Source organism: Thiobacillus sp., from assembly GCF_018780105.1.
Taxonomy (GTDB): domain Bacteria; phylum Pseudomonadota; class Gammaproteobacteria; order Burkholderiales; family Thiobacillaceae; genus Thiobacillus.
Genome location: NZ_JADMKC010000004.1, coordinates 1 through 57,671, shown reverse-complemented (window position 1 = coordinate 57,671; position 57,671 = coordinate 1). Strand labels below are relative to the sequence as shown.

General features: G+C 61.0%; 51 protein-coding genes, 1 tRNA gene and 1 pseudogene (1 of these 53 running past the window's edge). 26 read left to right on the top strand and 27 right to left on the bottom strand.

Annotated elements, in window-relative coordinates; all coding sequences use genetic code 11:
* On the bottom strand, positions 1-221 hold the 5' portion of the coding sequence (locus IV098_RS03410) for a PilN domain-containing protein (protein ID WP_296886404.1). It extends 358 nt beyond the left edge of the window; 221 of the gene's 579 nt are visible here — the first part of the coding sequence; the start codon lies at positions 219-221; its stop codon lies off the left edge, out of view.
* On the bottom strand, positions 218-1,306 hold the full coding sequence (locus IV098_RS03405) for a pilus assembly protein PilM (protein ID WP_296886403.1): 1,089 nt from the start codon (positions 1,304-1,306) through the stop codon (positions 218-220). The genes IV098_RS03410 and IV098_RS03405 overlap by 4 nt, the downstream gene beginning before the upstream one ends.
* 189 nt (positions 1,307-1,495) lie before the next feature.
* Here IV098_RS03405 and IV098_RS03400 point away from each other — a divergent pair, with 189 nt between their 5' ends.
* From IV098_RS03400 to prsT, 6 genes are all read left to right on the top strand, one after another.
* Positions 1,496-3,886: a penicillin-binding protein 1A gene (locus tag IV098_RS03400; RefSeq protein ID WP_296886402.1), complete on the top strand. Its 2,391-nt coding sequence runs from the start codon at positions 1,496-1,498 to the stop codon at positions 3,884-3,886.
* The gene (locus IV098_RS03395; RefSeq protein WP_296886401.1) at positions 3,883-4,458 is read left to right on the top strand and encodes a hypothetical protein; all 576 of its coding nucleotides are present in this window, start codon (positions 3,883-3,885) and stop codon (positions 4,456-4,458) included. The genes IV098_RS03400 and IV098_RS03395 overlap by 4 nt, the downstream gene beginning before the upstream one ends.
* A gap of 82 nt (positions 4,459-4,540) precedes the next feature.
* Complete coding sequence (locus tag IV098_RS03390; RefSeq protein WP_296886400.1) at positions 4,541-5,935, top strand: TIGR03013 family XrtA/PEP-CTERM system glycosyltransferase; 1,395 nt, start codon at positions 4,541-4,543, stop codon at positions 5,933-5,935.
* A gap of 22 nt (positions 5,936-5,957) precedes the next feature.
* Positions 5,958-8,036 carry an XrtA/PEP-CTERM system histidine kinase PrsK gene (gene prsK, locus IV098_RS03385; RefSeq protein ID WP_296886399.1) on the top strand — a complete coding sequence of 693 codons (2,079 nt, stop codon included), beginning with the start codon at positions 5,958-5,960 and terminating at the stop codon, positions 8,034-8,036.
* Positions 8,033-9,385: a PEP-CTERM-box response regulator transcription factor gene (gene prsR, locus IV098_RS03380; RefSeq protein WP_296886398.1), complete on the top strand. Its 1,353-nt coding sequence runs from the start codon at positions 8,033-8,035 to the stop codon at positions 9,383-9,385. Before prsK ends, prsR begins: the two co-directional genes overlap by 4 nt.
* A gap of 39 nt (positions 9,386-9,424) precedes the next feature.
* The gene (gene prsT, locus IV098_RS03375; RefSeq protein WP_296886397.1) at positions 9,425-12,208 is read left to right on the top strand and encodes an XrtA/PEP-CTERM system TPR-repeat protein PrsT; all 2,784 of its coding nucleotides are present in this window, start codon (positions 9,425-9,427) and stop codon (positions 12,206-12,208) included.
* 9 nt (positions 12,209-12,217) lie between these two features.
* Here the strand turns inward: prsT and mscL are convergent, their stop codons facing one another.
* Entirely contained in the window at positions 12,218-12,640 is a 423-nt protein-coding gene (mscL, locus tag IV098_RS03370; RefSeq protein WP_296886396.1) for a large conductance mechanosensitive channel protein MscL, read from the bottom strand.
* A 131-nt stretch (positions 12,641-12,771) separates the two neighbouring features.
* Between mscL and dusB the strand changes: the two genes are divergently transcribed.
* From dusB to IV098_RS03325, 9 genes are all read left to right on the top strand, one after another.
* A complete protein-coding gene (gene dusB / locus IV098_RS03365) occupies positions 12,772-13,860 on the top strand; it encodes a tRNA dihydrouridine synthase DusB (protein ID WP_296886567.1) in 1,089 nt (362 codons plus the stop codon).
* A gap of 12 nt (positions 13,861-13,872) precedes the next feature.
* Complete coding sequence (locus IV098_RS03360) at positions 13,873-14,112, top strand: helix-turn-helix domain-containing protein (RefSeq protein ID WP_296886395.1); 240 nt, start codon at positions 13,873-13,875, stop codon at positions 14,110-14,112.
* A gap of 36 nt (positions 14,113-14,148) precedes the next feature.
* The gene (gene purH, locus IV098_RS03355) at positions 14,149-15,708 is read left to right on the top strand and encodes a bifunctional phosphoribosylaminoimidazolecarboxamide formyltransferase/IMP cyclohydrolase (protein WP_296886394.1); all 1,560 of its coding nucleotides are present in this window, start codon (positions 14,149-14,151) and stop codon (positions 15,706-15,708) included.
* Positions 15,709-15,800: 92 nt separating this feature from the next.
* Complete coding sequence (gene purD, locus IV098_RS03350) at positions 15,801-17,078, top strand: phosphoribosylamine--glycine ligase (RefSeq protein WP_296886393.1); 1,278 nt, start codon at positions 15,801-15,803, stop codon at positions 17,076-17,078.
* Positions 17,079-17,095: 17 nt separating this feature from the next.
* On the top strand, positions 17,096-17,644 hold the full coding sequence (locus IV098_RS03345) for an L-threonylcarbamoyladenylate synthase (RefSeq protein WP_296886392.1): 549 nt from the start codon (positions 17,096-17,098) through the stop codon (positions 17,642-17,644).
* On the top strand, positions 17,644-18,555 hold the full coding sequence (hemF, locus tag IV098_RS03340; RefSeq protein ID WP_296886391.1) for an oxygen-dependent coproporphyrinogen oxidase: 912 nt from the start codon (positions 17,644-17,646) through the stop codon (positions 18,553-18,555). The genes IV098_RS03345 and hemF overlap by 1 nt, the downstream gene beginning before the upstream one ends.
* A 242-nt stretch (positions 18,556-18,797) precedes the next feature.
* Complete coding sequence (locus tag IV098_RS03335) at positions 18,798-22,061, top strand: transglycosylase domain-containing protein (RefSeq protein WP_296886390.1); 3,264 nt, start codon at positions 18,798-18,800, stop codon at positions 22,059-22,061.
* Between the two features lie 37 nt (positions 22,062-22,098).
* Entirely contained in the window at positions 22,099-23,343 is a 1,245-nt protein-coding gene (locus IV098_RS03330; RefSeq protein ID WP_296886389.1) for an ATP-binding protein, read from the top strand.
* Complete coding sequence (locus tag IV098_RS03325; RefSeq protein WP_296886388.1) at positions 23,340-23,999, top strand: response regulator; 660 nt, start codon at positions 23,340-23,342, stop codon at positions 23,997-23,999. The genes IV098_RS03330 and IV098_RS03325 overlap by 4 nt, the downstream gene beginning before the upstream one ends.
* Before the next feature lie 8 nt (positions 24,000-24,007).
* On the opposite strand, the gene IV098_RS03320 is transcribed toward IV098_RS03325, so the two are convergent.
* From IV098_RS03320 to IV098_RS03310, 3 genes are read right to left on the bottom strand one after another with little or no spacing between them, the layout of a single operon-like run.
* A complete protein-coding gene (locus IV098_RS03320) occupies positions 24,008-24,790 on the bottom strand; it encodes an inositol monophosphatase family protein (RefSeq protein ID WP_296886387.1) in 783 nt (260 codons plus the stop codon).
* A 2-nt stretch (positions 24,791-24,792) separates the two neighbouring features.
* Complete coding sequence (locus IV098_RS03315; protein WP_296886386.1) at positions 24,793-25,410, bottom strand: class I SAM-dependent methyltransferase; 618 nt, start codon at positions 25,408-25,410, stop codon at positions 24,793-24,795.
* 1 nt (position 25,411) lies between these two features.
* A complete protein-coding gene (locus IV098_RS03310) occupies positions 25,412-25,969 on the bottom strand; it encodes a thioredoxin family protein (RefSeq protein WP_296886385.1) in 558 nt (185 codons plus the stop codon).
* Between the two features lie 45 nt (positions 25,970-26,014).
* On the opposite strand from IV098_RS03310, the gene IV098_RS03305 reads away from it, so the two are divergent.
* Positions 26,015-26,740: a 16S rRNA (uracil(1498)-N(3))-methyltransferase gene (locus tag IV098_RS03305; RefSeq protein WP_296886384.1), complete on the top strand. Its 726-nt coding sequence runs from the start codon at positions 26,015-26,017 to the stop codon at positions 26,738-26,740.
* Between the two features lie 73 nt (positions 26,741-26,813).
* Here IV098_RS03305 and IV098_RS03300 read toward each other — a convergent pair whose 3' ends face one another.
* Positions 26,814-27,242 carry a DsrE family protein gene (locus tag IV098_RS03300; RefSeq protein ID WP_296886383.1) on the bottom strand — a complete coding sequence of 143 codons (429 nt, stop codon included), beginning with the start codon at positions 27,240-27,242 and terminating at the stop codon, positions 26,814-26,816.
* Between the two features lie 173 nt (positions 27,243-27,415).
* Between IV098_RS03300 and argA the strand changes: the two genes are divergently transcribed.
* The 5 genes from argA to IV098_RS03275 all read left to right on the top strand — a co-directional run bounded on the left by argA (position 27,416) and on the right by IV098_RS03275 (position 35,082).
* Positions 27,416-28,729, top strand: a complete 1,314-nt coding sequence (gene argA, locus IV098_RS03295) for an amino-acid N-acetyltransferase (RefSeq protein ID WP_296886382.1) — start codon at positions 27,416-27,418, stop codon at positions 28,727-28,729.
* Between the two features lie 185 nt (positions 28,730-28,914).
* A complete protein-coding gene (locus IV098_RS03290) occupies positions 28,915-29,808 on the top strand; it encodes a phosphate/phosphite/phosphonate ABC transporter substrate-binding protein (protein WP_296886381.1) in 894 nt (297 codons plus the stop codon).
* Entirely contained in the window at positions 29,805-32,585 is a 2,781-nt protein-coding gene (locus IV098_RS03285) for an EAL domain-containing protein (protein ID WP_296886380.1), read from the top strand. The genes IV098_RS03290 and IV098_RS03285 overlap by 4 nt, the downstream gene beginning before the upstream one ends.
* Before the next feature lie 89 nt (positions 32,586-32,674).
* Positions 32,675-34,267 carry an ABC-F family ATPase gene (locus IV098_RS03280; protein WP_296886379.1) on the top strand — a complete coding sequence of 531 codons (1,593 nt, stop codon included), beginning with the start codon at positions 32,675-32,677 and terminating at the stop codon, positions 34,265-34,267.
* Between the two features lie 11 nt (positions 34,268-34,278).
* Positions 34,279-35,082, top strand: coding sequence for a hypothetical protein (locus IV098_RS03275; RefSeq protein WP_296886378.1), 804 nt, complete (start codon positions 34,279-34,281; stop codon positions 35,080-35,082).
* Here the strand turns inward: IV098_RS03275 and IV098_RS03270 are convergent.
* From IV098_RS03270 to IV098_RS03255, 4 genes are all read right to left on the bottom strand, one after another.
* Entirely contained in the window at positions 35,031-35,504 is a 474-nt protein-coding gene (locus IV098_RS03270; RefSeq protein WP_296886377.1) for an LEA type 2 family protein, read from the bottom strand. The genes IV098_RS03275 and IV098_RS03270 overlap by 52 nt on opposite strands.
* 12 nt (positions 35,505-35,516) lie before the next feature.
* Entirely contained in the window at positions 35,517-36,449 is a 933-nt protein-coding gene (locus IV098_RS03265) for a fructosamine kinase family protein (protein WP_296886376.1), read from the bottom strand.
* 71 nt (positions 36,450-36,520) lie between these two features.
* Positions 36,521-36,919 carry a DUF971 domain-containing protein gene (locus IV098_RS03260; protein ID WP_296886375.1) on the bottom strand — a complete coding sequence of 133 codons (399 nt, stop codon included), beginning with the start codon at positions 36,917-36,919 and terminating at the stop codon, positions 36,521-36,523.
* Between the two features lie 117 nt (positions 36,920-37,036).
* Positions 37,037-37,113 (bottom strand) — tRNA-Arg (locus IV098_RS03255).
* Between the two features lie 155 nt (positions 37,114-37,268).
* Between IV098_RS03255 and IV098_RS03250 the strand changes: the two genes are divergently transcribed.
* Together IV098_RS03250 and IV098_RS03245 are read left to right on the top strand one after the other, a co-directional pair.
* Positions 37,269-38,087, top strand: coding sequence for a c-type cytochrome (locus IV098_RS03250; protein ID WP_296886374.1), 819 nt, complete (start codon positions 37,269-37,271; stop codon positions 38,085-38,087).
* 120 nt (positions 38,088-38,207) lie between these two features.
* On the top strand, positions 38,208-38,894 hold the full coding sequence (locus IV098_RS03245; RefSeq protein WP_296886373.1) for a tetratricopeptide repeat protein: 687 nt from the start codon (positions 38,208-38,210) through the stop codon (positions 38,892-38,894).
* 28 nt (positions 38,895-38,922) lie between these two features.
* Here the strand turns inward: IV098_RS03245 and IV098_RS03240 are convergent, their stop codons facing one another.
* The gene (locus IV098_RS03240; protein WP_296886372.1) at positions 38,923-39,453 is read right to left on the bottom strand and encodes a hypothetical protein; all 531 of its coding nucleotides are present in this window, start codon (positions 39,451-39,453) and stop codon (positions 38,923-38,925) included.
* 171 nt (positions 39,454-39,624) lie between these two features.
* On the opposite strand from IV098_RS03240, the gene hemE reads away from it, so the two are divergent.
* The 3 genes from hemE (at position 39,625) to IV098_RS03225 (ending at position 44,087) form a co-directional block, all read left to right on the top strand.
* Positions 39,625-40,689, top strand: a complete 1,065-nt coding sequence (hemE, locus tag IV098_RS03235) for a uroporphyrinogen decarboxylase (protein ID WP_296886371.1) — start codon at positions 39,625-39,627, stop codon at positions 40,687-40,689.
* Between the two features lie 56 nt (positions 40,690-40,745).
* Complete coding sequence (locus tag IV098_RS03230; protein WP_296886370.1) at positions 40,746-41,582, top strand: Tim44 domain-containing protein; 837 nt, start codon at positions 40,746-40,748, stop codon at positions 41,580-41,582.
* 342 nt (positions 41,583-41,924) lie between these two features.
* Positions 41,925-44,087 carry a primosomal protein N' gene (locus IV098_RS03225; RefSeq protein WP_296886369.1) on the top strand — a complete coding sequence of 721 codons (2,163 nt, stop codon included), beginning with the start codon at positions 41,925-41,927 and terminating at the stop codon, positions 44,085-44,087.
* 139 nt (positions 44,088-44,226) lie between these two features.
* On the opposite strand, the gene IV098_RS03220 is transcribed toward IV098_RS03225, so the two are convergent.
* From IV098_RS03220 to IV098_RS03150, 15 genes and pseudogenes are all read right to left on the bottom strand, one after another.
* Complete coding sequence (locus tag IV098_RS03220; protein WP_296886368.1) at positions 44,227-45,057, bottom strand: OmpA family protein; 831 nt, start codon at positions 45,055-45,057, stop codon at positions 44,227-44,229.
* Between the two features lie 319 nt (positions 45,058-45,376).
* Positions 45,377-46,816, bottom strand: coding sequence for a siroheme synthase CysG (cysG, locus tag IV098_RS03215; RefSeq protein ID WP_296886367.1), 1,440 nt, complete (start codon positions 46,814-46,816; stop codon positions 45,377-45,379).
* A gap of 3 nt (positions 46,817-46,819) precedes the next feature.
* Positions 46,820-47,140, bottom strand: coding sequence for an iron-sulfur cluster biosynthesis family protein (locus IV098_RS03210; RefSeq protein ID WP_296886366.1), 321 nt, complete (start codon positions 47,138-47,140; stop codon positions 46,820-46,822).
* A 15-nt stretch (positions 47,141-47,155) separates the two neighbouring features.
* A complete protein-coding gene (locus IV098_RS03205) occupies positions 47,156-48,574 on the bottom strand; it encodes a cobyrinate a,c-diamide synthase (RefSeq protein WP_296886365.1) in 1,419 nt (472 codons plus the stop codon).
* Positions 48,575-48,617: 43 nt separating this feature from the next.
* A complete protein-coding gene (nrfD, locus tag IV098_RS03200) occupies positions 48,618-49,820 on the bottom strand; it encodes an NrfD/PsrC family molybdoenzyme membrane anchor subunit (RefSeq protein WP_296886364.1) in 1,203 nt (400 codons plus the stop codon).
* A gap of 6 nt (positions 49,821-49,826) precedes the next feature.
* Positions 49,827-50,600, bottom strand: coding sequence for a sulfate reduction electron transfer complex DsrMKJOP subunit DsrO (dsrO, locus tag IV098_RS03195; protein ID WP_296886363.1), 774 nt, complete (start codon positions 50,598-50,600; stop codon positions 49,827-49,829).
* The gene (locus tag IV098_RS03190; RefSeq protein WP_296886362.1) at positions 50,597-51,088 is read right to left on the bottom strand and encodes a hypothetical protein; all 492 of its coding nucleotides are present in this window, start codon (positions 51,086-51,088) and stop codon (positions 50,597-50,599) included. The genes dsrO and IV098_RS03190 overlap by 4 nt, the downstream gene beginning before the upstream one ends.
* Positions 51,089-51,102: 14 nt before the next feature.
* Complete coding sequence (locus IV098_RS03185) at positions 51,103-53,070, bottom strand: NAD(P)-binding protein (RefSeq protein ID WP_296886361.1); 1,968 nt, start codon at positions 53,068-53,070, stop codon at positions 51,103-51,105.
* 62 nt (positions 53,071-53,132) lie between these two features.
* Positions 53,133-54,656, bottom strand: a complete 1,524-nt coding sequence (gene dsrK, locus IV098_RS03180) for a sulfate reduction electron transfer complex DsrMKJOP subunit DsrK (protein WP_296886360.1) — start codon at positions 54,654-54,656, stop codon at positions 53,133-53,135.
* Between the two features lie 50 nt (positions 54,657-54,706).
* Positions 54,707-55,447, bottom strand: a complete 741-nt coding sequence (locus tag IV098_RS03175; RefSeq protein ID WP_296886359.1) for a respiratory nitrate reductase subunit gamma — start codon at positions 55,445-55,447, stop codon at positions 54,707-54,709.
* A 116-nt stretch (positions 55,448-55,563) separates the two neighbouring features.
* Complete coding sequence (locus tag IV098_RS03170; RefSeq protein WP_296886358.1) at positions 55,564-55,899, bottom strand: TusE/DsrC/DsvC family sulfur relay protein; 336 nt, start codon at positions 55,897-55,899, stop codon at positions 55,564-55,566.
* Positions 55,900-55,921: 22 nt separating this feature from the next.
* A complete protein-coding gene (gene tusB, locus IV098_RS03165; RefSeq protein ID WP_296886357.1) occupies positions 55,922-56,221 on the bottom strand; it encodes a sulfurtransferase complex subunit TusB in 300 nt (99 codons plus the stop codon).
* An 11-nt stretch (positions 56,222-56,232) separates the two neighbouring features.
* A complete protein-coding gene (tusC, locus tag IV098_RS03160) occupies positions 56,233-56,628 on the bottom strand; it encodes a sulfurtransferase complex subunit TusC (RefSeq protein WP_296886356.1) in 396 nt (131 codons plus the stop codon).
* 11 nt (positions 56,629-56,639) lie between these two features.
* Complete coding sequence (gene tusD, locus IV098_RS03155) at positions 56,640-56,999, bottom strand: sulfurtransferase complex subunit TusD (RefSeq protein ID WP_296886355.1); 360 nt, start codon at positions 56,997-56,999, stop codon at positions 56,640-56,642.
* A 76-nt stretch (positions 57,000-57,075) separates the two neighbouring features.
* Positions 57,076-57,671 (bottom strand): annotated as a pseudogene (locus IV098_RS03150) (dissimilatory-type sulfite reductase subunit beta); the annotation flags it as partial.

Here is a 57,671-nt window from a genome sequence, read left to right as displayed (position 1 = left end):
ATTTTTTTGATCTCGCCAATCTGCGTATCCAGCTTGGCGATCTCTTCAGTCAGGAACGCATTGCGTGCATCCTGGTTGGACTGCCGGGCCGCAATCACGAGATGCCCAAGAATGACCGCGACCAGACCCGCAGCCACGGCGACGCCAAATAGAACAGTGAACTGACGGCGGCGGGAAGCACGCGCCAGTTCGCGGTGGGGGAGTAGGTTAATGCGGATCATTGGGGATCGAACCTCCGCATGGCAAGGCCACAGGCAACAAAGAGGGAAGGTGCATCGGCGGTCAATGCCTGGGGCCGGATTTTGGCGCCCACAGCCATGTTGGCAAACGGGTTGACCACCATGGTCGGCGTTCCAGTGCGTTGGGCAACCACTTCGTCGACACCCGGAATCATCGCGCCGCCACCGGCCAGCAGAATCTGGTCGACCTTGCGATATTGGGTGGAGGTCGTGAACAGCTGCATCGCCCGCCCGATTTCCATCGCCAGCGTTTCGCTATAGGGTTGCAGCACTTCCACGTCATAGCTTTCGGGCAGCGTGCCCTTGCGCTTGGCATTTTCGGCCTCTTCTCCGCTCATGCCGTAACGGCGGGCAATTTCGTTGTTGAGCTGAGTGCCGCCGAATCCATGTTCGCGCAAATAAACCGAGTCGTTGTTGTGAAGAATGTTGATATGCATGTTTTGCGCACCGACATCAATGATCGCTACGGTGATCCCCGCGCCGCCACTGGGCATCAGGTGGGCGATCTGTTCGTAGGCCGTTTGCGTTGCATAGGACTCGACGTCCATGATCATCGCCTTGAGTCCGGCTGCCTGCACGGCAGCCACACGGTCCTCGACCTTTTCCTTGCGCGCGGCAGCCAGCAGGATCTGCACGTCGTCTGGACTACCGGGCGAGGGGCCCAGTACCTGAAAATCCAGATTCACTTCATCCAGTGAAAACGGAATGACCTGGTTGGCCTCGGTTTCCACCTGGTTTTCCAGATCGAGCCCGGTAAGGCTCGCAGGTGCCAGAATCTTTTTGGTGATCACGGCCGACGAAGGCAGCGCCAGCGCCACGTTCTTGATTCGCGAGCCCAGATTCTTCCAGGCAGACCGCAAGGTATCGGCTACTTGATCCAGGTTGGCAATATTGCCATCCATCACCGCGTCCTTGGGCAAGGGTTCGATCACATAGCGCTCGACCCGCAACATCCCTTTACCGGCATCGGACAACTCGACCAGTTTGATCGCAGTCGTACTGATATCCAGACCCAGGATGGGCAGCCCTTTGGCGGACAACCAATCTAGATTGATATTCAGGTGCAAGAGTTTTTCCTTTACGCTTCTGTGGGTTGGCGCTTTTTCTTATTATTGTTTTTAGATGCTAGCAACAACACACGGTTTTTAACAGTTATTTCCCGGCCGTTTGGCGGGCACTCCACAACTGTATCCAATTTCCAACACCACTAACGCCTATAATCGGCGGAAACTTTAGGCTTGCTCAGAAGGGATCGGATGTTTTCCAAATGGTGGCATTACGCACTGGCACTCGTTATCAGCCTTGGCGTGGTCGGTACCGCACTCGCCGGACTGGCGGCCGCACTGATTTACCCCAATCTGCCTCCGCTCGAGGCCCTGACCGACTACAAGCCCAAGCTGCCGCTGCGCATATTTACGGCTGACGGCGTCCTGATCGGTGAGTTTGGCGAGGAGCGCCGCGCCTTCATTGCGATCGACAAGGTTCCGGCTTATATGAAGCAGGCCATCATTGCCGCCGAGGACGAGCGCTTCTACAGCCACGGCGGCGTCGATACGCTGGGCATCCTGCGTGCAGCCGGCTCCAATCTGCTGTCGGGCGGCGCCAAGGAAGGCGCATCGACCATCACCATGCAGGTAGCACGCAATTTCTTCCTGTCGAACGAAAAAACCCTGACGCGCAAACTGTCGGAGGCCATGCTGGCGATGAAAATCGAACACAGCCTGTCGAAGGACAAAATCCTCGAGCTTTACATCAACCAGATTTACCTCGGACAGCGTGCCTACGGCTTTGAGGCCGCAGCGCGCACTTACTTCGGCAAGCCGATCCACGATCTTTCGCTGGCCGAGTTCGCCATGTTGGCCGGTTTGCCCAAGGCGCCGTCGCGCTACAACCCGGTGGTGAATTTCCCGCGTGCCAAAACCCGCCAGGAATATGTGCTCAAGCGCATGTACACGCTGAAGTTCATCGACGAGGCCACCCGCCAGGCCGCCGTCAAACAAAAACTGGTCATCCGCCAGGAACGCCAGCACACCAACGTGGACGCCGATTACGCGACCGAAATGGTGCGCCAGGCCCTGTTCGAGAAATACGGGGAATCCATTTACAGCTCGGGCTACAAAGCCGTCACCACGCTGCGCAGCAAGCAACAGTCTGCTGCCAACCGGGCAGTCTGGCAGGGGATTGCCGATTACGACCAACGCCACGGCTATCGGGGTCCGGAAAAACACATCCCGCTGCCACAGGACAGAGATGCACGGACAACGGCGATCAGCCAGGCGCTGGAAGAGATCGCGCCGGTAAGCGACATGCAGCCCGCCGTGGTCGTCAGCACCAGCCCGAAATCGATCCGCGCCCAGCTGCGCGACGGCAAACTCATCGATATTTCGGGAAACTCGCTGAAATGGGTGGACAACTGGGTGGCCGGCAAAAAGGGCCGCAAGCTGGCAAGCGGTGCCGTGATCCGGGTGCAAGCTGCGGGCAAGTCCCAGCAATGGCGGCTGGTCCAGCTACCCGACGTGGAAGCTGCCCTGATTGCCCTGAACCCGGCAAATGGCGCGATCACCGCGCTGGTAGGCGGGTTTGATTTCAACCGCAACAAGTTCAACCACGTCACCCAGGCCTGGCGCCAGCCCGGGTCGAGCTTCAAACCCTTCATTTATTCGGCCGCGCTGGAAAAAGGCTATACCCCGGCCACCTTGATCGACAACATGCCGCTGACGCTGGCCGCCGAAGAAGCTGGCGGCACCGCCTGGGAGCCGAAGAACTACGACGGCAGCAGCAGCGGCCCGGTACGGATGCGCAGCGCGCTGACCAAATCGCTCAATCTGGTGTCGGTGCGCATTCTGCAGGGAATAGGCCCGTATTACGCGCGCGACTACATCCGCCGCTTCGGCTTCGACCCGGCGCGCCATCCGCCCTATCTCACCATGGCGCTGGGCGCCGGCAGCGTCACCCCGCTGCAGCTGGCGGCTGGGTACGGCGTATTCGCCAACGGCGGATTCGGCGTCAAACCCTATCTGATCGACCGGGTGACCGACAAGGACGGCCGCCTGCTGATGCAGGCGAGCCCGCAGACCGTCGGCGGCAAGGCGCCGCGCGTGATCGACCCGCGCAATGCCTGGCTGATGACTAACATGATGCAGGACGTGGTTCGCTACGGTACCGCTGCGCGCGCCGGCCAGTTGGGGCGCAGCGATCTGGCCGGCAAGACCGGCACGACCAACGACGCGCGCGACACCTGGTTTGCGGGTTACACCCCTGATCTGGTGGCTGTTTCCTGGATGGGTTACGACCAGCCGCGCTCACTCGGCCGCGGAGAAACCGGCGCGCAAACCGCCCTGCCGATCTGGATCAAATTCATGGGTGCGGCGCTGAGCGGCCTGCCCCAGAAAACCTGGCCTATGCCGAGCGGAATCATCACCGCCCGCATCAATCCGGATACCGGCAGGCGTCTGACGGAGACCCTCCCGGACGAATTGTTCGGGCTACTGTTGGAAAAATCCTCACCAGGCATGGTGGAACACTTTTATCAGGAGTTTCTGCCTGCCGAAGGCGCACCGCTTGCACCCAACGGAGACCCTGCCGCGACGGCCGAGCCGGCACCCGCCGCCGAACCGACCACCACCGATCCAGGATTTCTTCCATGAAACATCAAGACATGCGCCGCCGCATCGCCCACGCAGCGGCACGCATCCTGGCCGAAGAAGGCGCGCTCGATTACGGCACCGCCAAACGCAAAGCGGCACGCCAGCTGGGCGTGCCCGACAGCGGCAGCCTGCCTGACAACCAGCAGGTCGAAGAGGCCCTGCGCAGCTACCAGTCGCTGTTCCAGGCGGATGAAACCCGTTCCCTGCTCGCCTTGCTGCGCCAAACCGCGATGGAATACATGGAGCAGCTGGCTGCGTTTGACCCCCACCTGACCGGCTCGGTACTCAACGGCACGGCCGGCCCGCATGCCGACATCAACCTGCAGCTGTTTACCGACGACCAGAAGGAAGTGGAATTTCTGCTGATGCAGCTCCCCACCCCTTACCAGGCCGGGGAATTCCGCCCGCCGGACGGCGCGGGGCAAGGTCATCCGCGCTACCTCATCAACGATCCGCGCGCACCAGTTGATCTCGTCGTTTATCCCGCTGCAGAATTGCGCAACATGAAACGCCTGCAGGCGGATGGCAGCCCCCGCCGCCTGCGCCTGCCGCAAGTGCGGGCGCTGACTTAGTCCAATCATGCCCCAACCGTCTTCATTGGCATGAAAGCTGCTCACAAGCACACCATATAAATATCGCAACCGAGCTCTCACCGTGATCCGCTTTTTCAGGCACTACGTGCCGCTGAATCTACTGATGCTGCTGCTGATCGAGTCCCTGATTCTCGGCGGCGCCATCTATCTGGGCGTCAGCGCACGTTTTCTCGACCTCGGCGCCACGCCGCACGATCTCGACCCCTTGCTGCCCAAGGCGCTGGCATTCACCACGGTCATGCTGGGCCTGATGACAGCAAGCGGCCTCTATGCAGCCGAATGGCGCGGCGGCATCCGCGCTCTACTGCAACGACTCGGCCTCAGCTTCGGGCTGGGGCTGGTGACGATGAGCCTGTTGTTCTACCTGTTCCCCGTCCTGCTGGTTGGTCGCGGGGTGTTCCTGCTCTCGTTCGGACTGGCGCTATGCGGCATCCTGCTCAGCCGCGCCCTGTTCATTCACTGGACCCAGGTCGGTGCACTCAAAACCCGCACCCTGGTGATCGGCACCAGCAGCCGCGCCGCGCATATCGAAGCGTTGCTGTCCAAGCTTGGCCATGCCAGCAACACCCAGGTGGTCGGCTATCTGCCGATGGGAGGGAGTCATCATTTCGTCGATCATGCCCGGATTATCGACACCCAGGAATCGCTGGTTGACCTCACCACACGCCTGCAAATCAACGAAATCATCATCGCCGTGCGCGACCGCCGCAATGGCGGCATGCCGGTTCAGGATCTTCTGCAGTGCAAACTGCGGGGGGTTCGCATTCTGGAACTGTCCAATTTCTTCGAGCGGGAAAACGGCCATCTGCAGCTCGACTCGATGAACGCCAGCTGGATGATCCTGGCCGACGGTTTCCATCAGGGCATGATGCGTGACACCGTCAAGCGCCTGTTCGACCTGGTGATCAGCGCCGCCATGCTGGTGGTAACCCTGCCCCTGATCGCGCTCACCGCCCTTTTGATCAAAATGGAAAGCCCCGGCCCGGTGCTGTACCGCCAGGAACGCGTAGGACAAGGCTGCCGCAACTTCACCATCCTGAAATTCCGCAGCATGTGCGTCGATGCCGAAAAAGACGGCAAACCGCGCTGGGCCGGACAGAACGACAGCCGCGTCACGCTCACCGGGCGCTTTATCCGGCGCACCCGGATTGACGAACTGCCGCAGATATTCAACGTATTCTTCGGCGACATGAGCTTTGTCGGCCCGCGCCCGGAACGGCCCTATTTCGTGCAGGACCTGACCCAGAAAATCCCTTATTACGGCGTACGCCATACGGTGAAGCCCGGCATCACCGGTTGGGCGCAGGTCCGCTACCCCTACGGCGCGACCGATGAAGACGCCATGCACAAACTGCAGTACGACCTCTACTACGTCAAAAACCACAGCCTGTTTCTTGACCTCATGATCCTGTTCCAGACCGCACAAGTCGTGCTGTGGGGCAAAGGCGTGCGTTGAGCGCGCCCGCCTGACTTCTCCCATGCCCAGCACCCCGTTCATTCTGGCCGCCATCGGCTACGGACTGGCTGCGCTGGCCTATCTGGGCCTGTCGGGGCTCATCGTCGCCAGCTGGCGGCAGCGCCCGCAAGGCCGTCTGCTGGTGCTGGCCACCGGCCTGAGCGCCCTCTGGGGCACGCTGTCGATGCTGACGGCAAGCGGCTGGCTGCCGCCCCGGCTGGGGCTGATGGCCGAAGTTGCACGCAATGGCGCCTGGCTCGCGCTGCTGCTCTACATCCTGCATCTGCGCCTGCCGCAAGGCGCGTCCATGCCCACGCCACTGCGACTCATCGCCGTGCTGGGTGGCGCGCTGGTACTGGGCCTGCTGCTGATCAGCGCCGCGCCCGCGATCGTGCCCCTGCAAGCGATGCAAGTACGCTGGCTGGGCCACATGGGACTGGTGCTGCTTGCCGTCATGGGGCTGGTCCTGATCGAGCAGGTCTATCGCAGTTCGCGTCCTGAGGACCGCTGGGCCATCAAGTTTCTCTGCCTCGGCCTCGGCGGCCTGTTTGTCTACGACTTCTATCTTTACGCCAATGCCGCCCTGTTTGGCGCGATCGATCTCCGGGTATGGGCGGCGCGCGGCTATGCCGCTGCCCTGATCACGCCGCTGATCGCCGTCTCGGCCGCACGCAACCCGCAATGGTCTGCGCCGGTCGGGCTGTCGCGCAGCATGGCCTTCCACACGGCCAGCCTGCTCGCCGCCGGCGTCTATCTGCTTCTGATGGCCAGCGCCGGCTATTACCTGCGACTGTTCGGCGGCGAGTGGGGCGACGTGGTGCAGACCGTGTTCGTTTTCGCCGCCGCCATGCTGCTGGTGCTGCTGATGTTTTCCGGCACCCTGCGCGCGCGCCTGCGGGTATTCCTGTCCAAGCATTTCTTCAGCTACCGCTACGACTACCGCGAAGAATGGCTCAAATTCACCCGCACCCTCACCGAAGGCCGGCCTGGCGAGCAACTGTGCGAGCGCGCAGTCGAAGCGCTGGCCAAGCTGCTTGAAAGTCCGGGCGGCGCACTGTGGATGCGTGAAAGCCCCGGCAGCTACCAGCGCGCCAGCCACTGGAACTGGGCCGACATTCAGGGCGCCGAGCCGGCCGATTCCGAATTCGTGCAATGGCTCACCCGCACCCAGTGGGTGATGGATCTGGACGAAATGCAGACCCGCCGCGACCTCTACGGCGAGCTCAACGCGCCGGTCTGGCTGCAGCAGACCGCCGACGCGTGGCTGGTGGTGCCATTGTTGCTGCACGACGAACTGCTGGGCTTTGTCGTGCTGAAACATTCGCTGGGCAAAATCAGTTTCAACTGGGAAGTGAGCGACCTACTCAAGGTGGCGGCGCGTCAGGCAGCCGCACATCTGGCGCAAATGCGCGCATCCAATGAACTCATCGTGGCGCGCCAGTTCGAATCGTTCAACCGCACCACCACGTTCGTCATTCACGATCTGAAAAATCTGGTCGCCCAGCTCTCGCTGCTGCTGGCCAACGCCGAAAAGCACAAGGACAACCCCGAGTTTCAGGCCGACATGCTGGACACCGTGGACAACGCCGTCACCCGCATGAACAAGGTGCTCAGACAATTGCGCCGCGACGGCAACCCAACCCGCAACCACCCGGTCAGCCTGACCGATATCCTGAACGACGCGGTGGCCAGCAAACAGGCGTTCAAGCTGCGCCCCACCCTGATATTGCCGCCCGTTGAATTGCGGGTCAGCGCCGAACCCGAACGCCTCACCCGCGCCATCGGCCATCTGCTGCAAAATGCGCTGGAAGCGACCCCGCCGAACGGCAGCGTGACCTTGCACGCATTCGAGGAAGCCGGGCAGGCGATCATCGAAATCACCGATACCGGCAGCGGCATGGACGAGGAGTTCATCCGCACCCGCCTGTTCCAGCCCTTCGATTCGACCAAGGGCGCAGGCATGGGCATCGGCGCCTACGAATGCCGGGAAACCCTGCGCGCACTCGATGGCAACATCGAAGTCAGCAGCACCCCCGGGCAGGGCACACGCTTTCGACTCAATTTACCGCTGGACAACGACTCTAAAGGAGACGCCGCATGAGCGACGCCAAACCAAAAATACTGCTGGTCGAAGACGACCCCGGCTTGCAAAAGCAGCTCAAGTGGAGCTTGGGCGATTACGAACTGGTGGTCGCCGACGACCGCGACAGCGCCATCACCCAGCTGCGTCGCCACGAACCCGCGGTGGTGCTGCTTGACCTCGGCCTGCCGCCGGATGTCGACGGTGCAACCGAAGGACTGGCCACCCTGCAGCAGATCCTGGCGCTCGTCCCGACCACCAAGATCATCGTCGTCACCGGCAATCTCGATCGCAGCAATGCCGTGCAGGCCATCCGCCTGGGCGCCTACGACTTTTTCCAGAAGCCGTTCGATCCCGACACGCTGGCGCTGATGATTGCCCGCGCGCTGCACGTGCATGCGCTGGAAAGCGAAAACCGCATGCTGCTCGCGAAGCAGAGCGGGTCGGCGCTGCGCGGCCTGATCACCAGCAGCGACTCGATGCTGAAAATCTGCCGCACCGTGGAAAAGGTCGCCCCGGCCAATGTCACCGTGCTGCTGCTGGGCGAGTCTGGCACCGGCAAGGAAGTGCTGGCGCATGGCGTGCACGATCTTTCGCCGCGCGCCGGCAAGCGCTTCGTCGCCATCAACTGCGCGGCGATTCCCGACACCTTGCTGGAGTCCGAACTGTTCGGCTATGAAAAAGGTGCCTTCACCGGCGCCGCCAAGCAGACCGCCGGCCGCATCGAATACGCCAACGAAGGCACCCTGTTCCTCGACGAAATCGGCGACCTGCCGCTGCCGCTGCAGGCCAAATTCCTGCGTTTCCTGCAGGAACGGGTGATCGAACGGCTGGGCGGACGCGGCGAAATCCCGGTCGACGTACGCGTCGTCTGCGCGACTCACCGCGATCTCACCGGCATGATCAAGGAAGGCAGCTTCCGCGAAGACCTGTACTACCGGCTCTCCGAAATCACCGTCAAAATCCCGCCGCTGCGCGAACGTCCCGGCGACGCTGTTTTACTCGCACAAGCCTTTCTCGAACGCAACGCGCAGGAACTCGGCCGCAACATTCGCGGCTTCAGCCCCGACGCGCTGAATGCGCTGGAGAGCCACGCCTGGCCGGGCAACGTGCGGGAACTGGAAAATCTGGTCAAGCGCGCCACCATCATGGCCGACGGCACCCAGATCACCGCCAGCGATCTCAGTCTCGAACCCGGCCATGCCGACCCGCAACCGCTCAACCTGCGTCAGGCGCGCGAAAACGCCGAACGGCAGGCCATCACCCGCGCACTGACCCAGACCGACAACAGCGTCGCGCAGGCGGCCGAACTGCTGGGCATCACGCGCCCGACCCTGTACGACCTGATGGCCAAAATCGGCCTGAAATAAGCACGCTTCCTTCCATTCACACGCGCCTCCGGAGCCCCCATGCCCCCGTCTCCTCCCGCCTCACGCCTGCTGCTCGCCCTGATACTGGGCGCCAGCCTGTTGACCGCCTGCGGCGGGGAGGACAGCGCCACGCTGGTAAAAGAAGCCCAGCTGAAAATCGCTGCCGGGGATATCAAAGCCGCGACGATCCAGCTCAAAAACGCCATCGATCAGGACGACAACAACGCCGAAGCGCGTTTTGAACTGGGCAAGCTCTATCTTGCCCAGCTCGATCTGGCCAGCGCGGAAAAAGAGTTCCGCCGCGCCCGCGAGGCCGGCATCGCTGCCGGCACCGTCAATCCGCTGATTGCCCGCACGCTCCTGATGCAGCAGGAATACCAGCGCATCCTCGACGAACTGCCCGCGCCCGGCGACAGCAGCAACGAGGCCGCAACCCTGCTCGCGCTGCGCGCCACAGCCGAACTCGGACTACAACGCGCAGACGACGCCCGCAACACCCTGAAACGGGCGCAGCAGATCGCCCCCGACAATCCCTGGGTGCATCTGGCGCTGGCCCAGCTCGCCCTGGCGGACCGCGATCTCGCCCTGGCGATGCAGGAGACCGATCAGGCGCTGCGCCTCGACCCCAAACATGAAGATGCCCTGATCATGAAAGGCGACCTGCTGCGCGCCAGCGGCCAGGAGACCGAAGCCATTGCGGCTTACCGCGAAGTCATCCGGCTGAACCCGCAAAACAGCAACACCCGGCTCGCCTTGGCCGGCATCGCCATCAAGCAGAACCAGTTGAGCGAGGCCCGCAAGCACGTCGACGCTGCGCTGAAAATCACCCCCAACAGCCTGCAGGCGCGCTACACCGAAGCCCTGATCGATTTTCAGGAAAAGAAAACCGGACGTGCGCGCGACCACCTGGCCGCCGTGCTCAAGACCGCGCCCGATTTCGTCCCGGCACTGCTGCTCGGCGGCGCGATCGAGTTCGCGCTCGGCAACATGCAAACCGCCGAAGCGCATCTCAACAAGGTGATCAAGGCCGCGCCGGGCAATGTGTATGCGCTGCGCCTGCTGGCAGCCGCACAATTGCGCCTCGGCCGTCCGGATGACGCGGAGCGCACCCTGGCGCCTGCGCTGAAGGCCGCGCAGGTGGATGCCGGCGTGCTGGTTGTGGCCGGCGAAATCGCACTGGCCCAAAAGGATTTCCCCAAGGCTTCGGGCTATTTCGAACAGGCCGCCCGGCTCAGTCCCGGCAGCGCCGACATCCGCACCGAACTCGGCATCTCGCGTCTGGCGCAGGGCGACGCCCGCGCGCTGGGCGATTTGCAAAGCGCGTCCGACATGGCGGGCGGCGGCAGTCGCGCGGATAGCGTCATCATCCTCGATCAGCTCAAACGCAAGCAGTTCGATGCGGCCCTTGCCAGCATCGACGCCCTGGAAAAGAAACAGGCGGCCACCCCGCTCTCCTGGAATTACCGGGCAGCGGCCTATCTGGGCAAACGCGACAACGCCCGCGCCCGCGAAAGCCTCAGCCAGGCGCTCAAACTCGACCCCGCATTTTTCCCGGCGGCAGCCAATCTGGCGCAGCTCGACCTGCAGGACAAACAGCCTGCCGCCGCACGCCAGCGTTTCGAGGGCATTCTCAAAGCCGACCCCAAGCACCTCAACGCCATGCTGATGCTGGCCGAGCTGGCGCAGCGCGAGCAGGATGAAAAAGCCTATGTCGCCTGGCTGGAAAAAGCCGCCAGCGTTCATCCGCAGGCGCTGCAGCCGCGCATCGCGCTGGCGCGCTACCTGCTTGCCAAAGGCGACCGAAACAAGGCGCTGAGCGTCGCCCGCGAAGCCGTGAATGCCCAGCCGGACAACGCGGCCGCACTTGAATTGCTCGGCACCACCCAGCTATCGCTCGGCGACACCGCCAACGCGCTCAACAGCTACCGCAAACTGGTCGAACGCCAGCCCGGCAAGGCCGAGCCGCTGGTCAAGCTGGCGGGCGCGCAAATCGTCGCCAAGGATTTCGCGGGCGCACGCAAGACCCTGCAGGATGCGCTGCGGATCCAGCCCGATCTGCTGGATGCGCAAGTCATGCTGGTCGGCGTCGATATCCAGGGCGCCCGTCTGGATGACGCCCTCAAGCAGGCCCGGCAGGTGCAGCAGCAAAAACCCGCCAACCCGGCCGGCTACGTGCTGGAAGGCGACGTTGCCTATGCGCGCAAGGATTACCCCGCTGCGCTCGCCGCACTCGAACGCGCCCAGCAGCTGGCTCCGTCAGGTGCCCTGCTGGCGCGCCAGTTGAAAGTGCTGAGTGCAATGCAACGCCCCAAAGAAGGCGAGAAGCGTCTTGCCGCCTGGCTCGCCACACAACCGAAAGACACCAGCAGCCGCGCCGTGCTGGCCGAAAGCCTGATCAAGCGCAAACAGTTTGCCGCGGCCAGCGAACACTATCTGCTGCTCAACGCCAGCAACCCGAACAACTTGCTGATTCTCAACAATCTGGCCTGGGCGCTCTTCGAAAGCGGAGACAAGCGCGCCGCGACCTATGCCGAGCAGGCACTCAAGCTGGCGCCCAACAACCCGGCTGTGATGGATACGCTGGGCTGGATCCTGGTGCAACAGAAACAAACCGCGCGCGGCATCAAGCTGCTGCAGCAAGCGCTGAGCAAATCCCCCGATGCAGCGGAAATCCAGTACCACCTGGCGGCAGCCTACGCGCAGACCGGCGATACCGCGCGGGCGCGCAGCGAACTCGAACGCCTGCTGGGCAACGGCCTGGCGTTCCCGCAGGAGGCCGAGGCACGCGCCCTGCTCCAGCAACTGCAGGCCAGGGCGCGCTGACACCCCAATTTACTTGCGCAAGCTGTCGCGAATCTCGCGCAGCAGCACCACATCTTCCGGCGTGGCCGGCGGCGCGGCAGGCGCTTCGGCCTGCTTCAACCGGTTCATCTGGCGCACCAGCAAGAACACGATGAAAGCCAGGATGATGAAGTTGAGCAGGATGGTGAGGAAGCTGCCGTAGGCAAACACCGGCACGCCGGCTTTCTTGACTTCCGCCAGCGTCGCACCGACGCCCTCCGGCACGCTGCCCAGCGCGATGAACAGGTTGGTGAAATCGAGCCCGCCGGACAGGGCGCCGATGATCGGCATGACCAGATCGTTGACGACCGAGTCGACGATCTTGCCGAAGGCCGCGCCGATGATGACGCCGACTGCCAGATCCATCGCATTGCCCTTGACTGCGAACTGCTTGAATTCCGACATGAAGCTCATTGCTTTCTCCCTGAAATTTGAACGGAAATGCCAGGCCGATGGTAATCGTTGAGGCAAGCTGGCTCCAAGCCTTCATGTAAATTCTCATCTGCTTGGTGGGTGTTCCCGACACGGGTAAAATGCCCCTCCTTATGCGTATCGGTTCCCACCTCCTCAAAAACCGTCTGGTCGTCGCCCCCATGGCCGGGGTGACCGACCGGCCGTTCCGCCAGCTTTGCAAAAAGCTGGGCGCCGGCATGGCGGTGTCCGAGATGGTGACCTCGAACTCGCTGCTGTATGGCTCGGCCAAGACCGCGCGACGCGCCAACCACGAAGGCGAAGTCGATCCGATCAGCGTGCAGATCGCCGGCGCTGACCCGGCGATGCTGGCGGAAGCCGCGCGTCACAACGTCGACCGCGGCGCCCAGATCATCGATATCAACATGGGCTGCCCGGCGAAGAAGGTGTGCAACGTGATGGCCGGCTCCGCGCTGCTGCAGGATGAAGCGCTGGTCGGCCGCATCCTCGATGCCGTGGTCAAGGCAGTGCCCGAGGTGCCGGTGACGCTGAAGATCCGCACCGGCTGGGATCGCGAACACCGCAATGCACTGAACATTCTCAGGATCGCTGAGAACGCCGGCGTGCAGGCGCTGGCGATGCACGGCCGCACCCGCGCCTGCGGCTACACCGGCGACGCCGAATACGACACCATCCGCGCGGTGAAAACTGCCGCGCGCATCCCGGTCATCGCCAACGGCGACATCACCACGCCGGAAAAAGCGAAATTCGTCCTCGAATACACCGGCGCCGATGCGGTGATGATCGGCCGCGCCGCGCAGGGGCGGCCGTGGATCTTCCGCGAGATCGAGCATTTCCTGAACACCGGTGAACACCTGCCGCAGCCTGAAGTGACGGAAATCCACGCCGTGCTGCTCGAACACATCCACGACCTGTACGCGTTTTACGGCGACGTCACCGGCGTGCGCGTCGCACGCAAGCACATCTCCTGGTATACCCGTGGGCTGGTCGGCAGCAGCGCGTTCCGCCACACGATGAACCAGCTCGACTCGGTGGCCGAACAGCTCGGCATGGTCAACGACTACTTTTCCCAGGCGGCACGGGCCGACAGTCGCCTGCGCTACGAAACCGCCAGCGACGCCCCCACCGAATTCCGCAGCGCAAGCAGTCTTCACAGTCAGACCACGCAAGATTTGCCGCCAGGTTCACGGCTCGCGGCATAACAGGGAAGAATAATGATCGAAGAAACCGAAATCGCCGCCTGCATGCGGCGGTCGCTCAACCGCTATTTCAAGGACCTCGACGGCGAGACACCGAGCGAGATCTACAACATGGTGCTGGGCGCCATGGAAAAGCCCCTTCTCGCCTATATTCTCGACCGCTCCGAAGGCAATCAGACCCGCGCCGCCGAAATGCTCGGCATCAACCGCAACACCCTGCGCAAGAAAATGCGCGAATACGGTCTCTCCGAATAAGCCGCCCCTCCCTCACCGCTTCCTGCCCACCACCCCATGAAAATCCAGCGCGCCCTCCTCTCGGTTTCCGACAAAACCGGCCTCGTCGAATTTGCCCGCGCGCTTGCCGCCCAAGGGGTCGAACTGCTGTCCACCGGCGGCACAGCCAAGGCCATCCGCGACGCCGGCTTGCCGGTGATCGACGTTGCCGACTACACCGGCTTCCCCGAGATGCTCGACGGCCGGGTGAAGACGCTGCATCCGAAAGTCCATGGCGGTATCCTGGCGCGGCGCGACCTGCCCGAACACGTCGCTACCATGAACGAACACGGCCTGCCCTACATCGATCTGGTGTGCGTGAACCTGTATCCGTTTGTTGCCACGGTGTCGAAGCCGCACACGCTCGATGACGCGATCGAGAACATCGACATCGGCGGCCCGGCGATGGTGCGTTCCTCCGCCAAAAACTACCGCTTCGTCGCCATCGTCACCGACCCCGCCGACTACCCGCTGCTTACCACCGAAATGCAGGCCAACGGCGGCGCGCTGACGGACGTCACCCGCTTCGGTCTAGCGAAAAAAGCTTTCACCCACACCGCCGAATACGACGGCCATATCAGCAACTACCTCACCGCGCTGAACGCCGACAACGAACGCGAGGCGTTCGGCGGCAAGCTCAACCTGCAGTTCACCCGCGCGCAAGTCTGCCGCTACGGCGAGAACCCGCATCAGGCCGGCGCGTTCTACGTCGAGGCCAACGCCCCGGCCGGCACCATTTCCACCGCGCGCCAGATCCAGGGTAAGGAACTCAGCTACAACAACATCGCCGACACCGATGCGGCGCTCGAATGCGTGAAACTGTTCGACACCGCGCCCGCCTGCGTCATCGTCAAACACGCCAACCCGTGCGGCGTCGCCTACGGCACCAACCTGCTCGACGCCTACAACCGCGCCTACCAGACCGATCCCGAATCGGCTTTCGGCGGCATCATCGCCTTCAACGGCCGCCTCGATGGCGCGACCGCTGCTGCCATCGTCGAGCGCCAGTTCGTTGAAGTCATCATCGCGCCCGAAGTCAGCCCCGAAGCATCCGCCGCCGTCGCCGCGAAGAAAAACGTGCGCCTGCTCGAATGCGGCGCGTGGTCCGGTTCTGTCGCCCAGCTCGACATGAAACGCGTGGCCGGCGGCCTGCTGGTGCAGGACGCCGACATCCTGCTGCACGGCGAACTCAAAACCGTCACCACCCGCACCCCGACCGCGCAGGAAATGGACGACCTGCTATTCGCCTGGCGCGTCGCCAAGTTCGTCAAATCCAACGCCATCGTCTACGTCAAGGATCGCATGACGGTCGGCGTCGGCGCAGGCCAGATGAGCCGCATCAACTCGGCCCGCATCGCCGCGATCAAGGCCGAACACGCCGGCCTGCCGGTGCCCGGTTCTGTGATGGCGTCAGACGCCTTCTTCCCCTTCCGCGACGGCATCGACCAGGCAGCCGCAGCCGGCATCAAGGCGGTGATCCAGCCCGGCGGCTCGATGCGCGACGACGAAGTCATCGCGGCCGCCAACGAACACGGCATCGCGATGGTGTTCACCGGAACGCGGCATTTCCGGCATTGATTTTTGGTAAGCGGTGAACGGTGAGCAGTGAGCGGAAAAAACACCTCACTCCACCCACCGCTCACCGCTTACCCCTCACCGCTCACCTCCTTATGAAAATCCTAGTCATCGGCTCCGGCGGACGCGAACACGCACTGGCGTGGAAGCTCGCGCAATCCCCCCGCGTTTCAAACGTCCTCGTCGCCCCCGGCAACGGCGGCACCGCAACCGAGGACGGCCTGATCAACGTACCGTTCACCTCGATCCCCGACCTGCTTGAATTCGTGCGCAGCGACAGCGATATCGCGTTCACCGTGGTCGGCCCCGAAGCGCCGCTGGCGGCGGGCGTGGTCGACGCGTTTCGCGCCGCCGGGCTGCGGATTTTCGGCCCGACCCAGGCAGCCGCCCAGCTCGAAAGTTCCAAGGATTACGCCAAGCAGTTCATGGCGCGCCACGGCATCCCGACCGCGGCGTTCGGCACCTTCACCGATACCGCCGCGGCCCACGCCTACATCGACCAGCACGGCGCGCCCATCGTGGTGAAAGCCGACGGCCTGGCTGCAGGCAAGGGCGTGGTCGTCGCAACCACGGCGGACGAGGCCCACGCTGCGGTCGACGCCATGCTGTCCGGCAACAGCATGGGCGAGGCCGGCCATCGCGTGGTGATCGAGGAATGCCTGCTCGGCGAGGAAGCCAGCTTCATCGTCATGGTCGACGGCGCGCACGTGCTGGCACTGGCGTCGAGCCAGGATCACAAACGCCTCGGCGATGGCGACAGCGGGCCAAACACCGGCGGCATGGGCGCCTATTCGCCAGCGCCCGTGGTCACGCCGGAACTGCATGCCCGCATCATGCGCGAGGTGATCCACCCCACCGTCGCCGGCATGGCCGCCGACGGCATCCGCTACACCGGCTTTTTGTACGCCGGCATCATGGTCGGCGCCGACGGCGCGCCCAAGGTGCTGGAATTCAACTGCCGCATGGGCGATCCGGAAACCCAGCCGATCATGATGCGGCTGAAAACCGATCTGGTCGTGCTGATGGACGCCGCCATCGACGGCACGCTCGACCAGGTCGAAGCCGAATGGGACCGCCGCACCGCGCTGGCCGTGGTGCTGGCCGCAGCAGGCTATCCGGATGCGCCGCGCAAAGGCGACGTCATCGGCGCGCTGCCCGCCGCAGCTGACGATCTGCACGTCTTCCACGCCGGCACTGCCGCGCAGGACGGCGAGACCGTGGTGAGTGGCGGCCGCGTGCTGGCCGTCACCGCGCTGGGCGACAGCGTCCGCATGGCGCAAGCCCGCGCCTACGAGGCCGTCGCCGCGATCCACTTCGATGGCATGCAGTTCCGTCGCGACATCGGCTGGCGCGCGCTGGATCGCAAAAAGTAAACGGTGAGGCGTGAGCGGTGAGCGCTGAGGCAGCCGAACTGCGCGCGTATCTCAAGCGCGGCGGGCTCATTGCCTACCCTACCGAATCCTGCTTCGGCCTCGGCTGCGATCCGCGCAACCCGCGCGCCCTCAAACGCCTGATCCGCCTCAAGGGCCGCAGCGCCGCCAAGGGCATGATTCTGATTGCCGACCACCTCAAACGACTGCTGCCCTTCATCCGCCCCCTGCGTCCGGCCGAGCGGACGCGCGTCCAGTCCGGTTGGCCCGGCCCGGTCACCTGGGTGGTGCCGGCTGCCGCCACCTGTTCGCCGCTGCTCACCGGCGGGCGCGGCACGCTTGCGGTTCGCGTCACCGCCCATCCGGTTGCTGCCCGGCTGTGCCGTGAACTGGGCATGGCGCTGGTCTCCACCAGCGCCAACAAAAGCGGCCGACGCGCCGCGCAAACTGCGGCACAATGCAGCAGAATGTTCGGCGCGCAGGTACGCGTGATCGATGGCCGCATCGGTACGCGCCGCCGCCCCTCCACCCTGATCGACCTAGCCAGCGGAACCACGCTTCGCCCCTGATGACCTCTCCGACCTTCGATACCGCCGCCGTCAAAACCTATCTGCTCGACCTGCAGGCGCGCATCGTCGCCGCACTGGAAACCGCCGACGGCCTGCCCTTCCGCACCGATGCCTGGCAACGCCCCGAAGGCGGCGGCGGCATCTCGCGGCTGATCGAAGAAGGCCAGGTGTTCGAACGCGGCGGGGTGAATTTCTCGCATGTACTCGGCAGCCAGCTGCCGCCGTCCGCCAGTGCCCACCGTCCGGAACTGGCCGGCCGCCGCTGGGAAGCCATGGGCGTGTCGCTGGTGCTGCATCCACGCAATCCCTACGCGCCGACGGTGCATATGAACGTGCGCTGCTTCGTCGCGATGAAGGAGGGCGAGGCGCCGGTGTGGTGGTTCGGTGGCGGCATGGACCTGACGCCCTATTACGGCTTCGAGGACGACGCGCAGCACTTCCACACCACCTGCAAGCGCGCGCTCGATCCGTTCGGCGCCGACCTGCATCCGCGCTTCAAGGATTGGTGCGACCGTTATTTTTTCCTCAAGCATCGTAACGAACCGCGCGGCATTGGCGGCGTGTTCTTCGACGACTTTGCCGAGGGTGGTTTCGAGCACGCCTTCGCCATGACGCAGAGCGTGGGCGATGCCTTCCTCGCCGCGTATCTACCCATCCTCGAACGCCGCAAAGACAGCCCGTACGGCGAACGCGAACGCGATTTCCAGGCCTACCGACGCGGTCGCTATGTCGAATTCAACCTGGTGTACGACCGCGGCACCCTGTTCGGCCTGCAGTCCGGCGGCCGTACCGAATCCATCCTGATGTCGCTGCCGCCGATCGTGAAATGGCGCTACGACTGGCATCCCGAACCCGGCACGGCGGAAGCCCGCCTCTACTCCGACTTTCTTGTTGCGCGCGACTGGATCTGAGTCATCCTAAAAACCGCAGTTGACCGCTCATTTCTCTCGTAAATACCGCATGAATAAAAAATTGAACGCCTTCGATCTCATTCACCCATGCGGTGAGTCCGCTACGTGCCCGAGGGCACGCCTGCTCGTGCGCCTGCCTTTGTCGCGCCTCTTTGCGGGCCCCGGCCCGCAGCGTCGTTGCTTCGCGGCAGACACCCGATCAGACGCACCCTCGGGCGCGTCCAACTGTGGTTTCTAGGATTATGAGAAAAACCCCGCGTCGCATCCTCATTGCATTGGGCGTTCTGCTGCTGCTGATCGCCGCCACCGCCCTGATCGCCTGGGAACTGCTGTCGTCAGCGCTCGAAGCCAAGTACCTGGTCAAGACCGCACAAAAAATGACCTGGCAGATGCAGCCGGGACCGTCCAAGCGCATCCGCTATCCCGGCGACGGGCCGTATGACGTTCGTCTCGGCTACCACACCCTGCCAGCCTACCTGGAGCGACTCGACCAGGCCGGCTGGAAAATCGACGAGCAGGCCAAGATCAGCATCCAGATGGAGCGGGCGGACGACCTCGGCCTGTTCATGCCCTATCAGGAAAAAGACCAGGCCGGCCTGAGCCTGCTCGACAGCGACGGCAAGCTGCTCTACCAAGGCAAGCACCCGACCCGCGTCTACGAGCGCTTCGAGACCATTCCCGCGGTGCTGGTGCAGTCGCTGCTCTACATCGAAAACCGCGAATTGCTGACCGAGCAGTTTCCCACCCGCAACCCGGCGGTGGAATGGGACCGTCTGGCGCAAGCCCTGCTCGAAAAAGGCATCAGCCTGATCGACACCAACCGCAACGTGCCCGGCGGCAGCACCCTGCCGACGCAGATCGAGAAATATCGCCACTCGCCCGAGGGGCTGACTAACAACATGACCGACAAGCTGCGCCAGATGGGCAGCGCCAGCCTGCGCGCCTATCTCGACGGCCCCAACACCCTGCCGATGCGGCGCAAGACCGTGATGGCCTATCTCAACACGGTGCCGCTTGCCGCGGCGCCGCGCTTCGGCGAAGTCAACGGCATCGGCGACGGCCTATGGGCGTGGTACGGGCTGGATTTTGCCGCCATCAACAAGACGCTGAACGGCAAACCCTCAACCCGCAACGATGCCTATGCCAGCGCACTCAAACATGCGTTGTCGCTGATCGTGGCAGAACGCCGCCCGTCGTATTACCTCGCCGCCAACCGCAAGGCGCTCGACGCCAGCACCGACGACCACCTCGACCTGCTGGCCAACGCCGACGTGATCACGCGCGAACTGGCCAACCAGGCCAAGCAGGTCAAGCTGCGCAGCACCAAACAGCGCACCGATCCGCCGCCGCCGCGCTTCGTCGACCAGAAGGCCACCAACGCGCAGCGCATCCGCGTGGCGCAGCTGCTGGGCGAGAAGCGGCTGTACGACCTCGATCGCCTCGATCTTCAGGTCAACACCACCATCAACCAGCCGGCACAGAAGATCATCAGTACCTATCTGCAAAGCCTGTCGAGTCTCGAGGCTGCGCGCGCCTCCGGGCTGGTCGGGCATCGCCTGCTGCAGCCCGAAAACCCGCTGGGCGAGGTGATCTACAGCTTCACGCTGTATGAGAAAACGCCGCTCGGCAATGCCCTGCGCATCCAGGCCGACAACCTCAACCAGCCATTCGACATCAACAGCCAGGCGCGCCTCGACCTCGGCTCCACCGCCAAGCTGCGCACCCTGACCACCTACCTGGAAATCATCGCGCGGCGGCATGCCGAATACCGCACGCTCGACAATGCCGCACTCAAGGAAAAGGCCCAGCCGCGACGCGATGTGCTGTCGCAATGGGTGGCCGAGCGCCTGCTCGCCAACCGCAAGGAAAGCCTTGCGGTCACGCTCGACGCCGCCATGGGCCGACGCTACTCGGCCGCGCCGGAAACCTTCTTCACCGGCGGCGGGCAACACACCTTCTCCAACTTCGACAAGAAGGACAACAGCCGCGTCATGGACGTGTGGGAGGCGACCCGCAATTCGGTCAACCTGGTCTACGTCCGCATGATGCGCGACATCGTGCGCTACTACGTCAGCGCCACCCCAGGCGCGGTTGCGCATATTCTCGACGATACCGGCAATCCGCTGCGCCAGACCTACCTCAAGCGTTTTGTCGACCAGGAAGGCCGCGTCTTCATCAGCCGTTTTTACAATCGCCACAAAAAGCAGACTGCCGCGCAAATGGCCGACGACCTGTATGGCCGCGTGCGCCTCAACCCGCGCCGCTTCACCTCGGTATTCCGGTATCTGGAGCCGCAGGCCCGCCTTGAGCAATACGTCGCGGCCTTGCACAAGCATCTGCCCGCCAGCACAAGCCTGAGCCAGAACACCCTGGAATCGATGTACAAAGCACATGCCCCCAACGCCTACAACATGGCCGATCGCGGCTACGTCACGCAGATCCACCCGCTCGAACTGTGGGTGGTGAAGACCCTGCGCGCCGCACCCAAAACCAGCCTCGGCGAACTGTACGAACAGGGGGGTGAGGTGCGCCGCGAGGTCTACAACTGGCTGTTCAAGACCAGCCGCACCCAGACGCAGAACATCCGCATCCAGTCGCTGCTCGAAGTCGAAGCCTTCGACCGCCTGTTGGTGGACTGGAAGCGTCTGGGCTATCCGTTCGACAACATCACGCCGTCCTACGGCACCTCGATCGGCAGTTCGGGCGACCGCCCGGCGGCGCTGGCCGAACTGATGAGCATTCTGGTCAACGACGGTGTGCGCAAACCCATGGTCAGCCTCACCCACATGCATTTCGCCGCCCACACGCCGTTCGACACCAAACTGTCGCGCAAGCCCGGCCAGGGTGAGCAACTGCTGCCGCCCGAACTGGCGCAAACCGTGCGCCGCGCGCTGGCAGGCGTGGTCCAGAACGGCACCGCGTCACGCCTGTCGGGCGTGCTGAAGGATGCGGCCGGCAACCCGCTCACCATCGGCGGCAAGACCGGTACCGGCGACCACCGCTTCCAGCGCTTCGGTCGCGGCGGCCAGTTGCTGGAATCGCGCGTGGTCAACCGTACCGCCACCTTCGCCTTCTATCTGGGCGACCGCTACTTCGGCACCCTGACCGCACTGGTTCCGGGCGAACAGGCCGGGCAATTCGTGTTTACCAGCTCGCTCGCCACGCAGATCCTGAAAACCCTGCTGCCGCAGCTGCAGCCGCATCTGTATCCGCTGCCGCCGGAACCGGCCAAACCGATCCCCGTGCCCCGCGACGACAGCAAGCCCGCCAAGGCTACGGTGACCGAAGCGCCCGACGACACCACCAGCAAGGTCGACGTTCCGGTGCAGGAACCGCCCCCCACGCAGGGCGGTTTCCCCGAAGACCTGGAGCCGCTCGCGCCGGCGGCACCCGCCGCGCCACCGGCGCCTGCCGCTGCACAGCCAGAGCCGGCGCCGACTGCTGCGCCCGAGCCTCCGGCAGCGCCGGTGCCGCCCGAGCTCCCCGCGCCCACGACGGCGCCGTGAAGCTGGCTGTCGCCCGTAAATCGGATATGCTGAGACTATGCCTACCCTCAAGCTGCAAGACGTCCATCCACTGATCCAGCACGCGCCTTCCGACGCCGGCAATGTCAGCGTGCCCGCGCTGCGCGTGCTATCGGAAATCACCACCAGCCTGTCGACCGATGCCAATGTCGAACAGCTGCTGGGGCGTTTCCTGTCGACCATGATCCGGCTGGCCGGTGCGCAGGCCGGCGCGGTACGCGTCATCACCGACGACCGCACTCATTTAAGGTTGATCGGCTCGGTCGGCCTGCCACCCGAAATGGTCGAGCACGAAGCCATCGTCAGCGTCGATTGCGGGGTGTGCGGCAAGGCAGCGCGCGAAATCACCACCAGCAGCTGGAACAATGTCGCCTTCTGCAAAAAGCAGGCGAACGACGCCTATTTCAGCGGCAGCTGCAAAACCGTCGTCGCCGTCCCGCTGATGCACAAAAACCAGGTCATGGGCGTTTACAACCTGTTCCTCGATGAAGGCCACACCGTGCCCGAAGACGTGCGCATGCTGTTCCGCTCGATCGGCGAACACCTCGGCATTGCGCTGGAAAATGCCCGCCTGACCCGCGAGAACATGCGCATCTCGCTGATGAACGAACGCCAGATGCTGGCCAACCAGATCCACGATTCGCTGGCGCAGACGCTGGCCTACGCCAAGATGCGGCTCACCGTCTTGAGCGACGCGATGCGCCACGAGGACTACCCCAAGGCCAACCGCTACCTCGGCGATGTCGAAGAAGCCGTCGATCTGGCCTACGCCGATCTGCGCGACCTGATCACGCAATACCGCGACCGCATCAACCCGCGCGGGCTGGTGCCGGCGATCCAGGAACTGGCCAAGAGCTTCCGCAAAAAAGCCAATGCCGACGTCGATTTCCTCAACCTGGTGCAGGACGTTTCGCTGACCCCCGACGAGGAAATCCAGGTCTTCCACATCATCCAGGAATCGCTCTACAACATCGCCAAGCACGCGCGCGCGCGCCACGTCGTCATCACCTTCGATCTCGAGGAAGGCCAGTACATCGTCAACGTCGCCGACGACGGCGTCGGCGTGCAGCGCAAGAACGACGAATCGTCGACCATGGGCAAGAGCTTCGGGCTGACCATCATGCGCGAGCGCGCCGCCAAGCTTGACGGCAAACTCAAGGTGGAAAGCCGTCCCGCCGGCGGCACCGTGGTACGCCTGGTGTTCCCGCGGCGCCCCGGAAACCAGCCCCCAGCCGAGCACGAGCAGCCCGGCCGCAACCTATGAGCCAGACCCGCATCATTCTCGTTGACGACCACACCCTGTTCCGCAAAGGGCTGGCCGAGCTGCTTGAGCAAAGCGGCCAGATCGAAGTCACCGCCTTCACCGGCAATCCGGGCGAGGTCAGCATGCTGCTGCACGCCCACCGCCCCGACGTGCTCATCCTCGACCTCAACATGCCCGGCATCGACGGCATCACCCTGATGCAGCAACTGCGGGCCGAGGGCTACACCCTGCCGGTACTGATCCTGACCTTGAGCGAGGCCGAAGACGATCTGGCGCGCGCCCTGCGCGCAGGGGCAAACGGCTATCTGCTGAAAAGCATGGAACCCGACGAAGTGGTAGACGCCATCCTGCGCGCCCAGCGTGGCGAAACGGTGGTTGCCCTGGCGATGACCGCCAAGCTGGTCAAGCTGTACGACCAGAAGGACCAGCGCAAGGGCTCGCTGCTCGATTCACTGACCCCGCGCGAAAGTGAAATCCTCACCCATCTGTCGCGCGGCGAGAGCAACAAGGCCATCGCCCGCACGCTCGACATCAGCCACGACACCGTCAAACTGCACGTGCGGCACATCCTGGCCAAGCTGAATCTGTCCTCGCGGGTGGAAGCAGCGGTATTTGCAGTCGAAAACCGAGTCGCGCCGGGGCGCGACAACACCTGAAGGCCCGCTTACGCGCCTGCGGCTTTCAGCCAGTCACGCCACAGTTCGAACAGCTCCGGACTGGCCGAAGCCACCACCGAACGCTCCCAGATGTTCGCCGTATCGAAGCTGCCGCTCAAGCTGGACAGCCGCCCGCCGGCCTCTTCCAGAATCAGCGCGCCGGCTGCGTAATCCCACAGCTTTTGCCCGCCGTGCACATAGATGTCGAAACGACCCGCCGCGGTGTAGCACCAGTCCAGCGTGCTGGCGCCGAAGTTGCGCTGCGAGGCATACGGCGGCCATGAAGCCAGCCGCCCGGCAAGCTCGCGTTTGATCCGCTTCATTTCCACCCCGGCCAGCGCGCGCTTGAGCTCCGTGGCCGCCGGCCGCAGTGGCAGCGGCGTGCCATTGAGATGGGCGCCCTTGCCGCGTTCAGCGCTGAACATTTCATCGGCGATCGGATCGTAGATCACGCCGAGCTGGCGCTCGCCCTTGTAGAGATAGGCCACCGAAACGGCAAAATACGGCACCCCGGCCACGAAGTTGGAGGTGCCGTCGATCGGATCGACGCACCACATGCCGTCGCGCCCGGCGTTCCAGGCGTCGTGCTGCTGCTGCTCGGTCATTTCCTCGCCCAGCACCGGCACGTCGCGGATCAACGGCAGCGCCTGCTCGAGCGCCGCCTGCGTCGCTGCGTCCGCCTCCGTAAACAGGCTGCCGTCGGCCTTGTGGCTGTGCGCCACCTTGAGAAAGCGCGGGCTCACCTCGCGCTGTGCGATTTCCCGGACCAGGGCTTTGACGTCTTCAAGCACGGTCAGACCCGCACGCAATAACAGTACACAAATTCCTGCTCCTTCCCTGTCGGGGTGTGATGGATTTCGGTTTCATGCCTGATCAGACGAAAGGGCGCGCCAAATTCAGCATGCAGCGCGTCGGGCGCATAGCGCACCACCTCCAGCCCCGAGCATTGCAGCGGCCCGCCGGGGCCGAATGTCGCCACGATGACGTGGCCGCCCGGCTTCACGCTTTTCAGAACCGTTTCCACATAGCGTGCGCGATCGGCCGGGTCCGTCAGAAAATGAAACACCGCACGGTCGTGCCAGACATCGTAACGCGCGGCGGGTAGCAGCTCAGCCTGCGTGATGTCGGCTGCGATCCATTGCACTGGCTGAGCGCGTACGCCCAGCCGCTGGCGGCTGGCGGCCAGCGCCGATTCAGCCAGATCAAGTACGCTCAGATTGCGATAGCCGGCGTCGAGCAGATCATCCACCAGCACCGAGGCGCCGCCGCCGACGTCGATGATGTGCGCATGGATGTCGGTGCAGCCCTGGATCAAGCGCAGCGACGACGCGGCGTGTGGCTGAAACCAGCTGACCGCGTCGGTCGCCTTGTGGTGGTAAACCGACTCCCAGTGCTGACGATTGTCGACCATGTCATTCCCCTTTCCATTTGATCGAGCACCCCATGCTGGGAATCTGCTCGCTGGGCCCGCGCTGGCTGACAGCGATGTCCTTCATCGCCTCGAACAGATCGCGGCGCACGCCCTCGGGCGCGGTTTCCTTGCGCGATTCGTCGAAACGGCCGCGGTACTGCAGTTCGTAATCGCGATTGAAACCAAAGAAATCCGGCGTGCATACCGCACCGTAGGCCTTGGCGACCTGTTGCGTAGCGTCGATCACGTAGGGAAAGGGGAAATCGAATTCCGTCGCCACCGCTCTCATGTTGTCGAACGAATCCTCGGCATATTCGGTCGGATCGTTCGACATGATGGCGATGGCGTGAATGCCATGCCGCTTGAGTTCGGCGAGGTCGCGCACCAGGCGCGGGCGGATGGCTTTCACGTAGGGGCAGTGGTTGCATATGAACATCACCAGCAAACCATTCGCGCCCATCGCATCGTGCAGTCTCCACTGCCGGCCATCCACGCCGGGGAGGCTGAAATCGGGGGCCTTCCAGCCAAAATCGCACACTGGGGTGAGCAGGGAAACCATGACGTGCTCCGCAGAAAATTGGGACAACACCGGCATAATAACAAGATGTCCACGCCGCGTTTTTATCTCGACCAGCCGCTCGCTCCGGGTGCCCGTTTCAACCTGCCGCCAGGCCCCGCACGCCATGCGGCACGGGCGCTGCGGCTGGCGGTGGACGACACCGTCGTTCTGTTCAATGGCTGCGGCGGCGAATACAACGCGCGCATCGAGCGCATCAACAAAGATGAGGTCGCGGTCAGCCTCACCGGCTTTGCCGATGTCGAACGCGAATCGCGCCTGCACGTGATGCTGGCGCAAGGCATTTCGAGCGGCGAGCGGATGGATTACACCCTGCAGAAGGCGGTCGAACTCGGCGTCGCGGCGATCCAGCCGATCGCCGCCAAACGCAGCGTGGTCAAGCTGTCGGGCGAGCGCGCCGACAAGCGGGTGGCGCATTGGCAGGGCGTGGTCGCCAGCGCCTGCGAACAGTGTGGGCGCAATCAGGTGCCGCCGGTCGGCGCCCCACTGACGCTGGCCAACTGGCTCGCTCAGGCAGAAGGACGCCTGCTGTTTTTATCGCCGCTCGCCGACGCACGGCTGGCGGACCTGCCTGCTCCCAGCGCCAGCGATTGTCTGGTAGCGGGCCCCGAAGGCGGCTTCGAGGCAGACGAAATCGCCGCCCTGCACGCGGCCGGCGCAATCCCGGTGCGCTTGGGCGCACGCATCCTGCGTACCGAAACCGCCGCGCTCGCCGCGCTCGCCGCCATGCAAACCCTGTGGGGCGATTTTTAATGGTGGCGCCCGTTCAAATTGCGGCCATGAAAAAACCGGGCAAACGCCCGGTTTTTTCATGGCCGCAATACGCTCAGGGCCGCAGGTAAGCGTAGCCCTGCTGCTGGCGGCGCATGATTTCCACCACACCCGACGGAACAAAGCCCGCTTTGGGATTGATGTCGGCCGGTTCAACTTTACGGTTGCGCATGGTGTTCTGGCACGCTACCACTTTCACGCCAGAATCGACCATTTCGCCAATGCGATTGGCCACTTCGGATTCCAGCTTCAGCATTTCAAGGCCAGGGCCGAAGGCCACCACTTCGATGTCGACTTTGTCGGCGCCGATATCTTTCTGTATGTTTTTGGCGTTGTTCAAAGCCAGATTCCAGGCGGCCGCGTCATTCTGGCTCACCTGGATCACGACCTTTTCTTTTTCCACCGCCAGAACGGCAGTCGACATACCCAAGGACCCCAGCACCAGCAGGCTACCCAGCACTGCACGCTTCACGACCTGTTTCATGATTCTCTTCTCCTGATAATTTTGATGAACGGATGTTATCTAAGCACCAATTAATCAAGCAGGCAATAGTGCATTCAATCCATTTATCCGACACTTGAAACAGGCTCAAGACCGCGCCATCAGGGCAATTTGGTATCCTTCGCGTACAAAAATTCAAATTCAGGTTACCTGCCTTGAAAGACACCGCTGATTTCGTTCACTGGTTTCGCTCCGCCGCGCCCTACATCCACGGTTTTCGCGGCAAAACTTTCGTTATTGCATTCGGCGGCGAACTGGTGGCCGACGGCGATTTCGTGCAGCTGGCGCATGACGTCAACCTGTTGAACAGCCTGGGTGTGCGCCTGGTGCTGATTCATGGCGTGCGGCCCCAGGTGGAAGCGCGGCTGAACGAAAACGGCGCCGCGATCCGCTACGTCGAAGGCTTGCGCGTCACCGACGACGCTGCGCTGGCCTGCGTCAAGGAAGCGGCCGGCACGGTGCGGGTCGAAATCGAAGCGCTGCTGTCGCTGGGACTCGCCAACACGCCGATGGCGGGCGCAAGCATCCGCGTCGCCTCGGGCAATTTCGTCACCGCGCGGCCGCTCGGGATACGCGATGGCGTCGACCTGCTGCATACCGGCGAAGTCCGCAAAATCGATGCCGCCGCAATCCGCAGACGGCTCGACCAGCACGACATCGTGCTGCTGTCACCGATCGGCTATTCCCCCACGGGCGAGATTTTCAACCTGAGCCTGGAAGACGTCGCCACCCAGGCGGCGGTGGAACTGGCCGCCGACAAGCTGATTTTCCTGATGGACACCGAAGGCGTACCCGACAAGGCGCGCACCATCCACAACACCCTCACCGTCAACGAGGCGCGGCAGGTGCTGGACAAGTCGCGCAAGCTACCGGAAGACGTCAGCTATTACCTGCCCTGCGCGATCACCGCCTGCACCGGCGGCGTCAAACGCGCCCACCTTATCAGCCGCCACCGCGACGGCGCCCTGTTGTCCGAACTGTTCACCCGCGAGGGCGTTGGCACACTCATCACGCCGGCGCCGCTGGAAACCCTGCGCGCGGCCACCATCGACGATGTCGGCGGCATTCTCGGCCTGATCGAACCACTGGAGCGCGAAGGCATTCTGGTCCGCCGCTCGCGCGAACGGCTGGAAATGGAAATCGACCGCTTTCTGGTGCTTGAATCCGACGGCGTCATCGCAGGCTGCGCCGCGCTTTATCCGTTTCCCGAAGAACTGGCCGCCGAACTCGCCTGTCTGGCGGTCTCTGCCGAGTTTCGCGGACGCGGCTTTGGCGACCTGTTGCTGGCCGGAGCCGAGCAACGCGGCAAGAAGGCCGGCTTCAAACGGCTGTTCGTGCTGACCACCCGCACCGAGCAGTGGTTCGAAGAACGCGGCTTTATCGACAGCAGCCCCGACCAGTTGCCGCATGGCAAGCAGGCCTTGTACAACTACAAACGCCGCTCGAAAGTACTTGAAAAGGCTATCTAGTGGTCCGCTTTCGAAATAGGGGGACAAAATGAAACGGATGGATTTTTTCGCAGGGCAAGGCGCGAGGAGGCGACATAGCTGGCTCTATGGCAACGACGAGCAACGCCGCCATGCGGAAAAAGACGCCGTTTCATGTTCCAGTATTTCGAAAGCAGGCCACTAATATGAATCACCCGGAGCCTGCGATGATTCCAGCAAGCCAGCATTTTCTATGTACAGGCCCAGCCCACTCCGCGCGCCGCATCGCACTGTGCGTCCTCGGGCTGCTGTTCGGCCTGTTCGCCCTGCGCCCAGTCTGGGCGGCCGAAGCTCCGCCGCTGGTATTGGGAATATTCCCCAATACCACTGCCAAGCAGATCGTCGAGACCTATCGTCCGCTGGCGAACGCGCTGGAAAAAACCCTGCAGCGACGCGTCGAAATCTATAGCGCACCCAATTTCAAATCCTTTGTCGATCGCACGCGTCAGGGCGAATACGACCTGCTGCTCACCGCCCCCCACTTTGCCTGGCTGGCACGCCAGGATGCGGGCTATCGTCCCCTGTTCAAATACGCCGAACCGGTACGCGGCCTGCTCGTCGTCAAATCCAGTTCGTCTTACCGCGAAGTGGACGCGCTGCGCGGCCGCACCATTGCCATTCCCGACCCCCTGGCCGTAATCGTGCTGGCCTTGCAGGCCGAGCTGGCCGAAAACGGGCTCAACAGCGGCAGCGACTTCCGCACACTCAATGCAGACACGCACGTCAACGCCGCCATGCAGGTCGTCAAGGGCCGCGCAGATGCGGCCATGGTGGGGCAGCTTCCCTTCTTGCTGTTCCCACCCGAAGTGCGACGCCAATTGCACGTTCTGCTGGAAACCCCCCCGTTATCCAGCCTGACCTATCTGACCCATCCGCGCATCCGCGAGGCTGACGTGCAAGCCATCCGCAAAGGCCTGCTGGCATTTGCGGCCACGGCCGAAGGCCAGGCCTTCCTGAAAAAAGGCGGCTTCGGCGGCTTCAGCCCGCTCAACGGCAACGAACTGAATGCATTCCGTCCCTACGCATTGCAGACCCAGAAAATGCTGCAGGGCGCGCAATGAAAAGCTGGCTGGATCAACTCTCCCTGCGCTACAAGCTGACCTTTGCCGCACTGGCAGTAGAAGGCATCATGCTCGCCTTCCTGATCGGCAACGGCATGCAGTCCACCAACCGCGAACTGCAGCAACAGGGTGAACAACGCGTCACCGAATTGGCCAAAATGCTGAGCGTTGCACTGCAGGCACCGCTGTCGCAGCAGGACGACGCCAGCACCCGCGACATCATTGAAACCCTGCTCGATAGCAACGGGCTGAAAATGATCGAGGTGCGCGACAGCCGCAACCGCATCGTGCACCAGGTCGGCGCCGACGACGCCGACGCAGATTTTCGGCGACAGATCCCGATTGAACTGGCCGGCCAGCGCTACGGCGAAGCCATCCTGGTGTTGTCGGGCAGGTTCATTGAGGAGGCGCGCGCCCGCTATATCCAGCAAAGCCTGATCATCGCCGCGCTCGCCCTTTTGCTGACCAGCTTGCTGCTCGCCCTGAGTTCCAGCTGGGTGATCCGCCGCTTTACCTTGCTGACCCGCGCCAGCAAGCAAATGGCACAGGGCGACCTCAACATCAAGCTGGCAGGCGAAGGGGGCGACGAAATCGGCCAGCTGATCGCCACCTTCAACAGCATGGCCGAATCGGTTCGCGTCAACGTCGAGCGGGCGCGTGAAAACGAGGCACGCTTCCATGCCATCGCCGACTACACCCACGACATCGAATTCTGGCTGGCGCCCAACGGCAAACTGCTGTGGATCAACCCATCGGTCGAGCGCATGTTGGGCTTCAGCGTCGAGGAATGCATGGCGCTGGCAAGCTTTCCCTCGGACATCATCCATCCGGAAGACCGCGCCGCCGCCGAATTCCAGATGCGCCAGTCGCTGCGTGGCTCGGCCGGGCAGGGCTATACCTTCCGCATCTGCCGCAAGGACGGCGGCCATTTCTGGGCAATGGCGAACTGGCAGCCGATCCACGATGGCAACCACGTGTATCAAGGCTTGCGTGCCAGCATCCACAGCATCGACGACATCAAGGCAACCGAGGCCGACCTGCGCCATGCGCTCAATGAGCTGCGCATGGCGGAAACCCTGCAGCGCAAGTATCTGGAAGAAATCGACCAGGAGCGCGCGCGCCTGGTGTCGCTGCTGTCGGCGATGAATCTGGGCATCCTGTTCGTCGCCGCCGATGGCCGCGTGGTGTATCACAACCCGGCGTTCAACCACACCTGGATGATCGACGAAAGCATCGAACTGATCGGTCTGCCGGTGCACGACGCGCTCGCCAAATCGAACTCGGCGCTGGCACGCCCCGACCACTTTTCGAACCATCTGCTGTCCGTGCTGGAAACCCGCGAGATATCCGACAGCTTCGAAATCGCAATGACCGACGGCCGCGTCATTACCGAACTCGACTATCCGGTGCGCGATCGCGACGGCCATTTCATCGGCCACCTGTGGGTGTACGAAGACATCACCCGCGAACGCCAGACCGCAGAACAACTGGTCTATCTGGCCGAGCGCGACGCGCTGACCGGGCTCTACAATCGCCACCGTTTCCAGCAGGAGCTGACCCGCACCATGCTGGAGACGGACCGCCATTTCATTCCGTGCGCGGTGATGTTCTTCGACCTCGACGAATTCAAGACCATCAACGACACCTACGGTCATCGTGCCGGCGACGCCCTGCTGATCCGGGTGGCGGGCGAGGTCAGCGCACTGATCCGGCGCAACGAAGTGCTGGCACGCCTCGGCGGCGACGAATTCGCAGTGCTGCTGCCCGCGGCGCAGGGCAACGAAGCCGAAGCGCTGGCAGACCGCGTGATCCATGCCGTTTCGCAAATTCCCTTCCGCTTTGAAGGCCGCAACCTGCGGGTCACTGCCAGCCTCGGTATCGCCTATTACCCGACACACGCCGCTGACGCCGACGAGTTGGTGGCGCGCGCCGACATTGCGATGTACCAGGCCAAGCAGGCCGGCAAAAACACCTGGCGCGTATTCCGCGCCGACCTCGAGGCGGACACCGAAATGCGCAACCGCCTGTCGTGGAGCGAACGCATCAGCAACGCGCTCGAAAAAAACCTGTTCGAGCTCCATTTCCAGGGTGTCTACCGCACCGACGACCGCGCCCTGTCGCACCTGGAAGCGCTTATCCGCATGGTGGACGAGCGCAACCCGGACCAGCTCATCATGCCGGCGCATTTCATCCAGCTGGCCGAAAAGAGCGGCCGCATTCTCGACATCGACCGCTGGGTGATCGGCACGGTGGTGCAGATGCTGGCGAACAATCCGGGCATCCCGCCCATCGCTGTCAACCTGTCCGGACGCTCGCTGTCCGAGCCTTCGCTGCCGCAGTACATCAGCGAAAGCCTGCGCACCCGCAGCGTCAATCCCAGCCGCCTGATCGTCGAGATCACGGAAACCGCCGCGGTGTCCGACCTGCACGACGCGCAGCGCATGATCGAGGCCCTGCGGCAAATGGGCTGCGGCATCAGCCTCGACGATTTCGGCGTCGGCTTTGCCTCGTTTGCCTACCTCAAGCACCTGAAAGTCGACACCATCAAGATCGACGGCATGTTCATTCGCGACCTCATCAGCGACCCCGACAATCAGGTCTTCGTACAAGCCATGGTCAGCGTTGCGCTTGGCTTGGGCAAATCGGTGGTGGCGGAATACGTCGGCGACGGCAAAACCCTGTCGCTGCTGCGCCAGTTCGGCGTCGACCTGGTGCAGGGCTACTACCTCGACAAGCCGGTTCGCAAACACCCCGCCTTACAGGATTTGATCGAGTAGGCAAGCGTTCCCGGGCGCGGCGCACGCGCGTGCCCGACAGGGCGCAATGGTAAAATGCCGCGCTTTTCCCGCCATTCAGGAACCCCGCCGTGCTCACCGCTTCCAGCATCACCCTGCAATTCGCCGCCAAACCGCTGTTCGAGAACGTCAACGTCAAGTTCGGCGACGGCAACCGCTATGGCCTGATCGGCGCCAACGGCTGCGGCAAGTCCACTTTCATGAAAATCCTCGCCGGCGAGTTGGAGCCGACTTCCGGCAACGTCTCGCTCGATCCCGGCGAACGCATGGCCTGGTTGCGCCAGGATCAGTTCGGCTACGAAGAGCAGCGCGTACTCGACGTGGTGATGCAGGGCCATGCCGAAATGTGGCGGGTGATGCAGGAAAAAGACGCCATCTACATGAACCCGGAGGCGACCGAGGAAGACTACCTGCATGCCGCCGAGCTCGAAGCCAAATTCGGCGAGATGGGCGGTTACGACGCCGAAGCGCGCGCCGGTCAATTATTGCTGGGCGTCGGCATCCCCATCGAGCAGCACAACGGCCCCATGAGCGAGATCGCACCCGGCTTCAAGCTGCGCGTGTTGCTGACGCAGGCGCTGTTCTCCAACCCCGACATCCTGCTGCTCGACGAGCCGACCAACAACCTCGACATCAACACCATCCGCTGGCTCGAAGAAATACTGAACGAGAGCAAGGCGACCATCATCGTCATCTCGCACGACCGCCACTTTCTGAACCAGGTCTGTACCCACATGGCCGACCTCGACTTTGGCACCATCAAGACCTATCCCGGCAATTACGACGACTACATGCTGGCCTCGACCCAGGTCAAGGAACGCCAGGCCTCGGCCAACGCCAAAGCCAAGGACAAGGTCGCCGAACTGCAGGAGTTCGTGCGCCGCTTCTCGGCCAACAAGTCGAAGGCGCGTCAGGCCACCAGCCGCATGAAGATGATCGACAAGATCAAGATCGAGGACTTCAAACCCAGCTCGCGGCAAAACCCCTACATCCGTTTCGAGCAGGAAAAACCCCTGCATCGCCGCGCACTCGAAGTCGAGAACCTCAAGTTCGGCTATGACGGCTCGCCGCTGTTTTCCAACATGAACTTTTCCTTGGAAGCGGGCGAGAAAATGGCCGTCATCGGCGGCAACGGCGTCGGCAAGTCGACCTTGATGAAGTTGTTGATGAGTGAACTGGCACCACAGTTCGGCGAAGTGAAATGGAGCGAGAACGCCAGCATCGGCTACTTCTCGCAGGACCATATCGCCGATTTCGACATGGACAAGAACCTCACCGACTGGATGCACCAGTGGACCCAGCAGGGCGATGACGAGCAGGTGCTGCGCGGCATTCTCGGCCGCCTGCTGTTCTCCGGCGACGACGTGAAAAAATCGGTGCGCGTGCTGTCCGGCGGCGAGAAGGGCCGCATGCTCTACGGCAAGCTGATGCTCGGCCGCCACAACGTGTTGCTGATGGACGAACCGACCAACCACATGGACATGGAATCGATCGAGTCGCTCAACCTCGCGCTCGACCTGTTCAAGGGCACGCTGATCTTCGTCTCGCACGACCGCCAGTTCGTCAGCAGTCTCGCCACCCGCATCCTCGAAATCACCCCCGAAGGCGTCGAGTTCTACATGGGTGGCTACGACGACTACCTGCATTCCAAAGGTCTGGAATAAGGATTGCGGCAATGAACGAAGTCGTCATCATCGGCCTCGGCCAGCTCGGCCGCGTGTTCGCCGGTGGCCTGCTGCGCGCCGGGTGCAGCGTCATTCCGGTCAACCGCAACGACGACATGGCCGGGCTGGCGCGAGTCCATCCCGATCCGGAAAGGGTGCTGGTCGCAGTGGGCGAGAATGATCTGCACACCGTGCTGGGCGCCTTGCCCGACATCTGGAAATCGCGCGCCGCGCTGATCCAGAACGAATTGCTGCCGCGCGACTGGCTGGCGCACGGGCTGGTCGACCCGACCGTGATCTCGGTGTGGTTCGAAAAGAAAAAGGGTATCGATGCCAAACCGCTGATCGCCTCCCCCGTGGCCGGTCCCGGCGCGGACCTGCTGGTACGCGCGCTGGCCTCCATCGAGTTGCCCGCTCGCGAAGTCGCTGCGGGCGATGCGCTGCTGTTCGAACTGGTACGCAAGAACGTCTACATCCTTACCACCAATATCGCCGGCCTCATAACCGGCGGCACAGTCGCCGACTTGTGGGCGTTACACGAAAGTTTTGCGCGCGAGGTGGCGAACGAAGTGATGGATATCCAGGACGCGCTCACCGGCACGCACCACGATCGCGCAGCGCTGATCGCTGGCATGCTCGAAGCCTTCGACGGTGACCCGCAGCACGGCTGCACCGGACGCTCAGCTCCGGCGCGGCTCACGCGCGCAATTGCGCATGCCGACGCGTTCGGCCTGCCCGTGCCAACGCTGCGGACACTGGCTCGTCAGATCGCCTTGCCCTGTGGTTTTTCGTCGCCGCCGTACACGCCGCCGTGATCGAACGGCATCCAGCCGGATGACTTGTCGGTCTTGAAACGGCCCTTGACGCGATACGGCACGCCGGCCGCCAGCGCGCCCTGCGACAGGCGCTTGAACTGCCGGATCAGGTCTTTTGATTGCATGTAGGTATCGACCCGCAGCAACGCACTCGCCACTGCGGGAACCAACGTGGCCTTGTGTGAAAGCCCGTTGGCGAACGGGTGCCCATTCACTTCCAGCTCGAATTCCAGCGCCACGATCGTCAAATCGAAGTCATTCGGATTGCTGATGCGCAGCCCGACGTCCAGGCGCTGTTCCATCAGGCCCAGGCTTTTGATCGTGACATCGGCCACGCTCACCTTGGGGGCGACGGCATTGAAGGGCAACCCGGAACAGGCTGCAATCGCAAGGGCCAGAAGCGCCATCAACAGACGTTGCATGATCATGAATTCCTATCGAATCTGCGCCAGCAACTGTGCGGTCATGCGTGCGGCCTGCGCTGCATAGCTGCCGCCGAACAGGTTGGCGTGGTTGAGAATGTGGTACAGGTTATAAAGCGTTTTGCGCACGCCATAGCCCGCATCGAGCGGCCAGCTGGCGCGATACGCCGCATAAAACTCCGGCGCAAAGCCGCCGAACAGTTCGCTCATCGCCAGATCGCATTCGCGGTCGCCAATATAAGACGCCGGATCGAAAATCACCGGCGTCCCACAAGGGGACTCCGACTTTCTATGCCCTGAAGGGCATGAAAGATCGTATGACCCATCCGCCAGATAGCCATGGTTGCCACCCCACAAATCGCCATGCAGCAGGGACGGCGCGGGCACATAAGCGTCGAACAGGGTATCGAGCCGCGCCAGCAGCATTTCGCCATCGCGCTGCAAGGCGCCGCCATAGCCATTTTGCGCCGCCAACCGAAGCTGAAAGCCGAGCCGTTGTTCGCGCCAGAATGCGATCCAGTCGTCCCGCCAGGCATTGGGCTGCGGCGTAGTGCCGATCCAGTTGTCGCGCGGCCAGCCAAAGCGCTGCTGCGGGATGCGGTGCAGCTGGGCGAGTTGCTCGCCGAGCCGGGCAGTGTCGCCGTGCCCGCGCAATTCCAGATACTCCAGTACCAGAAACGCCTGCCCTGCCGCAACACCTGCGCACACCGGCTGCGGCACGCGGACAGCGCCCGTCGCCGCCAGCGCGGCGAGCCCGGTGGACTCGGCTTCGAACAACGCCAGCCTGTCTGCGCGATTCGTTTTCACAAAAAACCGCTGCGCGCCATCCTGCAGAATCGAGGCCGCGTGGATGTCGCCGCCGGATACGCTGTGCGAAGCACGCGCCACAAAAGCGCTGCCGGTCGCGTTCGAAATCGCTTCCGCAACCGCCGCGTGCCAACTCATCGCCATCCATCTGCGAAAACAAAACGCGCCCAACAGGGCGCGTCGTTCGACACCAGACCAGCCATCGCAATTTACTTCTGCAGAACCTTGCGATCGAACATCGCGGCGATGCCGGGGTCGCGCGATGCCTTGGCGGCTTCCATGCGTTTGAGGTACTCGGCCCACATCGCATCGTGGTTCACGCCCAGCTCGTACAGGTATTCCCAGGAGTAGATGCCGGTGTCGTGGCCGTCCGAGAAAAAGAAATTGATGCCATACAGGCCGACCGGCTCTGCCGCATTGATGATCACGCCCTTCTTGCCGGTCTGCAGCACTTCCTGCCCGGGACCGTGACCGCGCACTTCAGCGGACGGCGAATACACGCGCAAAAACTCGAACGGCAGCTCGAATCGTGCACCATCGGTGAACGCGATTTCCAGCTTCTTCGAAGCCTGATGCAGCTTGATGTCGGTAGGGGTGGGGATAGCCATGTTGGACGCTCTCAAAGTCAAATCAGCACTAAGTGTAATCCCGCACGGCGGAGATTAAACCCCTGGCGGGCAAGGGACTGACATTCAAGGAATGGATGTTCGGGATGAACTGAAAACTGGCGCGCCCGGCGCGATTCGAACGCACGACCCCTGCCTTCGGAGGGCAGTACTCTATCCAGCTGAGCTACGGGCGCCTGTATTGGGATGCAACTTCGGGTGGCGAAGCATAGCGGGTTTGCATTATGTCGTCCATCCACCAAGCGACTGCCCGGGCGCGTCGCTCTTTCCTGTCGGGAGCGCTTTCCTTATAATCCCGCCTTTCGATGCCCACCTCCAAGGATAATTTCACATGGCCGATCCGCACGCCAAGATGACCCAAGCTACCCCGCAGGAAGTCATCATCTCGATTGTCGCAGGACTCCTCGCACCGCTGCTGGCCATTTTCCTGGTCGTCCAGCTGGTACTGGGCATTCAGGACGAGCAGAAGCCCGACACCACCAGCGAAGCTGCGCAAAAGGCCATCGCCGAGCGAATCAAACCGGTTGCCCGTCTGGAAGCAATCGACGCCAACGCACCCAAGGTCGAAAAATCCGGTCAGGAAGTTTATGACGCGATCTGTACGTCCTGTCACGCCGCGGGCGCACTGGGCGCACCCAAATTCGACAACAAGGGCGACTGGGGCTCACGTATTGGTCAGGGCTACGACACGCTGGTCAAGCACGCGATCGAAGGTATCCGCCAGATGCCGCCGCGCGGCGGCGGCAGCGATCTGTCCGACGTGGAAGTTGCACGCGCCGTGGCCTACATGGCCAACTCGGGGGGCGCAAAATTTACCGCGCCGGAAGCGGCCGCGCCCGCCGCTGCGGCGCCGGCTGCTGCAGGTGCCGCAGCGACCGCCAGCGTCGCCAAGCCCGATCCGGCCAAAGGCAAGGTTGTTTATGAAGCCACTTGCGCAGCCTGCCACGCCACCGGCGTAGCGGGTGCCCCCAAGCTGGGCGACAAGGCCGCCTGGTCGGCGCGCATCGGCCAAGGCTTCGAGGGCCTTTACCATTCGGCGCTGAATGGCAAAAACGCCATGCCCGCCAAAGGCGGCAACGCCGATTTGCCGGAAGCCGATCTGGCCAATGCCGTGGGCTATATGCTGGTCGAAGCAGGCGGCAAGCTCTAACAAGCTCAGTTGGCGGAAGCGCAATCGCTTCCGCCACACGACACTTCTGCGATGTCCCGCACCTGCCCACACTGTGGGAGCACCCAAATCCGCACTGCCCGGCTGCACGCACACGATGGCGTGCGCCATATCCTGCTGGACACGCCGCTTCGCTGCCGCGACTGTCGACATCACTTCTGGACCTTCAACCCGGTCAAACCCACCCTGTTGCTGCTGGCAGTCGCTGCACTGGTTGGCATCACCGCCTGGTTTGCGCTTGAATTGTCGGACATCACGCCTTCTCGCCGCGCAGAGGTCAGCCTGCCGCATACCCAGGCCGCAGCTGGCGACGCCAATGCACAATTGAAGCTGGGTTTGCGCTATGCCGAAGGCAATGGGGTGATCCAGAACGACAAGGAAGCCACCAAGTGGTTTGCCCTGGCTGCCAATCAAGGGCAGACCGATGCGCAATATCACTACGGTCTCGCCCTGCTCCACGGAAGGGGGGTGGTACAGGACTATCGGGCGGCTTTCCGTTGGATTGAAAAAGCGGCCAGACGCGGCTACCCGAAGGCGCAATACGACCTCGGCGAGTTGTATCGCTACGGCACCGGCACCGCAGTCGACAAGCCGCGCGCCTACCTGTGGTTCAACCTCGCCGCCGCGCAGGGCGTGGAGGCTGCCGCCAAGGCGCGCGACAGTCTGGTGTGGCAGCTGGATCCCGAGCAGCTCACCGCCATGCAGGAAGAAGCGCAGCGGATGAGCCTAGCCCCGTCTACGCCCACCACACCCTCCCCCCCCCCAACGACGCCCACCTCCAAGCAGTAGCGGCTGGGCTCCGGTCGCCGGACGCGCTTCAAAAAGTCTTGTCAAACTGCATGGGTGCAGCCGGCAAGGCCTTGAGCGGCGCGGCTGGCGCAATGACACCCCGGTTGATTGCGCTTTCCTGGCTGTCCGCTGCCAGCGATTCATAGTACTGGTAGCGATGGTAGCGGCGTGCCTCGGCGGGGCTCGAAAACGGCTGGCCGGAACTCGCTGCATCTGCCGAGCCGGGCCCGCCTTTATCCTTCATTTCCCTTGCCGTTGCGTAGCCACTCCCGGGACGGCTTTCATCGATCGCCGCATTCACCCGTCGCTCCATAGCATTTGAGACTTCAAGCAAGGTGATGAAATCGTCCTTGTTTGTATCGATCTCGGCGAAAAACTCCGGTATCCGTGGAAACGCAGCATAAGCCTGCGCTCTCGATAGCTTGCCCGTATTGCCTTTGTCGGCGGCTTTGAAGCGCTGCTCGAACGCTGCCTCATTGAATGCCACGAGTTCTGTTGCAGCCAGTGCAGCAGTCGCGACTGTCGACATCCAGGCTAGGCCAAGTAAAGAAATGCGCATCGTCGTATCCGAAGGTTTGAAGACTTTTGACTATGCATGAAAGCCTCATCTGCGACAACTTCAGCCACCTCTTCCGCCTGTTCCCCTCCAACATCTGCATCTTGACCCTCAGCCTGCCAGGCTCCGGCACCGGGCCTGTTAGAATGCGGCCTTTGTGTACCGGCTCATTTCATGTCCGCCCTCAAGAACGATACTTTTCTGCGTGCGCTATTGCGTCAGCCCACCGATTACACCCCGCTGTGGCTCATGCGCCAGGCCGGTCGCTACCTGCCTGAATACAATGCGACGCGCGCGCGCGCCGGCGATTTTCTGACTCTCTGCAAGACGCCTGATCTGGCCACCGAAGTCACGCTGCAGCCACTGGCTCGCTACCCACTCGACGCCGCCATTCTGTTTTCCGACATTCTCACCGTGCCTGACGCGATGGGACTGGGGCTGTATTTCGCACAGGGCGAAGGCCCGCGCTTCGAACGCCCGCTGCGCGACGAATGGGAAATCCGCGATCTCACCGCCCCCGACCCGACTGACAAACTCGGCTATGTGATGGATGCGGTGAAAAGCATTCGCCGCGCGCTGGATGGTTCAGTGCCGTTGATCGGCTTTTCCGGCAGCCCCTACACCTTGGCGTGTTATATGGTCGAAGGCGGCAGCTCGGATGACTACCGCCATATCAAGACCATGCTGTACAGCCGGCCCGACTTGCTGCACCGCATTCTGGAAATCAATACCCGCGCGGTAACCGACTACCTCAATGCGCAGATCGAGGCTGGGGTGCACGCAGTGATGATTTTCGACTCCTGGGGCGGCAGTCTCACCCCGCATGCCTACCGCGAGTTTTCGCTCGATTACATGGAACGTATCGTCGCCGGCCTGATCAAGGAGCGTGACGGTCGCCGTGTCCCAAGCATCGTTTTCACCAAGGGGGGCGGTAACTGGCTGGAAGCCATTGCCGGTATCGGCGCCGATGCCGTGGGGCTGGACTGGAGCACCGACATCAGCGAAGCTCGCCGCCGCGTGGCTGGCCAGGTTGCATTGCAAGGCAATCTCGACCCCAATGTTCTGCATGGCTCGCCGGAGATCATACGCAGTGAAGTGGCGCACATTCTGAATGGCTACGGCAACCATCCCGGCCACGTGTTCAACCTCGGCCACGGCATTTCGCAGTTCACCGATCCGGACAAGGTCAGCGTACTGGTCGAAGCCGTACACAGCCAGAGCCGCACGATTCGCGCCTGAGCCTGAACTTTTCCCGGCACCATCGCCCTAACCCGCTCCTTCTTCAAGGATTCACCATGAAACGTATTTTGATCAGCCTGTTTGCCCTCTTCATCAGCTTTGGCTTTGCCGTTGAACAGGCCGAAGCCAAACGCATGGGCGGCGGAAAATCGTTCGGCATGCAGCGCAGCGCACCTGCCAAGCAAAGCGTTGCGCCCACACAGCAGCGCCCGCAACAAGGCGCCGCGCCCACCACCGCACCCAGGAAAAACAGCTGGATGGGACCGATTGCCGGCCTCGCCGCGGGCTTGGGTCTGGCCGCCCTATTTTCGCACCTGGGCATGGGTGCGGAAATGGCAAACTTCATGATGCTGGCCTTGCTGGCGCTGGCCGCATTCATGCTGTTCCGCTGGTTCATGCGACGCAACGCACCGGCCGCGCCGGCCATGCAATATGCCGGCATGCCGCATACCGCCCCCGCTGCGTTCGACCAGACCCCTGCCGCACTCGGTAGCGCGTACGCAACAGCCGGCGATACCCCGTTCCCCCCCGGCTTTGACGCCGAGGCATTTGCCCGTGAAGCCAAGTTGAACTTCATCCGTCTGCAGGCTGCGTTCGATGCCCGCAATCTGGACGATATCCGCAGCTTTACCGCCCCCGAAATCTTCGCTGAAATCAGCATGCAACTCGCCGAGCGCGGCGATGCCCAACAAACCACCGATGTCATGCAGCTCAATGCCGAAGTGCTGGAAGCTGTTGACGAGGGCAACTATCACATCGTGAGCGTACGTTTCACCGGTATGGTGCGCGAAGAGGATGATGCTGCACCGGTCGCACTAAATGAAATCTGGCACCTGAGCAAACCCATCGCGGGTCAGGGCGGCTGGCTGATTGCCGGTATCCAGCAACAGTAGTATTAAAAACAAAGGCTTATTCACCAATAGGGCGAATAAGCCTTGTTCCATATAGGCTAGTGCTAACTAACTTATGCACAGCGTTGGTGCAAGCGTTCTTTTTTTACCGCGCCCCCTTGACACGCCAAGCATATTTATAAGCCATTGATAAAATTATAATTATTGGTTTGCCTGCTTTTTAGCCTATCGTTCCCGAGTGCCTGTATACGGGCGTTTGGGACGTTTCAAACCGAATCACCCACATAATTATCCACAGACTGCGTGGACAAAACAGAATAAGACTTTCTGAACATCCACTTAGCAAGGATTCCCCGACTTTCAGCCAGGTTTCGCCCTTAAGTTATGTCGTCCATCCTTCAGGTCGCACTCGATACCCCCTTGTACCGACTGTTCGACTATCGCCTGCCGGACACACTGGGCGTCGTTCCTCCCGGCAGCCTGATCGAGGTGCCATTCGGCCGGACCCGGCAAATAGGCATTGCCCTGAAACAAACCAGCCACAGTACGATCCAGGCCGACAAGCTGCGCGACGTCATCCGCATTTTTGACGATCGTCCCGCGCTGGCTGCCGATGTTCTTCGTTTGGCACAGTTTTGCGCTGACTACTATCACTATCCGCTCGGCGCGATCCTGCTGTCCACGCTGCCGCCACGCCTGCGCAACGCCTCGCCGTTCGCCCCAGCCACCCCCTGGCTGGTGCTGACCGAAGCCGGCCGCACTGCTACGCCGTCTGCGCGCGCAAAATCACGGCTTGCACTGCTCGAAGCCCTGCGAACTGCGCCACAAGCGCGCGAGGCACTGCGCGCAAACGGGCATACCCGTCACGCCAGCGCATTGATTGCAGAAGGCTGGGCCAAATGGGCGCGCTCGCTCCCGGCGGGCAGTGTGCCGCCAGCCACAACCGCGATACCGCCACCCGCCACTGTTGAACAGCAAGCGGCCTTCGATCGTCTGCGGCCGGCCCTCGGACAATTCGGTGTTCACCTGATCCACGGCGTCACAGGCAGCGGCAAGACTGAGCTGTATTTGAGGATGATCGACGCCGTACTGGACCAAGGTCGGCAATCCCTGGTCCTGATTCCTGAAATATCGCTCACGCCGCAACTGGAGCAACAATTTCGCCGCCGCTTTCCCGGGCGCCGTATCGTCACCCTGCACAGCGGATTGAGTGAGAAAGAACGCACTGAAAACTGGCTGGCCGCACCCGAAGCAGATCTCCTGCTCGGCACCCGTCTGTCGGTGTTTACACCGCTGCCGCGACTGGGCCTGATCGTGGTCGACGAAGAGCACGACCTCTCGTTCAAGCAGCAGGAAGGGCTGCGCTATTCAGCGCGCGATGTTGCGATCGCGCGTGCACAGCAATGCAATATCCCGATATTGCTGGGTTCGGCCACGCCTTCTCTGGAAAGCTACTCGCAAGCCCTGAGTGGTCGCTATCAGCTGGTCGAGCTGAAGCAGCGCGCGATCAAACAGGCGCAACTCCCGACGATCGAACTGGTGGATCTCAAGCACATCCCGGTTGACAATGGCCTCACCCGTCCGGCCCTGCAAGCGCTCGGCGAAACCCTTGCGCGCGGCGAGCAAAGCCTGGTTTTCCTCAACCGGCGCGGCTATGCGCCTGCACTGTATTGCCCAAGTTGCGCATGGGTGTCGCCCTGCCCCAGCTGCTCGTCGCGTCTGGTACTGCATCAAGCCGCGCGGCGGCTTAAGTGCCATCACTGCGGTTTTGAATCGCGCATCCCTGCCGAGTGTCCGAGTTGCGGCAACCCGGACCTCAAAGCGCTTGGCCAGGGCACGCAGCGGCTGGAAGAAACGCTCGCGGCGCTGCTACCTGCCGCACGCATTCGCCGCATCGATCGCGATAGCATGCGGCCACGCGCCTGGTCCGAGCTTGGGGAGGCTGTGCATGCGGGCGCGCTCGATATTCTGGTTGGCACGCAAATGCTGGCCAAAGGCCACGATTTTCCCAACATGACGCTGGCACTGATCCTCGACACCGACGGCGCACTCTACAGTCCGGATTTTCGTGCAACGGAACGACTGTTCGCCCAGCTGATGCAAGTCGCCGGACGCGCAGGCCGAGCCGACAAACCGGGGCGCGTATTGATACAGACAGCATTCCCGGACCACCCAATATTCCGGTTTCTACAGCGGCATGACTTCGCTGGCTACGCCCGTATGCTGCTGGCCGAACGCAAGCAACTTGATCTGCCCCCCTTGACCCGGCAGGTACTGCTACGCGCCGAAGCGCCATCGATGTCAGCATCGTTGGCGTTCCTGCAGCAAGCCGCGCGAATTGCGCCCGAACACCCGCACATCAGCGTGTTTACCGCCGTGCCCGCCCCCATGGCACGCGTCGCAAACCTGGAGCGCGCGCAACTGCTTATCCAATCAGCATCGCGGCGAGCATTACAGGCATTTGTTCACAACTGGCAGCCGCAACTGGACACGATCAAACCACGCGTTGCACGCTGGTCGCTGGATATCGATCCTCTGGTGTTCTGAATATCGCGCAGAGCGCAGGGCAATAACGAAGCATTCGTTCGGCCATCGAGCATATGGTGCACAGGTCTTTGCCTGATCCGACTGAATGCAAAAAAAAACGGGAGCCGAAGCTCCCGTTTTAATCGTCAACGCTCAAGTATTACTGAGCAGGTGCAACTTTAGCACCCCACAGTTCGACACGGCGGTTTTCAGCACGGCCTGCTTTGGTGCTATTGCTGGCAACCGGGCTGGCTTCGCCGTAGCCTTTTGCAGTAATACGATCAGCAGGGGCACCCTTCTTGATCATTGCATTACGCACGACATCCGCACGCTTCTGCGACAACTTCAAGTTGTAGGCTTCTGAACCAACGCTGTCGGTGTAACCTTTCAACTCGAATGTCTCACCGGCCATTTTATTGACGTGCTCAACAGCCTTGTCGATTTTCTCGTCGGCAGTCGGCTTCAGCGCAGCCTTGTCGAAATCAAAATTCACGTCACCCAAAACCACAATCGGTGCATCGGGTGTGGCGGGAGCGGGAGCGGGGGCGGGAACAGCAGCGGGTTCGGGAGCAACTACAACGGGCGGGCAACCATCAGGGGTTTGTGCGAAAACGGTGGGGCACTTGTCTGCGGAATCCAGTACGCCATCGCCATCGGTATCGATTTCGCAACCGAGGGCATTCACTTTCATGCCTGCAGGCGTGTTGGGGCACTTATCGGTCCAGTTTTCAACCGTGTCCTTGTCCGCATCTTCTACAGCACATCCCTTGTCCAGAATCTGCTTGCCGGGGCAACCAATGGTGCGGTTGATTTCATGGGCAGTCGTAGCCGGCACCTGAACTGCGTTCGGAGCATGAATGGTTTCAGGCTTGTATACGCCCGCGCCAACGTTGGACGGATCGTAAAAATTACCATCGGCTGCCTGGGCATTGACTGCACCAACAGTGATCAGGGCTGTGCTGAGCAAGCTGAGAACGAGGGGGGTACGCATAGTGATTAGGCTCCTGTGATTGATTTAAAGCTTTTAATTCGTCGCATGTTGCTGATGCCAAAAGCGTACGGGAACATGCTTGGTTGCGTGACTATAACGCTATGCCTGTACACCTTACAAGGGCATGGGGCAGGATTTTGCCCGGATTCGTCGCGCACTGTTAGCATTAAGGCTACATTTTCTTCAGTTTGTGACTTTAATGCCACACTGCTGCTACGGCAGTGCGTAATCCGAATTCATCAACAACTAAAAGAAGTCGGTAGCGATTCGACGGCTATGTGCATCATGCCCCACATGCGCGGATACAAAGGTTCAGAATTCAGCGCAAGTGATCGGGTGCCTCAAGCGGTGAACGCTGCGCTTGCTCCTGATGTTGCTCAGGCTGATACCAACCCAGCTTCTCGCGCAATTTGACCACATTACCTACGATGATCAGCGTAGGCGCTTTGAGGCCGGCAGTCGCGGCAAGTCCGGGGAGCGTGGATAAGGTTCCGGTCACAACGCGCTGGGTAGGCAACGTTCCCTGCTGGATGATCGCGGCTGGCGTGGTCGAGTCGAGCCCGTGCTTGACCAGCGCCTCACACAGCAATGGCAAGCCTTTCAGCCCCATGTAAATGACAATAGTCTGGTCGTGGCGGGCAATGCCGTCCCAGTTCATGTTGAAGGTGTTGTCCTTGAGATGACCGGTGACGAAGGCGACCGACTGTGCGTAATCCCGATGCGTCAGCGGAATCCCGGCATAGGACGCAACGCCGGCTGCTGCCGTAATACCCGGAACAACCTGAAAGGACACGCCATGCTCAACCAGGGTTTCGATTTCCTCGCCGCCCCGACCAAAGATGAACGGATCACCCCCCTTGAGCCGCAGGGTTCGCTTGCCGGCCTTGGCCAGACGCACCAGCAGCATGTTGATTTCCTCTTGCGGGACAGCGTGGTCATCGCGCTCCTTGCCAACATAGATGCGCTCGGCATCGCGTCGACACATATCGAGAATGGGCTGCGAGACGAGCCGGTCGTGCACGATGACATCGGCCTGCTGCATCAAGCGGAGCGCGCGGAAAGTCAGCAAGTCCGGATTACCCGGGCCGGCGCCGACGAGATAGACCTCGCCCCGGCTGATGTCATGGGTTGCGGCATTCGCGATCATCGCCTCGAGTTGCTTTTCTGCCTCGGCTTCGCGCCCGGAAAAAACCATTTCCGCGACTGGCGACAGGAACACCTTCTCCCAGAATGCGCGCCGCTGCGCAGGCTTGACTGTGCCGCGCACGCGTTCCTTGAAGCGCGAAGCGAGCGCACCCAGACGGCCATAGGCGGCCGGAATCATGGTTTCCAGACGCGCGCGCAGCATGCGCGCCAGTACCGGCGCTTCCCCCCCACTGGAAACCGCAACCATGATGGGCGAGCGATCGATGATCGATGGCAGGATGTAACTGCACAGTGCGGGCTTGTCAGCGACGTTGATCGGCAGATGACGCGCTCGCGCGGCATCGGAGATGAGCGTGGCAAGCGCCATATCGTCTTCGACCACAATAACGGCATCCTTGCCGTCGAGCAGCGACACCGAGAAGCTGTCGGCGACCCGGCTCACCCGGTCGGTACCAGGCAAGCGCTCCCAGGCTTCATGCAAGGCCGGTGCCGCAACATCTACACGCGCACCTGCACGCAGCAGCAGCTCAGCTTTGCGCGCAGCCGTTTCAGAGCCGCCGACGACCAGACAATGGCGGTCACGCAAGTCAAGAAAAATAGGCAGATAGTTCATGTATTACTCGGTAGTCGGGGTTTCGGATTCATCTTCAGCGGAATAAGGCGGAATGAAAATGAAGCGCATATCGCCCGGATTCATTTCGACGAAGTCGAGCGTGACGCCCTGCAAATAGGGCGTGCTTGATGCAGCAATCAATACCTCGATGCCGTTGACGACAAGATGTTCGTCTGCCTCGCGCTCGGTATCGAACCCCATGCCATAGTTCACGCCACCATCTTCTTCCTGGTAAGCCGCAACCCTCAAAATTAAATCGAATACATCGGGGTTGTTGTTGGCAACGCGAATCTGCGCAGCTGCGCTGTCGGTAATTTTAATCATGGGCAAACCTCGAAATTAAGTGGACGCAAGCGCTTTGCGCGCGCGAGCCTGTTTTAGAAAGGGGGAGATCCAACCCCGTGGGCCGGAGCCACGACGATGCACATAGCCTGCAAGTAGGTTATGCCGCTGATATCCGTCGTGCTGCCCGTCGATGCCGTGACCACGCTTCACTTCATAAGCGTATGTGGAGTCAGCAGGCAGGTTTTCCAAGCTCGAATAGTGAAATTCATGCGCCGGTATCGTATCGGTCTCCAACCAACGATCCTTTCCCGTGGGTTGCAGCACGGCATACCCTCGCCCGACCGGACGTTCGTGCATCACGGTATCGCCCGGCACCGAACCTACCATCTGTCGGGTCAGCCCCTGCCAACGCAAACTTCTAGACAGGTACATGAGTCCGCCACATTCGGCATAAGTCGGCAAGCCTGCTTCGATGGCATCGCGAATCTTGCCGCGTAGCGAAGCATTGGCTTCAAGCTCGGTCATGAACACTTCAGGAAACCCCCCCCCGATGATTAACCCATCCAGCTCGGGCAGGTCTGGCGTACTCAGGGTATCGATTTCAATCAAGTCCACATTCGTTGAACGCAGCGTGTCGAGATCTTCGTTGTAATAGAAACCAAAAGCCTGATCGTGCGCGATCCCGATCCGCAAGCGCTCGGAATTCGCCGGCCTCTCGGCCACGCGTTGGATCTTGCTGGCTGCAGCACCATCTGCAATCGCTAGAAGTCGTGTCAGGTCAACCTGTGCGGCCACACGCTCGCCCACGTGCTGGATGCGCGCACGCGCAGCCTCCTGCTCATTAGCGGGGACCAGTCCAAGATGTCTTTCAGCAATCTGTAGGCTGACATCGTGCTGCACCGCGCCAATGACCTCTACATCCGTGTAATGCTCAATCACCGCGCGCAATTTGGATTCGTGACGGCCGCCGCCCAAGTTGTTGAGGATCACACCGGCAATCCGGATATCCGGATCGAATGCCTGGTAACCCAGGATCAAGGGGGCGACGCCGCGGGTCATGCCGCGCGCATCGATCACCAATACCACCGGCACGCCCAGCAGCTTGGCTAACGCGGCATTACTGTTGCTACCATCGAGATCAAGGCCGTCATACAGCCCCTTGTTCCCCTCTATCAAGCTGATTCGGGCAGTCGAGGCAGCGCGTGCGAATTGTTGCTCGATTTCGTCGCGCTCCATCATATGGAAATCGAGGTTGTAGCAGGGACGTTGCGCAGCCATGCTCAACCAGAGCGGGTCGATGTAGTCGGGCCCCTTCTTGAAGGGCTGTACGCTATAGCCCTGCGCATGAAGCGCAGCGCAGAGGCCGAGGCTAAGCGTGGTCTTGCCTGAAGACTTATGCGCTGCAGAAATAAAGACGCGGGGCAAATTTGCCCCGCGTCCTGTTTCTGCTATGTCCGTGCTGTGCTGGCTCATGCTGTCCATTCGCCAACCAGGTTAAACCTGGCCGGCTTAGGTATCAGTGTTCCAGTTTGGCAACCGTTGCGTCGTCCAGCGTGGCCGGCAGCAAGCGCAAAACCTTTACGCCAAAGGTCGTTGCCAACAGGGCGATCGCCACGCCCCCCAATCCGAGGAAGAACTCGGGCACGCTGGGTGCATAGCTGTGAACCTGGCCATCAGCGAAGCTGCTCTTTTCGATCAAGCCAGGGAACATGTCCAGAGGGAAAGCCTGCGCGCCAATGATCGTGACGTACATCTGTGCCATGCCGCCCAGAATGATCAATGCACATGCAACCATGATCCAGGTACGCTGTTTGCCCAGAGCCGTCAGCAATATCAATAGCGGGAGCACGCAACCAATAAGGATTTGGCCAACCCAGAACAGCGTGGTAATGATGCCGCCATCACGCAGGATGAACGCCTCGACACCTTCCATTTTGGCGAAGTACAAACTTGTCAGATGGTAAACCACGGTGAAATACAGCACAGCCGCAACGAATACAGCAAGCAGCCCTTTCAGGCGAAGCATGACTGCATCACCCAGCGCGCGGCCCGTCCAAGCGTAAGCCGCTGCCAGCACCATCAGGTAGACAGCAAGGCCGTAGGCAAACGACATGATGATGAACATCGGTGCCAGCATGGAAGTGCCGTAAAGCTCGCGCGCAATCAGGAAGCCAAACAACGATCCCGTACCGGTAGTCAGAATCAGGCGCCAAATGAAAGCTGCCGTACCGGCTGCTTTCGAGTACGGGGCAACCGAACGATCAAGCATCGTCCACAAGTAAATGCCAACCAAGCCAAAGAAACCGGAGTACAGAAATACGTTCCAGGTGAACATCGACTTGAAGTTGAAGTGCGTCATCGCCACGATCAAACGATCTGAACGCCCCAGATCCAGCACGAGAACCAGCAAACCGCCCAGCATCAGGGCCAGTGCAAGTACAGCCGACAGTGGGGCTAGTGGCTTGTACATTTTCTGGTTGAACACTGAAGCGATGGAGGCGACGTTAAGCGCACCCGATGCTGCCACGATCAGGAACACTGCAAACACGTGCGGCAGTCCCCAAACAATCTGGTTGTCCATGCCCGTTACGACGTGACCGTGGTGGTGCATGTAATTCCAGGCCAATGCGCCAAACAGCACGAAAAGACCCAGTCCTCCGAACAACAGCCAGTATTTCAGGCTGCTGCCTTCTACTTCGCGGAAAGTGATGCTTGCCATGTTGATTTAGATTCCGTGATAGCGAACGCCGAGATTCAGATTCAGGTCGGCACGAACCTGCTTGGTAGGCAGTTCGCGCAAACGCTTCGAAATCTCGCTTTCGGGGTCATTCATGTCGCCGAACAACAGTGCATTGTGACCAGAAGCCGTACAGGCTTCCGCACATGCTGTCGTGCCGTCGCCGCGGTCGATTTTTTGTACGCAGAGGGTGCATGACTCCACGCAGCCCATGCCACGCGGTACATCCGCTTTCTGGGTATCGTTCAAGGGTTCGTGCACCAGCGAACGGGCCTTGTAGGGACAAGCCATCATGCAATAGCGGCAGCCAATACAAGTGTGTCGATTGACCAGGACGATACCGTCAGCACGTTTGAACGAAGCTCCGGTCGGACACACATCGACGCAAGGCGCATCTGCGCAGTGCTGGCACATCATCGGCAGATTGGTTTCAAACTGCGTCAAAGGATCCTGCAATTCGAGCTTGCGGATCCACTGAGGAGCCTGGTTCTTATGCTGGCTTTCAGCAACAGGCGTCCAGCCATTCTCTGTGCTGCACGCAGAAACACAATCGTTGCAGCCCGTTCCGCACTTGGTTGCGTCTACCAGCATGCCCCAGCGTACCGCACTACTCGCCGCCTGTTCTTCGGGACGCCCATGCGCGACTTCCATCAGCATGATGCCAGGCGCCAAACTCAATCCTGCAGCCGTTGCCGCCACCCCGACAAATCGACGCCGCTCAGGGGAGCTGGGCGTGTTCTCTATGGATTTATCTTCGCTCATTGGGCAATTCCAGCCATATCTTCAGCACTGACTTTATCGTTTGTCTGGGTCGCCATCTTGTGTGCGTAATGGGCGGACTCAGCATTCATTGGATGCATCGCCATAGAAGCCTGCGGCTTGGTGGAATGACATTCAAAGCAATCGATCTTCACAGCCGCGTAACTGTGGCAACTGACGCAAAAGTCATCCTTGCCCTTGGCTACGCTACCTGTCGTTTCGCTTGCGTGACAATTGATGCACTCCTTGAGGCTGTGCTTCTTGGTGCGAACACCTTCGATGACCGTTTTATCACGGTGATGATCCAGAACGTCCATGTGGTTACGCCGCATGTATTCCGTATCTTCCACACATTGCTCACCCTTGACCGCCTTGGTGATCACGGGTTTGGCTGCAACGCCGGTCTTGGGTGCGGAAGTGGAATCCACCCCCGCCCATGCAAGCGCGGCCGTTGTAAGAACGACTGCACCCAATGCCAGCAAACGTTTCATCTTGCCTGCCACGCTCAGTCACCCATACCCATCACGATGTAACCGGTCGGACACACGTCAGCACAGATGTGACAGCCGATGCACTTGCCGTAGTCGGTGTCGACATAACGACCGACGGTGGGGTTGTCTTTCTTCTTGACCTTGAACACGGCGGTCTGCGGGCAATAAACCACGCAGTTGTCGCATTCGAAGCACTGACCGCAGGACATGCAGCGTTTGGCTTCATCAATGGTGTCCTTGTCCGACAGCGCATGCAGCCGCTCTTCGAAGTTACCCAGTGCGCCTTCCTTGTCCAGCACGGTGACGTCACGAATATGTCGCGAAACTGCCGGGAAATGACCCAGGAAAAGTTCGTTATGCGGAATGATGTGGCGAGCCGAACGGTCTTCGAAGTTATGCAACAGATCCTTGCGCTCGGAGGTACCCCATTCCTGCGTGTGGATTTCGCTGTACTCGTGACCGGTTTCCAGCCATTTACGGATCTGGTCGAAGTGATGGACATCCACTTTCGGACGCTTGTCGAGCTCTTTCTTGCCGGAAAGGAATGCGTCGATCCCATCAACCGCAATGGAAGCGTGACCAATAGCCGTGGTCAGCAGGTGCGGACGAATCACGTCGCCGCCAACAAAGACCTTTTCACTGCCGGGGAAACGGTAGTTCTTGTCAGCCTTGATCAGACCGTTGTTGTTATTGAACTGCTCGATGCCGGTGAAATCAACGCCCTGGCCGATCGCGGACACGATCAGGTCAGCAGGCAGGTCACGTTCGGTGCCTTCAACCAGCTTGGTTTCCTTGCCTTCCATCACGAAATCAGAAACGCGCAGCGCAGTGGCACGGCCCTTTTCGTCGAGCACGACAGCGATGGGCGTTACGCCACCGAGAATCTCGATGCCTTCTTGCAATGCGTGTTCGATTTCGTGCTTACTGGCGTTCATCTTGTCGATGGTGGCACGCGAGACCAGCACGACTTCAGCGCCGTCTCGGGCGGAAATCGAGGCCACATCGTGAGCCATGTGGCCAGAAATCACGTTTTCAGCACTGGGGCGCTCGTCATTCGTGCCGGTTTTGGTCACATTACCCAGACGACGGGCGACGGTCACAACGTCAATCGAGGTATCACCGCCGCCGATCACGACAACACGGTTGCCGACGTGCTGCAGGCGGCCTTCGTTAAAGGCACGCAGGAACGCTACGGCGGTGACGCAGTTCGGTGCTTCAGCGCCGGGCACCGGCAGCGGGCGGCCAGCCTGGGCGCCCATGGCCATGAAAATCGCGTCGAATTCCTTGTCGATGGCGTCATAGCTGACGTCAGTTCCAACGCGGGTCTTGAGACGGGTTTCGACGCCCATTTCGATGATGCGGCCGATTTCCGAATCAAGCATTTCGCGCGGCGTACGGAAGCCGGGAATGCCGTAACGCATCATGCCGCCGAGCTCTTCGTGCTCGTCAAAGATGGTCACGCCGTGACCTTTAAGGCGCAGCTGGTATGCCGCAGCCAGGCCGGCCGGGCCAGCGCCAATGATCGCAACCTTCTTGCCGGTCGAGGCCGCAGCCGGCGTGAATTTCATGTTGTTTTCGATGCCCCAGTCTCCGACGAAATGCTCGACTGAGTTGATGCCCACATGGTCTTCGACCATGTTGCGGTTACAACCGGATTCGCAAGGCGCCGGGCATACGCGACCCATCACGGCCGGGAAGGGGTTGGCCGAAGTGATGCGCTCGAATGCGTATTGCTGCCAGGTCACACCTGCAGGCGGCTTTTCGATGCCACGTGCGATATTCAGATAGCCGCGGATATCTTCACCTGCCGGACATGAGCCCTGGCAAGGCGGGGTTGAAAGCATGTATTCCGGGCATTTATGCGTCCAGCTGGCCTGGAAAATCATGTCCTGAGACGAGCGAATATTCGCTTCGCTTTCGCCATCCTTATAACGACGCCATGAAAGGCCTTCGGTTTTTGCTTTATTCGTCGTGACAGCCATGCTGGTTCTCCTAACGCCTACGTTACTAAAGATAAATAATCGCAATCAATTCGCTGATGAACTCAGTCGAGTTTGATTGCCTTGCTGACTAATTGATGCACCCCGCCCACCATGCTCATATCGAAGCCATATTTGGGCAAAACCTTGGTGAATTGCGCCTTGCAGATTGCGCAAATCGTGGCCATGAAATTGACCTGATGTTCCTTGACTACATTGTTCAAGGCAGTTGCGCGTGGCAATGCCCCCTTGACCCGAACTTCCATCAGGTCATCCGTCAACAAACCGCCGCCACCGCCACAGCAGAATGTGGATTCATAAATGGTGTCATCCGCCATGTTGTGGAAATTATTAACGACCGACTTGATCAGTTCGCGCGGTATGGTGAACTGCCCGCCGGGCTCGGTCCCCATGCGCGACGCTCGCGCCACATTGCAGGAATCGTGATAGGTCACGATCAGATCGTCGTTGAGCGACGGATCGACCTTGATCTGCCCCGACTTGATCAGGTCATTGGTCAATTCGCAAATATGCTGAGGCTGCGGATAATTCGGATCCAGCTGCTTCTGCAACTCGATCGAGAACGGATCGTCTGCACCGTAGCCGATACCCGTCAAGGTATTCCAGAAGCTGTATGCGACGCGCCAGGCATGGCCGCATTCGCCAACGACAATACGTTTGACGCCCAACTCAAGTGCAGCGTCGCGAATTCGCATCGCAACTTTGCGCATGGTTTCGTAATTGCCGTTGAACAAGCCAAAATTGCCGGCCTCGGACGCATGCGTTGAAAGTGTCCAGCTGATGCCGGCCGCATGAAACACCTTGGCATAGCCAATCAGCGACTCAACATGCGGCTCGGAGAAAAAGTCGGCCGAAGGGGTGACCAGCAACACTTCGGCGCCCTTGACATCAATCGGCATTTTTACGGCCACGCCGGTATCTGCTTCGATATCCTCTTCCAGGCCTTCAAGCGTATCCAGTAACGCCGGGCCCGGCAGCCCCAGGTTGTTACCGATTTTCTGCACCTTGCCCAGAATTTCGTTGGAGTATTTCTGCCCCATGCCGATGTGGTTCAGGATCTCGCGGCCGGCCATGGTGATCTCGGCCGTATCGATGCCATAAGGGCAGAACACAGAACAACGACGGCACTCCGAACACTGGTGGTAATAGTTATACCAATCGTCGAGCACGTCCTTGGTCAGGTCTTTTGCACCGACCAGCTTCGGGAACAGTTTGCCTGCGGTGGTGAAATACCGACGGTAGACCTGGCGCATCAAATCCTGACGCGCAACCGGCATGTTTTTAGGATCCGAAGTACCCAAGTAGTAATGACACTTGTCAGTGCAAGCTCCACAATGAACACAAGCATCCAGGAACACTTTCAGCGAGCGATACTTGCCCAGCAGGTCGCCCATCTTCTCGAGCGCACTTTCCTTCCAGTTATCCGCCAGTTCGTGCGGATAACCCATGAAATCCTGGACGGCCTGAGGTGCGATGAATGTCTTGGCATGAGCCATGGCACCCTCACGCAGCTTGGGGACCTCGATGTAGTCCTTGATCTCGGGAATATCAAATTCAGCAGCAGCCACTTGCGAGTCCTCTGTCCGTACTTATGTGTTCGCTAAACGATGTCAGCGAATCAGTTTTTCTGATCAAGCTTGGCCGCCCAAGCAGCCACATGACGATGTTCACGTGGATTGTCGGCCTGATTGCGGGTGGGGCTGAAAAATACGCCAGGCGCATGCAGCAGTTTGCTGATCGGAAAAATAAGCATCAGTAACGCCACCAAAGCAAGATGCACCAGCAAAATCGGGTCCAGCGGCACAGGCTGCACATCGAAGTACATCAAGCCCATGAAGAAAGTCTTCAGCGCGACAATGTCAGTGTGCACCACAAAGGTCATCATGATTCCGGACAATCCAATCACAATCAACAACACAAGCATGAGGTAATCGGATGGGGTGGATATGTAGCGAACGCGATCCACCAGGAAACGGCGAGCCAACAATCCAGCGAGGCCAATAACCATCATAAGGCTGGCATATTTGCCGAACGGCTGAATGATATTGACCCAGAACCAGACCGGTTCGGTGAAGTAACGCAGATGGCGCAACAACACCAGCAGCAATCCGAAATGGAACATCCAGCCAAATACCCAAATCCATTTGTTGGACTTGAACAGGGATTCAAACAAAACGACTTCTTTCGCCATCCGGTAGACCACGCCCGTTTGCGTAGTCGGCGCAGGCGTGGTTGGGATTTTCAGCGGCGCAGGCGTGCGGCTGTAGTCAAATATTTTGTACGCCAAGCCCGCCACCAGCAACAACGTTGCAACGTAGAACAAACCAGCATAGATAATCGTCACAGTAGACAAACCCACTCCCCTAACTACGTATCTGTTTGCGAATCAAACGCCTATGCATTCAATTTGGAAACACATCACCAGAATCAAAGTCGCCCCGGAATAAATCCGGGGCGACCCGAATAGACTAAAGCTTAGATACAGCCGGTCGGCTTGGGCAAGCCGGCGATCTTACAAGCCTGTTTAGCCGGTCCGTAGGGGAACAGCTCATACAAGTACTTGTTGTTGCCTTTATCGGGACCGAGCTTCTTGCCAATTGCCTTGGTCAGAACGCGAACAGCAGGGGCGATCTGATATTCAGCGTAATATTCGCGCAGGAAGTTAACCACTTCCCAGTGACCTTCGGTCAGATCAACTTTTTCTTCGACAGCCATGTATTTGGCGATGTCTTCATTCCACTGCGACAAGTCGATCAGATAACCTTCTTCGTCAACTTCGTAGTCCTTACCGGCGATGTTCACCATGGGCATAGCAATACTCCTTTAAATTAAATTACAGCCAAGACTGGCAGCTTTTGTGTTCTGCAACCAGATCCACAAAACCAGCGTAATCTACGACATTGACTCCGTCCAGCACACGTGCAGCCATGCCGCGCGCAGCCAGATCAGGACCGAGTGCGTAAATCTTGAGGTCAGCCGCTGCTGCCTGGATTTTCGCCGCTGCCGCGCTGCCATTCGTCGCCGCGTAAACCGCGTCTTCAATCAGCAATACAGCAGAACCTTTAGTGGCCATAGCGAGGCAGCTTTCCAGCGATCCGCGATCTGTGGCCGATTTATTCACAATATGCAGCATGTTCAATCCCCTTAAAAGCTGATCACGACGTCTTGCTCAGCCATGAGATTTGCCATCTCATCGACGGAGAGCACCGTCACATCAACAATCAGGTCATCCTCGGTCAAGCCGCGTGCATCCATCGACGCCTGATCAACGTACAACTTTTCAATGTCGTAGCCGTCCAGCGCGCGATAGGTCTTGGAAAAATCCTTAACCTCGATGCCCTTGGTGTCAATGCCCTTCAGCAACTGATATACGCCGTCGTCGGTAAACACCATGCTCACATCCTGATCGAAAGCCGCCGTAATCAGCACAACTTCCAAACCTTCAAGCGCATACACGGTTCCGTGCGGGGCCTTGCGGTTCAGGAACATGAACTTCTTGACGATTCCAGAACCGTCATCCATATCATCCATATCACTCATCTCGTATTTCCTTAATCACCGAACGTCACGAGACGGTCGTACTGAATACCCATCTCCACCAACTGGCCAAGGCCGGAAATGCGGAAGTTGTCGCCAAGAACGCCATCGGTGATGCCGCGGCGCTGAGCAGCAGCAACACACACAACCAAGTCGACCCCATAATCGGCAGCCAGTTTGGACCAGCGTGCACCGACGTTACGATCGTCTTGCGGCGGCGTGGCCAAACGTGACGCGTTATATACGCCGTCATGGTAGAAAAAAATACGCGGGACTTTATAGCCCTTTTCAAGCGCAGTGCGCGCAAAAAGGTAGGCCGAATCGCTTGCCTGGTGGCTGTACGGCCCTTCGTTTACAAGAATACCGAATTGCATGTAACCACTCCGAAAAATCTATGCTTATTCTGAACTCCCCCTTCGCAAAAGCTATTGCGGAGGGGGGCACTAAAATTTAGAAGCGGATATGCGCAGAAGCGTTCAGGTTGGCACGACCACCACGCCAATTATCAATGTGATACTTGGTGAAGGGGAGACCCGTCTTTTCAAAGAACGCCGGCCAACCAATACGATCGATCCAGTCGATCATGCGCTCCCAAGGCTTACCGTCTTCCTTGTAGGTTGCGAGAATCTTTTTAACGACTTCCGCAACTTCAGGCCAACGCGGCGCGTTGTTCGGCAGACCCGAGGCGACTAGCTTGTGGAAGGTCGGCTTGGAACGGGCGTTGGAGTTCTTGCCACCCACCCAGATTGCGATCTTGGAGTGCTCGGGATCGTTGATCTGCATCGGGGGGCAGGGCGGGAAGCAGGCGCCACAGCAAATGCACTTCTTCTCGTCAACTTCCAGCGAGGGCTTGCCGTTCACCAGAGCGGGACGGATTGCAGCCACCGGGCAACGGGCAACAACGGAGGGGCGCTCACACACGTTGGCAACCAGATCGTGGTTGATCTTAGGCGGCTTGGTGTGCTGAACGATGATGGCGATGTCAGCCTGACCGCCGCAGTTGATTTCGCAGCAGGAGGTGGACAGCTTGACGCGGTTAGGCATCT

What these genes read in the sequence shown, in the direction of transcription:
- IV098_RS03400 (WP_296886402.1), top strand. Translation starts at nt 1,496, where the DNA reads ATGTTTTCCAAATGGTGGCATTACGCACTGGCACTCGTTATCAGCCTT.
- IV098_RS03395 (WP_296886401.1), top strand. Translation starts at nt 3,883, where the DNA reads ATGAAACATCAAGACATGCGCCGCCGCATCGCCCACGCAGCGGCACGC.
- prsK (WP_296886399.1), top strand. Translation starts at nt 5,958, where the DNA reads ATGCCCAGCACCCCGTTCATTCTGGCCGCCATCGGCTACGGACTGGCT.
- prsR (WP_296886398.1), top strand. Translation starts at nt 8,033, where the DNA reads ATGAGCGACGCCAAACCAAAAATACTGCTGGTCGAAGACGACCCCGGC.
- prsT (WP_296886397.1), top strand. Translation starts at nt 9,425, where the DNA reads ATGCCCCCGTCTCCTCCCGCCTCACGCCTGCTGCTCGCCCTGATACTG.
- mscL (WP_296886396.1), bottom strand. Translation starts at nt 12,640, where the DNA reads ATGAGCTTCATGTCGGAATTCAAGCAGTTCGCAGTCAAGGGCAATGCG.
- dusB (WP_296886567.1), top strand. Translation starts at nt 12,772, where the DNA reads ATGCGTATCGGTTCCCACCTCCTCAAAAACCGTCTGGTCGTCGCCCCC.
- IV098_RS03360 (WP_296886395.1), top strand. Translation starts at nt 13,873, where the DNA reads ATGATCGAAGAAACCGAAATCGCCGCCTGCATGCGGCGGTCGCTCAAC.
- purH (WP_296886394.1), top strand. Translation starts at nt 14,149, where the DNA reads ATGAAAATCCAGCGCGCCCTCCTCTCGGTTTCCGACAAAACCGGCCTC.
- purD (WP_296886393.1), top strand. Translation starts at nt 15,801, where the DNA reads ATGAAAATCCTAGTCATCGGCTCCGGCGGACGCGAACACGCACTGGCG.
- hemF (WP_296886391.1), top strand. Translation starts at nt 17,644, where the DNA reads ATGACCTCTCCGACCTTCGATACCGCCGCCGTCAAAACCTATCTGCTC.
- IV098_RS03335 (WP_296886390.1), top strand. Translation starts at nt 18,798, where the DNA reads ATGAGAAAAACCCCGCGTCGCATCCTCATTGCATTGGGCGTTCTGCTG.
- IV098_RS03330 (WP_296886389.1), top strand. Translation starts at nt 22,099, where the DNA reads ATGCCTACCCTCAAGCTGCAAGACGTCCATCCACTGATCCAGCACGCG.
- IV098_RS03325 (WP_296886388.1), top strand. Translation starts at nt 23,340, where the DNA reads ATGAGCCAGACCCGCATCATTCTCGTTGACGACCACACCCTGTTCCGC.
- IV098_RS03315 (WP_296886386.1), bottom strand. Translation starts at nt 25,410, where the DNA reads ATGGTCGACAATCGTCAGCACTGGGAGTCGGTTTACCACCACAAGGCG.
- IV098_RS03310 (WP_296886385.1), bottom strand. Translation starts at nt 25,969, where the DNA reads ATGGTTTCCCTGCTCACCCCAGTGTGCGATTTTGGCTGGAAGGCCCCC.
- IV098_RS03305 (WP_296886384.1), top strand. Translation starts at nt 26,015, where the DNA reads ATGTCCACGCCGCGTTTTTATCTCGACCAGCCGCTCGCTCCGGGTGCC.
- IV098_RS03300 (WP_296886383.1), bottom strand. Translation starts at nt 27,242, where the DNA reads ATGAAACAGGTCGTGAAGCGTGCAGTGCTGGGTAGCCTGCTGGTGCTG.
- IV098_RS03290 (WP_296886381.1), top strand. Translation starts at nt 28,915, where the DNA reads ATGATTCCAGCAAGCCAGCATTTTCTATGTACAGGCCCAGCCCACTCC.
- IV098_RS03285 (WP_296886380.1), top strand. Translation starts at nt 29,805, where the DNA reads ATGAAAAGCTGGCTGGATCAACTCTCCCTGCGCTACAAGCTGACCTTT.
- IV098_RS03275 (WP_296886378.1), top strand. Translation starts at nt 34,279, where the DNA reads ATGAACGAAGTCGTCATCATCGGCCTCGGCCAGCTCGGCCGCGTGTTC.
- IV098_RS03270 (WP_296886377.1), bottom strand. Translation starts at nt 35,504, where the DNA reads ATGCAACGTCTGTTGATGGCGCTTCTGGCCCTTGCGATTGCAGCCTGT.
- IV098_RS03265 (WP_296886376.1), bottom strand. Translation starts at nt 36,449, where the DNA reads ATGAGTTGGCACGCGGCGGTTGCGGAAGCGATTTCGAACGCGACCGGC.
- IV098_RS03260 (WP_296886375.1), bottom strand. Translation starts at nt 36,919, where the DNA reads ATGGCTATCCCCACCCCTACCGACATCAAGCTGCATCAGGCTTCGAAG.
- IV098_RS03250 (WP_296886374.1), top strand. Translation starts at nt 37,269, where the DNA reads ATGGCCGATCCGCACGCCAAGATGACCCAAGCTACCCCGCAGGAAGTC.
- IV098_RS03240 (WP_296886372.1), bottom strand. Translation starts at nt 39,453, where the DNA reads ATGCGCATTTCTTTACTTGGCCTAGCCTGGATGTCGACAGTCGCGACT.
- hemE (WP_296886371.1), top strand. Translation starts at nt 39,625, where the DNA reads ATGTCCGCCCTCAAGAACGATACTTTTCTGCGTGCGCTATTGCGTCAG.
- IV098_RS03230 (WP_296886370.1), top strand. Translation starts at nt 40,746, where the DNA reads ATGAAACGTATTTTGATCAGCCTGTTTGCCCTCTTCATCAGCTTTGGC.
- IV098_RS03225 (WP_296886369.1), top strand. Translation starts at nt 41,925, where the DNA reads ATGTCGTCCATCCTTCAGGTCGCACTCGATACCCCCTTGTACCGACTG.
- IV098_RS03220 (WP_296886368.1), bottom strand. Translation starts at nt 45,057, where the DNA reads ATGCGTACCCCCCTCGTTCTCAGCTTGCTCAGCACAGCCCTGATCACT.
- cysG (WP_296886367.1), bottom strand. Translation starts at nt 46,816, where the DNA reads ATGAACTATCTGCCTATTTTTCTTGACTTGCGTGACCGCCATTGTCTG.
- IV098_RS03210 (WP_296886366.1), bottom strand. Translation starts at nt 47,140, where the DNA reads ATGATTAAAATTACCGACAGCGCAGCTGCGCAGATTCGCGTTGCCAAC.
- IV098_RS03205 (WP_296886365.1), bottom strand. Translation starts at nt 48,574, where the DNA reads ATGAGCCAGCACAGCACGGACATAGCAGAAACAGGACGCGGGGCAAAT.
- nrfD (WP_296886364.1), bottom strand. Translation starts at nt 49,820, where the DNA reads ATGGCAAGCATCACTTTCCGCGAAGTAGAAGGCAGCAGCCTGAAATAC.
- dsrO (WP_296886363.1), bottom strand. Translation starts at nt 50,600, where the DNA reads ATGAGCGAAGATAAATCCATAGAGAACACGCCCAGCTCCCCTGAGCGG.
- IV098_RS03190 (WP_296886362.1), bottom strand. Translation starts at nt 51,088, where the DNA reads ATGAAACGTTTGCTGGCATTGGGTGCAGTCGTTCTTACAACGGCCGCG.
- IV098_RS03185 (WP_296886361.1), bottom strand. Translation starts at nt 53,070, where the DNA reads ATGGCTGTCACGACGAATAAAGCAAAAACCGAAGGCCTTTCATGGCGT.
- IV098_RS03170 (WP_296886358.1), bottom strand. Translation starts at nt 55,899, where the DNA reads ATGCCCATGGTGAACATCGCCGGTAAGGACTACGAAGTTGACGAAGAA.
- tusB (WP_296886357.1), bottom strand. Translation starts at nt 56,221, where the DNA reads ATGCTGCATATTGTGAATAAATCGGCCACAGATCGCGGATCGCTGGAA.
- tusC (WP_296886356.1), bottom strand. Translation starts at nt 56,628, where the DNA reads ATGAGTGATATGGATGATATGGATGACGGTTCTGGAATCGTCAAGAAG.
- tusD (WP_296886355.1), bottom strand. Translation starts at nt 56,999, where the DNA reads ATGCAATTCGGTATTCTTGTAAACGAAGGGCCGTACAGCCACCAGGCA.